This is a genomic window from Salinibacter ruber DSM 13855 (assembly GCF_000013045.1).
In the GTDB taxonomy this organism is placed as follows: domain Bacteria; phylum Bacteroidota; class Rhodothermia; order Rhodothermales; family Salinibacteraceae; genus Salinibacter; species Salinibacter ruber.
The window spans coordinates 2,583,396-2,640,254 of the sequence record NC_007677.1 but is presented as its reverse complement, the minus strand read 5'-3'; the positions used below and the strand labels follow the sequence as shown (position 1 = coordinate 2,640,254).

Annotated in this window: 51 protein-coding genes, 1 other RNA gene and 1 pseudogene (2 of these 53 running past the window's edge); 29 read left to right on the top strand and 24 right to left on the bottom strand. The window is 66.2% G+C overall.

The genetic code is table 11. From position 1 onward, the window contains the following. The 3 genes from SRU_RS11260 to SRU_RS11250 all read left to right on the top strand — a co-directional run. Positions 1-495 carry the 3' portion of a RecX family transcriptional regulator gene (locus SRU_RS11260; protein WP_011404862.1) on the top strand. It extends 174 nt beyond the left edge of the window, so only the last 495 of its 669 coding nucleotides appear in the window; its start codon lies off the left edge, out of view; the stop codon is at positions 493-495. Positions 496-567: 72 nt separating this feature from the next. Next, a complete protein-coding gene (locus SRU_RS11255) occupies positions 568-1,809 on the top strand; it encodes an AI-2E family transporter (protein ID WP_011404861.1) in 1,242 nt (413 codons plus the stop codon). Positions 1,810-1,902: 93 nt separating this feature from the next. Continuing rightward, entirely contained in the window at positions 1,903-2,772 is an 870-nt protein-coding gene (locus SRU_RS11250; RefSeq protein ID WP_013062452.1) for a purine-nucleoside phosphorylase, read from the top strand. Positions 2,773-3,055: 283 nt separating this feature from the next. On the opposite strand, the pseudogene SRU_RS15535 reads toward SRU_RS11250, so the two are convergent. The 5 genes and pseudogenes from SRU_RS15535 to hisD form a co-directional block, all read right to left on the bottom strand. Continuing rightward, a pseudogene (locus SRU_RS15535) lies at positions 3,056-3,490 on the bottom strand (HD domain-containing protein); the annotation flags it as partial. 61 nt (positions 3,491-3,551) lie between these two features. Beyond that, positions 3,552-5,195 (bottom strand): bacillithiol biosynthesis cysteine-adding enzyme BshC, encoded by a 1,644-nt coding sequence (bshC, locus tag SRU_RS11240; protein ID WP_231847126.1) that lies wholly within the window; start codon positions 5,193-5,195, stop codon positions 3,552-3,554. Positions 5,196-5,355: 160 nt separating this feature from the next. Further along, positions 5,356-5,958 carry a bifunctional nuclease family protein gene (locus SRU_RS11235; RefSeq protein ID WP_013062451.1) on the bottom strand — a complete coding sequence of 201 codons (603 nt, stop codon included), beginning with the start codon at positions 5,956-5,958 and terminating at the stop codon, positions 5,356-5,358. A gap of 81 nt (positions 5,959-6,039) precedes the next feature. Next, positions 6,040-7,164 carry a histidinol-phosphate transaminase gene (hisC, locus tag SRU_RS11230; RefSeq protein WP_013062450.1) on the bottom strand — a complete coding sequence of 375 codons (1,125 nt, stop codon included), beginning with the start codon at positions 7,162-7,164 and terminating at the stop codon, positions 6,040-6,042. An 81-nt stretch (positions 7,165-7,245) separates the two neighbouring features. After that, positions 7,246-8,553: a histidinol dehydrogenase gene (gene hisD / locus SRU_RS11225; protein WP_231847125.1), complete on the bottom strand. Its 1,308-nt coding sequence runs from the start codon at positions 8,551-8,553 to the stop codon at positions 7,246-7,248. Positions 8,554-8,948: 395 nt separating this feature from the next. On the opposite strand from hisD, the gene rlmN reads away from it, so the two are divergent. The 3 genes from rlmN to SRU_RS11210 all read left to right on the top strand — a co-directional run bounded on the left by rlmN (position 8,949) and on the right by SRU_RS11210 (position 12,226). After that, the gene (rlmN, locus tag SRU_RS11220) at positions 8,949-10,058 is read left to right on the top strand and encodes a 23S rRNA (adenine(2503)-C(2))-methyltransferase RlmN (RefSeq protein ID WP_011404854.1); all 1,110 of its coding nucleotides are present in this window, start codon (positions 8,949-8,951) and stop codon (positions 10,056-10,058) included. Positions 10,059-10,169: 111 nt separating this feature from the next. After that, positions 10,170-10,463 (top strand): hypothetical protein, encoded by a 294-nt coding sequence (locus SRU_RS11215; protein WP_013062449.1) that lies wholly within the window; start codon positions 10,170-10,172, stop codon positions 10,461-10,463. 77 nt (positions 10,464-10,540) lie between these two features. Beyond that, on the top strand, positions 10,541-12,226 hold the full coding sequence (locus SRU_RS11210) for a helicase HerA domain-containing protein (RefSeq protein WP_013062448.1): 1,686 nt from the start codon (positions 10,541-10,543) through the stop codon (positions 12,224-12,226). Positions 12,227-12,334: 108 nt separating this feature from the next. Here the strand turns inward: SRU_RS11210 and SRU_RS11205 are convergent, their stop codons facing one another. Next, a complete protein-coding gene (locus SRU_RS11205; protein ID WP_011404852.1) occupies positions 12,335-12,535 on the bottom strand; it encodes a hypothetical protein in 201 nt (66 codons plus the stop codon). 282 nt (positions 12,536-12,817) lie between these two features. Between SRU_RS11205 and SRU_RS11200 the strand changes: the two genes are divergently transcribed. Further along, entirely contained in the window at positions 12,818-15,568 is a 2,751-nt protein-coding gene (locus SRU_RS11200; RefSeq protein ID WP_011404851.1) for a bifunctional acetate--CoA ligase family protein/GNAT family N-acetyltransferase, read from the top strand. Between the two features lie 159 nt (positions 15,569-15,727). Here SRU_RS11200 and groL read toward each other — a convergent pair whose 3' ends face one another. Together groL and groES are read right to left on the bottom strand one after the other, a co-directional pair. Next, a complete protein-coding gene (gene groL, locus SRU_RS11195) occupies positions 15,728-17,410 on the bottom strand; it encodes a chaperonin GroEL (protein WP_011404850.1) in 1,683 nt (560 codons plus the stop codon). Between the two features lie 95 nt (positions 17,411-17,505). Beyond that, positions 17,506-17,796 carry a co-chaperone GroES gene (groES, locus tag SRU_RS11190; RefSeq protein WP_011404849.1) on the bottom strand — a complete coding sequence of 97 codons (291 nt, stop codon included), beginning with the start codon at positions 17,794-17,796 and terminating at the stop codon, positions 17,506-17,508. A 288-nt stretch (positions 17,797-18,084) separates the two neighbouring features. On the opposite strand from groES, the gene SRU_RS11185 reads away from it, so the two are divergent. Together SRU_RS11185 and SRU_RS11180 are read left to right on the top strand one after the other, a co-directional pair. Continuing rightward, positions 18,085-18,564, top strand: coding sequence for a DUF2085 domain-containing protein (locus SRU_RS11185; protein ID WP_013062445.1), 480 nt, complete (start codon positions 18,085-18,087; stop codon positions 18,562-18,564). Positions 18,565-18,683: 119 nt separating this feature from the next. Further along, the gene (locus tag SRU_RS11180; protein WP_043552502.1) at positions 18,684-19,175 is read left to right on the top strand and encodes a hypothetical protein; all 492 of its coding nucleotides are present in this window, start codon (positions 18,684-18,686) and stop codon (positions 19,173-19,175) included. Between the two features lie 44 nt (positions 19,176-19,219). Here the strand turns inward: SRU_RS11180 and mutY are convergent, their stop codons facing one another. Continuing rightward, positions 19,220-20,284: an A/G-specific adenine glycosylase gene (gene mutY, locus SRU_RS11175; RefSeq protein ID WP_011404847.1), complete on the bottom strand. Its 1,065-nt coding sequence runs from the start codon at positions 20,282-20,284 to the stop codon at positions 19,220-19,222. Positions 20,285-20,461: 177 nt separating this feature from the next. Continuing rightward, entirely contained in the window at positions 20,462-20,866 is a 405-nt protein-coding gene (locus SRU_RS11170; RefSeq protein ID WP_011404846.1) for a hypothetical protein, read from the bottom strand. Between SRU_RS11170 and SRU_RS11165 the strand changes: the two genes are divergently transcribed. Both SRU_RS11165 and SRU_RS11160 read left to right on the top strand, forming a co-directional pair. Next, entirely contained in the window at positions 20,865-22,676 is a 1,812-nt protein-coding gene (locus tag SRU_RS11165) for a BamA/OMP85 family outer membrane protein (RefSeq protein WP_011404845.1), read from the top strand. The genes SRU_RS11170 and SRU_RS11165 overlap by 2 nt on opposite strands. A gap of 87 nt (positions 22,677-22,763) precedes the next feature. Beyond that, a complete protein-coding gene (locus SRU_RS11160) occupies positions 22,764-23,483 on the top strand; it encodes an RsmE family RNA methyltransferase (RefSeq protein WP_011404844.1) in 720 nt (239 codons plus the stop codon). Positions 23,484-23,537: 54 nt separating this feature from the next. Here the strand turns inward: SRU_RS11160 and SRU_RS11155 are convergent, their stop codons facing one another. Then, complete coding sequence (locus SRU_RS11155; RefSeq protein WP_013062443.1) at positions 23,538-23,993, bottom strand: hypothetical protein; 456 nt, start codon at positions 23,991-23,993, stop codon at positions 23,538-23,540. Between the two features lie 311 nt (positions 23,994-24,304). Here SRU_RS11155 and SRU_RS11150 point away from each other — a divergent pair, with 311 nt between their 5' ends. Together SRU_RS11150 and secG are read left to right on the top strand one after the other, a co-directional pair. After that, on the top strand, positions 24,305-24,862 hold the full coding sequence (locus tag SRU_RS11150; RefSeq protein WP_231847124.1) for an NUDIX domain-containing protein: 558 nt from the start codon (positions 24,305-24,307) through the stop codon (positions 24,860-24,862). A 70-nt stretch (positions 24,863-24,932) separates the two neighbouring features. Next, positions 24,933-25,316 (top strand): preprotein translocase subunit SecG, encoded by a 384-nt coding sequence (secG, locus tag SRU_RS11145; protein WP_011404842.1) that lies wholly within the window; start codon positions 24,933-24,935, stop codon positions 25,314-25,316. A gap of 142 nt (positions 25,317-25,458) precedes the next feature. Here secG and rnpB read toward each other — a convergent pair. The 4 genes from rnpB to SRU_RS11125 form a co-directional block, all read right to left on the bottom strand. Then, positions 25,459-25,887: RNase P RNA component class A (gene rnpB / locus SRU_RS11140), an RNA gene on the bottom strand. A gap of 99 nt (positions 25,888-25,986) precedes the next feature. Next, positions 25,987-26,763: a zinc ribbon domain-containing protein gene (locus SRU_RS11135; protein WP_011404841.1), complete on the bottom strand. Its 777-nt coding sequence runs from the start codon at positions 26,761-26,763 to the stop codon at positions 25,987-25,989. Between the two features lie 347 nt (positions 26,764-27,110). Continuing rightward, positions 27,111-28,268 (bottom strand): Nif3-like dinuclear metal center hexameric protein, encoded by a 1,158-nt coding sequence (locus SRU_RS11130; RefSeq protein ID WP_231847123.1) that lies wholly within the window; start codon positions 28,266-28,268, stop codon positions 27,111-27,113. 46 nt (positions 28,269-28,314) lie between these two features. Then, positions 28,315-29,454 (bottom strand): 6-phosphofructokinase, encoded by a 1,140-nt coding sequence (locus SRU_RS11125; RefSeq protein WP_011404839.1) that lies wholly within the window; start codon positions 29,452-29,454, stop codon positions 28,315-28,317. Between the two features lie 290 nt (positions 29,455-29,744). Here SRU_RS11125 and SRU_RS11120 point away from each other — a divergent pair, with 290 nt between their 5' ends. Beyond that, the gene (locus SRU_RS11120) at positions 29,745-30,149 is read left to right on the top strand and encodes a DUF2237 family protein (protein WP_011404838.1); all 405 of its coding nucleotides are present in this window, start codon (positions 29,745-29,747) and stop codon (positions 30,147-30,149) included. 29 nt (positions 30,150-30,178) lie between these two features. Here the strand turns inward: SRU_RS11120 and msrB are convergent, their stop codons facing one another. After that, a complete protein-coding gene (msrB, locus tag SRU_RS11115) occupies positions 30,179-30,736 on the bottom strand; it encodes a peptide-methionine (R)-S-oxide reductase MsrB (RefSeq protein ID WP_011404837.1) in 558 nt (185 codons plus the stop codon). Between the two features lie 184 nt (positions 30,737-30,920). Here msrB and SRU_RS11110 point away from each other — a divergent pair, with 184 nt between their 5' ends. The 14 genes from SRU_RS11110 to SRU_RS11045 all read left to right on the top strand — a co-directional run bounded on the left by SRU_RS11110 (position 30,921) and on the right by SRU_RS11045 (position 48,914). Continuing rightward, positions 30,921-31,352, top strand: a complete 432-nt coding sequence (locus tag SRU_RS11110) for a hypothetical protein (protein WP_013062439.1) — start codon at positions 30,921-30,923, stop codon at positions 31,350-31,352. A gap of 93 nt (positions 31,353-31,445) precedes the next feature. Then, entirely contained in the window at positions 31,446-33,812 is a 2,367-nt protein-coding gene (locus tag SRU_RS11105; RefSeq protein ID WP_011404836.1) for a TonB-dependent receptor, read from the top strand. Between the two features lie 1,136 nt (positions 33,813-34,948). After that, a complete protein-coding gene (locus tag SRU_RS11100) occupies positions 34,949-35,602 on the top strand; it encodes a cytochrome c3 family protein (protein WP_011404835.1) in 654 nt (217 codons plus the stop codon). A gap of 113 nt (positions 35,603-35,715) precedes the next feature. Beyond that, entirely contained in the window at positions 35,716-39,138 is a 3,423-nt protein-coding gene (locus SRU_RS11095) for a 4Fe-4S dicluster domain-containing protein (RefSeq protein ID WP_011404834.1), read from the top strand. 148 nt (positions 39,139-39,286) lie between these two features. Then, positions 39,287-40,708 (top strand): NrfD/PsrC family molybdoenzyme membrane anchor subunit, encoded by a 1,422-nt coding sequence (gene nrfD, locus SRU_RS11090; protein ID WP_272481472.1) that lies wholly within the window; start codon positions 39,287-39,289, stop codon positions 40,706-40,708. Between the two features lie 59 nt (positions 40,709-40,767). After that, positions 40,768-41,373: a DUF3341 domain-containing protein gene (locus tag SRU_RS11085; protein WP_011404832.1), complete on the top strand. Its 606-nt coding sequence runs from the start codon at positions 40,768-40,770 to the stop codon at positions 41,371-41,373. 53 nt (positions 41,374-41,426) lie between these two features. Next, a complete protein-coding gene (locus tag SRU_RS11080; RefSeq protein ID WP_043552496.1) occupies positions 41,427-42,077 on the top strand; it encodes a c-type cytochrome in 651 nt (216 codons plus the stop codon). Positions 42,078-42,174: 97 nt separating this feature from the next. After that, a complete protein-coding gene (locus tag SRU_RS11075) occupies positions 42,175-43,437 on the top strand; it encodes a hypothetical protein (RefSeq protein ID WP_013062436.1) in 1,263 nt (420 codons plus the stop codon). A 135-nt stretch (positions 43,438-43,572) separates the two neighbouring features. Then, positions 43,573-44,316 (top strand): hypothetical protein, encoded by a 744-nt coding sequence (locus SRU_RS11070; RefSeq protein ID WP_011404829.1) that lies wholly within the window; start codon positions 43,573-43,575, stop codon positions 44,314-44,316. Positions 44,317-44,427: 111 nt separating this feature from the next. Then, entirely contained in the window at positions 44,428-45,375 is a 948-nt protein-coding gene (gene coxB / locus SRU_RS11065) for a cytochrome c oxidase subunit II (protein ID WP_011404828.1), read from the top strand. A gap of 82 nt (positions 45,376-45,457) precedes the next feature. Then, positions 45,458-47,203, top strand: a complete 1,746-nt coding sequence (gene ctaD / locus SRU_RS11060; RefSeq protein WP_011404827.1) for a cytochrome c oxidase subunit I — start codon at positions 45,458-45,460, stop codon at positions 47,201-47,203. 41 nt (positions 47,204-47,244) lie between these two features. Further along, positions 47,245-47,946 (top strand): cytochrome c oxidase subunit 3 family protein, encoded by a 702-nt coding sequence (locus tag SRU_RS11055; protein WP_011404826.1) that lies wholly within the window; start codon positions 47,245-47,247, stop codon positions 47,944-47,946. A gap of 66 nt (positions 47,947-48,012) precedes the next feature. Then, entirely contained in the window at positions 48,013-48,462 is a 450-nt protein-coding gene (locus tag SRU_RS11050; protein ID WP_011404825.1) for a cytochrome C oxidase subunit IV family protein, read from the top strand. Between the two features lie 152 nt (positions 48,463-48,614). After that, positions 48,615-48,914 (top strand): hypothetical protein, encoded by a 300-nt coding sequence (locus SRU_RS11045; RefSeq protein WP_231847121.1) that lies wholly within the window; start codon positions 48,615-48,617, stop codon positions 48,912-48,914. 19 nt (positions 48,915-48,933) lie between these two features. Here SRU_RS11045 and SRU_RS11040 read toward each other — a convergent pair whose 3' ends face one another. Next, complete coding sequence (locus SRU_RS11040; RefSeq protein WP_011404823.1) at positions 48,934-49,545, bottom strand: 5'-methylthioadenosine nucleosidase; 612 nt, start codon at positions 49,543-49,545, stop codon at positions 48,934-48,936. 92 nt (positions 49,546-49,637) lie between these two features. Between SRU_RS11040 and metF the strand changes: the two genes are divergently transcribed. Next, a complete protein-coding gene (metF, locus tag SRU_RS11035; protein WP_011404822.1) occupies positions 49,638-50,597 on the top strand; it encodes a methylenetetrahydrofolate reductase [NAD(P)H] in 960 nt (319 codons plus the stop codon). 108 nt (positions 50,598-50,705) lie between these two features. Here metF and hpf read toward each other — a convergent pair whose 3' ends face one another. The 7 genes from hpf to SRU_RS11000 form a co-directional block, all read right to left on the bottom strand. Continuing rightward, positions 50,706-51,026, bottom strand: coding sequence for a ribosome hibernation-promoting factor, HPF/YfiA family (hpf, locus tag SRU_RS11030; protein WP_231847120.1), 321 nt, complete (start codon positions 51,024-51,026; stop codon positions 50,706-50,708). Positions 51,027-51,204: 178 nt separating this feature from the next. After that, a complete protein-coding gene (ybeY, locus tag SRU_RS11025; RefSeq protein WP_011404820.1) occupies positions 51,205-51,678 on the bottom strand; it encodes an rRNA maturation RNase YbeY in 474 nt (157 codons plus the stop codon). A gap of 39 nt (positions 51,679-51,717) precedes the next feature. Beyond that, positions 51,718-52,050 (bottom strand): cold-shock protein, encoded by a 333-nt coding sequence (locus SRU_RS16045; protein ID WP_011404819.1) that lies wholly within the window; start codon positions 52,048-52,050, stop codon positions 51,718-51,720. A gap of 280 nt (positions 52,051-52,330) precedes the next feature. Next, on the bottom strand, positions 52,331-55,267 hold the full coding sequence (locus SRU_RS11015; RefSeq protein ID WP_011404818.1) for a glycosyltransferase family 117 protein: 2,937 nt from the start codon (positions 55,265-55,267) through the stop codon (positions 52,331-52,333). A gap of 82 nt (positions 55,268-55,349) precedes the next feature. Next, a complete protein-coding gene (locus SRU_RS11010) occupies positions 55,350-55,952 on the bottom strand; it encodes a thioredoxin family protein (RefSeq protein ID WP_118841301.1) in 603 nt (200 codons plus the stop codon). Between the two features lie 118 nt (positions 55,953-56,070). Beyond that, positions 56,071-56,739 carry a 16S rRNA (cytidine(1402)-2'-O)-methyltransferase gene (gene rsmI / locus SRU_RS11005; RefSeq protein ID WP_011404816.1) on the bottom strand — a complete coding sequence of 223 codons (669 nt, stop codon included), beginning with the start codon at positions 56,737-56,739 and terminating at the stop codon, positions 56,071-56,073. Between the two features lie 48 nt (positions 56,740-56,787). Then, positions 56,788-56,859 carry the 3' portion of an LptF/LptG family permease gene (locus SRU_RS11000; protein WP_011404815.1) on the bottom strand. It continues 1,350 nt past the right edge of the window, so 72 of the gene's 1,422 nt are visible here — the last part of the coding sequence; its start codon lies beyond the right edge, outside the window; its stop codon occupies positions 56,788-56,790.

The following is a 56,859-nucleotide window of genomic DNA, read 5'->3' as shown; positions in this document are numbered from 1 at the left end:
ATTGAGGCCGACGAGCAGTACGTGGAGGCCAAGCAGGCGGCGCTCGACTACCTTGCGCACAAACCGCGCACGGAGACGGAGGTGCGCCGGAAACTCAAGCGGAACGACGCGCCGGCGTTCGTGATCGACGACGTGGTTGCCCGTCTGTACGAACTGGAGTACCTGGACGACGAGGCCTACGCGCACGACTACGCCCACAACCGCTTTTCCAGCAAGAAGTACGGCCCGGTACGCATCCGACGAGAGTTGAAAGAGCGGGGCATCGACCGGCACCTGGCCGACGCGGCGGTCGACACGCTTTTTGAGGACGAAGACGCAACCGCGGCGGCCTGGGAGCACGCCGAATCCCGGTGGCCGCGTCTGGCCGACGAGGACGACCCGCGTCGCCGCCGGCAGAAAATGTACCGGTATCTCCGCCGTCGCGGCTTCACGTCCGAAACCATCCGTCCCATCCTCGACGAACTGGAGCGAGAGGGGGGGCGCTCTCCCGTGTAGACAGACGCGAACGAGAGCGGCCGCCCGCGCCCGACGGACGACGTTTCTCTTTCATCCGCCACGCCCGCTTGCATGCCCGACGGCCCCGATCCGTCTTCCTACGGTCCCGACGAATCGCCAGGCCCCGACCCAGAAGAACCGTCGTCGTCGGAGACGGCGCCGGCACGCCACGCCCGGACGACCACGGCATCCCGCCGGGGCCACGCCCGAGAGCGAATGCCCGTCTCCCCGGACGAGTCCGCCAGCACATTCACGTTCGACCGGGTGGTTCGTTTTCTGCTCGGGGCCGCGGCCGTCGGGTCCGTCGGATGGATGGTGTGGTACTTCGCCGGCATTGTGCTGTACCTCATCGTCGGGGGCCTGCTCGCGTACCTGCTCCGTCCCCCGGTCGACTACATCCAGGGACTTGGCGTTGGACGGGTCCCGGCCATCCTGGTCGCCTTTGCGGTCTTTCTGGGGGTGATCGTGGTGATCGTGACGTCGGTGGTGCCGTTCATTACGCGTCAGGTCCAGGACTTGTCGCAGCTCATTACCATCGACACGGCCGCGTACGTGGCCAATCTCATCGAGGCGCAGGTTCAGGGCGTCGTCCCGCTGGAGCAAGGCGTATTGGAGGAGAATGTCCGCCAGGCGGCCGAGTCGCTCATGCGGGGCGATCTGGTGGAGGGCCAACAGGTGGCCGAGACGGTGAGCTCTGTCGTGAGCGTCTTCACGAACATCGTGTACGCCGTCGTCATTGTGCCCTTCGTCACGTTTTTCCTACTCAAAGACGAGCTTCGGATCCGGCGGAGCCTCCTCCACCTCGTGCCCAACCGGTATTTCGAGGTCACGCTCTCGATTCTCGCGAAGGTGGAGCTGAACATTGGGCGCTACTTCCGGGCCCTGCTCGTGCAGGGGACGGCCATTGCGGTCATCGCGTCCACGCTCCTGTGGATCGTGGGCCTGCGGGGCGCCATCGCCATCGGCATCTTTACCGGCCTGGCCAACACGATTCCGTACTTCGGTCCGTTTCTGGGCTTCCTGGCGGGCACGCTCGTCGGCATCGCCCAGACGGGGGACGTGTCGCTGGTGCCGGGGGTGGCCCTGGCCATGGCCCTCACGCAGCTGGCGGACAACGTGCTGCTCCAGCCCCTCATCTTCTCGCGGGCCGCCCAGACCCACCCGCTCGTCATCCTCTTCGTGGTGCTGGCGGGCGCCCAGCTGGGCGGCATCCTGGGGATGCTGATGGCGATTCCCCTCACCACGACGCTGCGCGTGATCGTGGAGCAGCTGCTCTGGAGTCTCCGCAACTACCGGATCCTGCGGGCGGGGTAGGCCGCCCGGGCCAGTCTCTCGGGGACCGACGATCGTCCCGAGCCGTTTTCCGAATTCTCGCTTCTTCCTTCCTTCCCACGTGTCGCTTCCGCCATGCCCCGCTCGACCGCCGCGTCTATGCGTTCCGACCCCGCTGTGTACGACGACGAAGACCTCGATGCTGCGAGGGCGGCGGTGCGGGAGCGCGTCGGCTGGGCCCCCGAGATGGCGCTTATTCTGGGGTCGGGGCTGGGGCGCCTGGCGGAGGCGGCGGACGAGACGACGGTCGTGCCCGCCGCCGAGATTCCGGGCTATCCGGAGTCGACCGTGGAGGGGCACAGCGGGAAACTCGTGTTTGGCGCCCTGGAGGACACCCGGGTCGTCTTTGTGCAGGGGCGGGTGCACCTTTACGAAGGGTACCCGGTGCAGAAGATCGCGATGCCGGTGCGGCTGGTGCACGCCCTGGGGGCCGATCGCATGCTCGTCACCAACTCGGCCGGCGGCATCAACCGCACCTTCGACCCGGGGACGCTCATGTTCATCACGAGCCACCTCAACATGGCGTTCGCCAGTCCAGGGGTCGGAGCCGGGGCGGGGCCGGCCCGTCAGCGATCGGACGAGGAGCAGGCTCCCTTCTACGAGCCGGGGTGGACGAGCCGGGCCGAGCAGGTGGCCCTCGATTTGGGGCTGGACGCACGGCGGGGCACCTACGCCTGGACCCTGGGGCCGAGCTACGAGACGAAGGCGGAGGTGCGGGCGCTGGAGCAGCTGGGCGCCGACGCAGTGGGGATGAGCACGGTGCCGGAGGTGATTCAGGCGCACCAATTGGGAATGGCGGTCCTCGGCCTGTCGACGATCACGAACCCGGCCGCGGGCCTGGCGCCCGGCGGTCTCGATCACGACGAAGTCCTCGAGGTGAGTGAGCGGGTGCGGGGGGATCTGATGAAGCTGGTGCGGGGCATCGTGCGGGTGGCCGACGCGTAGAGGCGAGACTCGTGGCTAACGTGACGTTCCTCTTGGCCGAACCCGGGTTTTTTAAGCTGCGGGGCGGAGGGCCGCCTCGTACCGGTCGAGCTCCGTCTGCAGCCGCTCGCGCATCGGGGGGAGGCGCGGGTCGTCGTGGGGGGGGGGACGCCTCCAGAACGGCCGCGTGAAACCACCGCTGCGCCTCGGCGTCGCCGCTGAGGGCCGAAAAGATGTCCTCGTTCGCCTGCAGGCTCTGGGTGATGGACCACAGGTTGTGGATCTTGTCGGCCAGGCTGATGGCGGCGGCGTCCGGCGGGCCCGTGCGGATGCCCTCGAGGTAGTCCTCCTTGCGGGCCCGCCAGGGCCGCATCTGCCCGTCGTCGTCCAGCTTCTGCTCGGAGACCTGAACCACGAGCCGGGCCACGTCCGCCCCCACGGCGTCGCGGAGCTGCTTGCGGCGCAGCCGCTGGCCGTGCTGGTTCATGTCCTCAATCGCGTCGTGCAGGTAGGCGGCGGCCACGGTCGCTTCGCCCCAGCCCGCCCGGCGCACAATGGAGGCCACGGCGGCAAGGTGGGCGATGACCGGGATTTGGACCTCCTCGCCCTCGGGCACCTCGAACGCCGGGTCGCGCCAGACGCCCTTCCGGTAGGTGCCGTCGTGCCATTGGGCCGATAGCTCAATGGCGTGTTCAATGAGCGGGCTAAAGAGACCCTCCGGGGATGGGCCGTCCTCCATGACAGGGCTCAGCGGGTGTTGGGGGGCAGTCGACGAGTGTTTGCGCCGGGCGCTCGGGTCGCTATACGCCCACGACCTGGTGGGCAGAGGTATCGGTACGGAGCGCGTGCCGCAGGTCGTCGAGCAGGGCCGGGCTGTACTTGTTGAGGTAGTACAGCACGTTGATCGTGCGTTCCTGGAGCGTCCCGTCCGGGCGAAGGTTCGTGTGGGCCTTCTTGAGCTGCGCTCGGACCTCGTCCTGCTGCCGTTTTTCGGCCCGGACGACCTTCTGCTTTAGGGCCTCCATCTCGTCCATGATTGCCGACCGCGTCGCCTCGGTGGAGGCGCCGAGCGTCCGGTCTACGGCCTCCACCTCGGGCTTCAAGGCATTGAGGGTCTGGTGGAGCTGCGGCAGGGCCTCCGAGAAGAGGGCATCCACGTCGACCTCCATCGTGTCGACGACCACGTCCTGAAAGAGCGGCTCCAGGCCGTCCCGAAAGTCCGCAACCGTCAGGCCGTACTTGTCGAGCACCTTCTGCACCTTGCCCTCCACCAGGGATACACTCGCCCGTGGGTGAATGAGGGGCATGTCGAGGCCCGCCCAGTCGTAGACCCCCCCGTACTGGGCGAAGTAGGACACCTCGCCGGGGCCCGCAACGTACGCGGCGGTCGGCAGGAGGTGGTCCTGCATCAGCGGACGCAGGACGACATTGGGACTGAATCGTTCGGGCGTCTCGTCTAGGCGATTGAGCAGATCGGAGCGGGAGAACGTCCGGTCCGTGCCGCGGAGCCGAAAGGCGTTTTCGTCCTCCAGGTCGATTGCCCAGCGGCCGTCGTCGCCGAGCCAGAAGAGGTTGGTCGGGTGGGCGTTGACCTGTGCGTGGTAGCCCCGATCGCGGAGCGCCCGACCGGCCGCGTTCACCGGGGCGACGGAGGCCCGCGGGTCCTCAATGTCGCGCCGGAAGAGGGGGCGGGTCAGTGCCTTGAGGCGGGCATCGTCGGGGTTCATGAACACGAGCCCGTCGTCCTCGAAGAGGGAGCGCATCAGACGGGCGAAGGCATCCTCGAGGCGGGTGCCGGGCTGGTAGGCGGCGCGCACCTGTTCCATCACTGCCGGCTTGAAGTCGGAGGGGGGCAGGGCCTCGTCGAGCCGGTCGACCACGTCCTGGATCCCGTCGGTCAGGGCGAGTCGCCCGACCGCCCCGGGATTGTCGTCCACGCCGGGCTCGTAGGAGAGGGGCACGACCTCGTTGTGCTGGAGGACGTGCGCCGCGGCAATCTCTTCGAAGTCGTGGTCTTCGCCCTCCACCCAGAAGACGGGGACGACGGGACGCCCCGTCTGGTCCGCCCACTCCTCGATCAGCTGGAGCGTGGTGATGGTCTTGTAGATGGTGTAGAGCGGCCCCGTAAACAGCCCCACCTGCTGGCCCGTCACCACGGCGATGCTGTCCGGGTCCCGCAGGGTCTCAATGTGCGAGCGGGTGCGCTCGTCGAGGCCCCAGCGCTCGTTCTGGTCGAGCAGCGTGTCGGCGAGCACCTCGCGGTCGGCGGGGCGCTTGGCCGCCGCCGTGGCCGCCGCCCGGCGCGCCGGGCGGGACTGCCAGTCGCCCGGATAGAAGTCCGCCACCGCGTCGAAGTCGGTGCAGTAGTCGACGAACAGGTCGGGGAAGGCGCCGAGGGCAGCGGGCGGGGTGCGGTGCGCAGCGCGCTCGGTGGGGGACGGCATGCGGGCGGAGGAAATGGTGGAAAGAGTGACGGGGGGTGGGGCGAGACCGTCGCGGCGAGGGGCGGGGCTCGGGACAAACGGCAACGGACAATAAAAAAGGCGAAGCCGCGGGCACGAGTCCCGCAGGGCTTCGCCAGGATCGAGGGTCCGATCGGGGGCGCTAGTTCTGGTTCTGCTGCTGCTCCTGCTCCAGGCGCTGGATTTCGTCGCGGAGCTCGGCGGCCCGTTCGTAGTCTTCCTCCTCCACGGCCTCCTCGAGCTGTTTCTGCATCTGTTCGAGTTCGGTGCCCTCTTCCTCCTCCGAGGGGGACGTCTCTTCGGCCTGCTCGGCGAGCGAGGAGATGTCCGACTCGTCTTCGGCGACGATGCCGGCCTCGTCCAGCACTGCGGGGGCGACGAAGATGGGCGCGTCCACGCGAACGGCGAGGGCCACGGCGTCGCTGGGGCGGGAGTCGAGCCGGTGCTCTTCGCCGTCGTGGCGGTACCGGATCTTGGCGAAGAAGGTGCCCTCCCGAAGTTCGTCGATCACAACCTCCTCCACGTCCACGTCCACGGCCTCAAACGTATCGCGCAGCAGGTCGTGCGTCATCGGGCGCGGGGGCTGAATCTTTTCCAGCTCCAGCGCAATCGCCTGGGCCTCAAATGCTCCGATGATGATTGGCAGACGGCGGTTGCCTTCGACCTCTCCGAGCACAAGGGCATAGGCCCCTCCGCTGGAAGGGCTCGTGGAGAGACCAATGATATCTACCCGAGTAAAATCCATCGCGAGCTCAGTGAATTCAGAGAAAGTGCTCAATGCCCGAGAGTAACGCGCCGGCCCGTCTCGCCGAGCGGCAGAACGGAGCTATACTTCAGAGATTGCACCCGCCTCTTCAAGCGAAACGTCCAACGCGTCCAGAAACGCGTTGTTCTCCTCCTCGGTCCCCGCACTGACGCGCAGATACCCTTCCAGCTCCGGATACCCGCCCATGTTGCGGACCAGAACGCCGCGGTCCGCCAGCCGGTCCTGCAGCGTATCGGCCGGCAGCGGGGTGGTGAAGACGACGAAGTTCGCCTGCGAGGGCACCACCTCGACCCCCTCCATCGCCTGCAGGGCCTCGGTAAGGGTTGTGATCGAGGCCTCGATGCGCGATACGCGGTCCTCAATCAGGTCGGGGCGCCGCAGCACCGCCAGGGCCGTCTGCTCGGCGAACCGGTCCACCATGAAGGGCAGACGCGCCTTCATGAGCTCCGTCACCACGGCGGGGTGGGCGAGCAGGTACCCGAGCCGCGCGCCCGCCAGCCCGAACCCCTTCGAGAGCGTGCGGAGAATCAGCACGTTGGGGTGTTGCTCAAGCAGGTCGATGGCGGTGCCCTCCGGGTTGAATTCCACGTACGCCTCGTCGATCACCACGAACCCGGAGCTCGCCGTGACGACCTGCTCGAGCTCGTCGAGCGTCATGGCCAGCCCCGTCGGGTTGTTCGGGGTGGTGAGGATGGTCAGAACGGCCTCGGTCTCCGCCGCGGCCGTGGCGAGGGCATCCGCGTCGAACCCAAAGTCGTCCTGAGGCGGCACAATGGTGAGGTCGGCCTCCTGCAGGCGCATGACCTTTTCGTAGAGGGAGAACATCGGGCGGGGCAGGACCACCGGGTCGCCCGGGTCCAGGAAGGCGAGGCCGAAGGTGTAGGTGATCTCGTTGGAGCCGTTGCCGACGAGGATCTGGTCGGGATCGACGCCGTCGTACTCGGCGAGCGCATGGCGCAGCGCCTCCGGCTGCTCGGAGGGATACCGGTTCATCTCCACCTGCGCGTGGGCGTCGAGGAGCTCCTGTTTGAGGCCCGCCGGCAGGTCAAAGGGGCTCTCGTTCTGGTTGAGCTTTACGTCAATCCCCTCCGGCATGTCCACGATGTACTCGCTCCGGTCCCGCACGGCGGGCCGGATGTGCTGGAGCACGTCGTCGAGGGACGGGGAGTCGGTGTCAGCGGCCATGGGCCCGGCGGGGCGTCTCGGGAGGGAAGAGCAAATGGACTATACAAAAGGTACCAGCAGGCGGGCACAATGTCTCCGGGGTCACGGCTTTTTCGAACCCGACCCGCCGTCGCGATCCAGCCGTGTCCGGATCGCCTCGGCGTGGGCCTGCAGGTCTTCCGCCTCGGCGATGGTGGCAATCTTCGGCCCGGTCTCGTCCAGCCGGTCCTTCGTGTAGGAGAGGACGGACTGCGTGCGCACGAAGTCGTCGACCCCAAGGGCGGAGGCGTGGCGGGCCGTGCCGCCGGTGGGCAGCACGTGGTTGGGGCCCGCAAAGTAGTCGCCCACGGGCTCGGACGAGTACGCGCCCAGAAAAATGGCCCCGGCGTGGCGGATGTGGGTCATGGTCTGCCAGGGGTCGTCCACGTGCAGCTCCAGGTGCTCCACGGCGAGGTCGTTCATGAGGTCGATGGCCGCGTCCATCGTGTCGGGCACGACGCACGCCCCGTAGTCGGCGAGGGACTGCTCGATCACGTCGGCACGGGGGAGGGCCGGAACCATCGCCTCCACGTGCTCCTGCACGGCCTCGGCCAGGGGCCGGTGGGGCGTGACGAGGACCGCGGAGGCCCGCTCGTCGTGCTCGGCCTGTGAGAGCAGGTCGGCGGCCACGAACTCGGGGTCGGCCGTGGCGTCGGCCAGCACGCCGATCTCGCTGGGGCCGGCCACCGAGTCGATCCCCACGCGCCCAAACACCTTCTTCTTCGCGGCGGCCACGTACGCGTTGCCCGGGCCCACGATCGTGTCGACCGCCGGCACCGACGCGGTGCCGTAGGCGAGCGCCCCGACGGCCTGCGCGCCCCCGACGGCGTAGATGTGCTCCAGGCCCAGGAGGGCGGCGGTGGCGAGGACGAGCGGGTGCGGACGCCCGTCGTCCTGCGGGGGGGAGACGAGGTGAATCTCGTCGACGCCCGCGACCTGTGCGGGAATTGCGTTCATCAGCAGACTCGACGGGTAGAAGGCCGTGCCGCCCGGCACGTACAGCCCGGCCCGCTCCATCGGCACCACGCGCTGTCCCAAGATCACCCCGTCCCCATCGTCGGTGAACCAGGACTCGTCCACCTGCTTGTCGTGAAAGTGGCGGATGTTGGCCGCGGCCTCCTCAAGGACGTCCTGCAGATCGTCGTCGAGCGCGTCGACCGCGCCGTCGAGCACCGAGGCCGGCACCTGGACCGGGTAGGGGCGCACCCCGTCGTACGTCTCGGTCAGCTCGATGAGGGCCTCGTCGCCCTCCGCACGAATCCGCGCCAGAATGTCCTCGACGGTGGCGTCCACCTCGTCGCTGAAGGTGCCGCCCCGGCTCACAATGGCGTCGAGGCGGGCGGTGTCGTCGGGCGTGATCAGGGGAATCATAGAAGTGGAAATGCGCGAAATGAGTTCGACAGGACAAATAGATCTATTTTCGAGCCGGGGGAATGTTTTGGGGTGGACGTTGAAAGGTTGGAACGCCCGCGGTGGCCCCGAACATCGGGTGAGGGCAACGTCCCAACGGCACCGCGGGGCAATCGGCATCGAGGTGCCCCCGTCGCTCTGAACTCGATTCAGAGCCTATAATCCCGAAGGGAGGCCCGATTGGTTGCATCATGGGCTCCAAATCAAGTTTGGAGCGACGAAGGGGAGTGCTTTTCCAACACACGGTCTTTCGGAAATGGACGTTTGAGGACATTCCCCACAGCGTAGATCACTGATGTTATTGCCCTCAACGGCACCGAAACGTCCAGCGCACACGCGGCGTTTACCATCCTGATATGCCTGATGTTAAAACTGCGTCTCACACCGTTGGCACCGCCGAGGACCGCGTGGACCTCAAGACCATGGGCCGTGCGGGCCTGAAGGACTTCGTGGCCGAGCACGGCGCGCCCCGCTACCGCGGCGACCAGCTGTTCAATTGGGTCTACGGGAAAGGGGTCTCCGACTTCGATCGGATGTCGAACCTCCCCAAGCGGATGCGCCGCGGCCTGCAGCGCGACGCGACGGTCGAGGACATCGAGATCGTGGAGCAGCAGCAGGCCGCCGACCGGACCGTGAAGGCACTCTTTGAACTGCCCTCGGGGCGGGAGGCCGAGACGGTGCTCATCCCCGCCATCGACGAGCGGGGGGAGGCGCGGCGCCTGACGGTGTGTGTGTCGAGCGAGGTCGGCTGCGCGATGGGGTGTGAGTTCTGCGCCACCGGCCGCATGGGCTTCCGCGAAAACCTCACGCCCGGGGCCATCTTCGACCAGGTGTGGCACATGAACGAGGTCGCCCAGGAGCACTTCGGGCGGCCCGTGACCAACATCGTGTTCATGGGAATGGGGGAGCCGCTCCTCAACTACGACGCGGTGCTCGACAGCATTTCCATTCTGACCGACGAGGACAGCCTCAACCTCTCGGCCCAGAAGATCACCGTCTCTACCGTCGGCCTCGCGCGGCGCATCAAGGACCTGGCCGACGACCAGCTGCGTACCAACCTGGCCGTCTCCCTGCACGCGCCGGACAACGAGACGCGCAGCCGCATCATGCCGGTGAACGAGGCGGAAAAGACGAGCCTCCCGGCGCTGAAAGAGGCGCTCCAGTACTACTTCGACAAGACCGGCCGCCAGATTACGTACGAGTACTGCCTCTTCAAGGGCGTGAACGACAGCGAGACGGACGCGCGGAACCTCGCCGACGTCACGCGCTGGGCCCCGAGCAAAGTGAATCTGCTCATGTACAACCCAGTCGAGGGCCTCAACTTCGAACGGACGTCGGAGGCCCAGCTCGACCGGTTCGTGCAGGTGCTCGTGCAGGAGGGCGTGACCGTGACGGTGCGGCGCAGCCGAGGGCAGGACATCGACGCGGCCTGCGGGCAGCTCGCCAACGAGGGGGAGGACGCGTAGGGGGACCGAGAGTCGCCGTTGGGGGAACACTGCCCCCCCGACGACAGACGCGCGCTCTTTGTGGCTTGGCCGCCGTCCCAGCATCCATTTCGCTCATCCTCGTCCTTGATTATGGCCCATTCGTTCTCTGACGCCCCCGACTGGCTCAGCCGTCTCGCTCAGGGGCTGCTCGGCCTCCTCGGCTTCTACGCCGCCGTCCGGCTCCTGCCGCGCGTGTTGAAGAGCATGACGCGCCGCTTCCTGTTCGGCCTCATCGGGGAGATTCTCCTCGTGGCCCTCGGCCTCTTCCTCACCCGCCGCGCCACCGAGCGTCCCCGCTCCAAGAACACCGCGCCCGCAGCGAAGAGCGATCGGAAAAGACAAGCAAGAGGAAGTGCCCCGCGCAACGGAGATTCCACCTCGTGACTCATGCGCTCATGACGCTGTTCGGAAGAAGCAGTATCTCCGGATTCTCGTCCTCTCCCGCCTGATCCAACGCTTTCATGTTTGAAGAGACGGGCTTTCGATCCGATCAGCTCGGCGTCATCACGCACGGGTCGCTGAATGAGGGCATCGAGATGAAGCTCGATTCGGCGGAGTCCGTGGAGGACGTGGTGGCCGGCACGTTCGTCGTGATTCAGGGGGAGAAGCACGACTTCTTCTGCATGATCACGGACATCGAGATCGAGGCGGCCAACGAGCAGATTCTGCTCAATCCGCCCGACCCGTCCGACGACCTGCTGCGCGAGGTGATGCAGGGGTCCGGCACCTACGTGACCGTCCAGCTGAAGCCGATGCTCATGATGCCGAACGCCGACCACCCGGAGCTGACGGACGAGGAGCCGGCGTCGGTGAAGACCATCCCCGCGCACTTCTCGCCGGTGGCGCCCGCGGAGGCCGACGACGTGGCCCGCGTCTTTGGCGACGAGACGTGGGACGACGGGCGGACGTACTTTCACGTGGGCCACCCCATCGGAATGGAGGAGAGCCCGGTGTGCATCGACCTCGCCAAGTTTGCCGAGCGCTCGAACGCCATCTTCGGCAAGACCGGCACCGGAAAGACCTTCCTCACACGGCTGCTGCTGGCGGGCACAATCGTGACGGGGCGGGCCGTCAACCTCGTGTTCGACATGCACTCGGAGTACGGCTACGGCAGTCAGGCGGAGGGGGCGGACGGGCAGGCGCAGTTCGTAAAGGGGCTGCGCGACCTGTTTCCGAGCAGGGTGAGCCTCTTCTCGCTCGACCCCTCCACCACCCGCCAGCGCGGGCACACGCCGGACTACGAGGTGCACCTGCACGCCGACCAGATTCAGCCGGCCGACATCCTACCGCTGCGCGACACGCTCAACCTCAACGCCACCGCCGCCGAGAGCAGCTACCTCCTCAAAAACCAGTACGGCGACCGGTGGCTCACGACCCTCCTGGAGGCGCAGAGCGGGGACGACTTCGAGCGGCTGGCCGACGAGACCGGCGCCCACAAGAACTCGATCGAGGCGCTGCGGCGCAAGCTGGCCCCGTTCCAGGAGTACGACTTCTTTACCACCCAGCCCTCGCCGGACGACTACGACGTCCTCGACGCCCTGCTCGAAAACTTGGACAGTGGCAAGTCGGTGGTGTTGGAGTTCGGGCAGTACGATGACCTGCGCGTCTACCTGCTGGTGGCCAACGCCCTCACGCGCCGCATTCGGCGGGCCTACGAGGCGAAGACGAACCGCTACCGCCAGACCCAGAACGAGGGGGACAAGCCGCAGCCCCTCATGATCACGATCGAGGAGGCGCACAAATTCCTGTCGCCGGACATTGCGCACGAGACGCCGTTCGGCAAGATTGCGCGCGAGATGCGGAAGTTCTTCGTGAGCCTGCTGGTGGTGGACCAGCGGCCGAGCGCGATCGACGAGGAGGTGCTCAGCCAGATCGGCACCAAGATGGTCGCCAAACTCAGCGACGACAAAGACATCGGCGCGGCCCTCGTGGGCACGAGCGACGCGTCGTCCCTCCGCGAAATTCTCGCCTCCCTCGACGCGAAACAGCAGGCCCTCCTGCTGGGGCACGCGGTGCCCATGCCGATCGTCGTCAAGACGCGAACCTACGACCAGGACTTCTACGACGCGCTCCGCAGCCACCCCGCGACGAGCAGTGTCGACGGGGAGGCCGACCCGGATGCAGAAATGGAAGACCTGTTTTACTAGTTCTCGCCTTGCCGGGCGGCGAGCCCCGTGCTATGTGCAGGGCATCGGGAGGGGCCTGCGGCAGACGTCTTCGGATCCGAACCGGTGCGGGGCCGGCCTATGCCCGCGTCACCGAAGAAAACGATGTGCTGGCGGGACGGGGGTGTGGATGGGGGACGCCCCGCCGTCCCCGGAATCGTGGGAATCGTCGTCGGGGAGGGCGTCGCTGATCGCATCCTGAACGTTCTGTAGCAGCAGGGCGGCGTAGAGACTGCGGTACGGGTGTTGCTCTCGGGCCTCGATGGGCAGGGACGGCAGACGGTCGTTCATGGCAGGAGAAGGGACAGGTCAGACGGAACGAAAGGGCACCGGGAGTGGCGTTTTGCGAAAAACTCATTCTGTAATTAGTTCGAAGCAAGCGGCGTGCCAGAAATTTGAGGGGCCAACGAGACGCCCGGAAGGGACGATGAGCCTCGTGGCAGGATGCGGAGTTTGGGCAAAATCGAGGCGGGGCACATTTTGGTTTGAAACGACCGGGTCGTGCTCGTCCGTTCTGTAGGGCCACTCTTCCCAGCGCGGGAGAACGTCTCGTCCAACGATGTCCCTCGTCCTATGCCCGACTCGTCTAGCGTCCCCTCCGACACCACCCCCACGAGCGACCCGTCGTACGATCTGGTCGGCTCTCGCCGTCAGCCGCTCGACGCCATCTTTGAGCCGAAAAACGTGGCGGTGATTGGGGCGAGCGAGTCGCCCGGCAGCGTGGGGCGGACCCTGCTTTGGAATCTCGTGAGCAATCCGTTCGGGGGCACCGTCTTTCCGGTGAACCCGAAGCGGGACAGCGTGCTCGGCATCGAGGCGTACGAGGGCATCGGGGCCGTGGAGGCGGACGTGGATCTGGCCGTGATCGCCACCCCCGCGCCGACGGTGCCCGGCATTGTGGAGCAGTGCGGCGAGGCGGGCGTGGAGGGGCTTGTCATCGTGTCCGCCGGCTTTCGGGAAGTGGGGGAGGAGGGGGCGGCGCTCGAACGGGACATCAAGGACATTGCGCGGACGCACGGCATCCGCATCGTGGGGCCGAACTGCCTGGGGATCATGCGGCCGCCCAACGGCCTCAACGCCACCTTCGCCGGGTCGATGGCCAACGAGGGCGACGTGGCGTTCGTCAGCCAAAGCGGCGCGCTGCTTACATCAATTCTCGACTGGAGCTTCCGCGAGAACGTGGGCTTCAGTTCGTTCGTCTCCATCGGCTCGATGCTCGACGTCGACTGGGGCGACATGATCGAGTACCTGGGCGACGACCCGAAGACCGAGAGCATCGTGCTCTACATGGAGTCCATCGGCAACGCGCGGTCGTTCCTCTCGGCGGCGCGGGACGTGGCCCAGAGCAAGCCCATCATCGTCATCAAGGCGGGGCGCACCGACGCGGCGGCGGAGGCGGCGGCCTCCCACACCGGCACCCTCACCGGCAGCGACGCCGTGCTGAACGCGGCCTTCCGCCGCAGTGGCGTGCTGCGGGTCGACGACATCAACGACCTCTTCTACATGGCCGAGGTGCTCAGCAAGCAGCCCCGCCCGGAGGGGCGCAACCTCACCATCCTTACCAACGCGGGCGGGCCCGGCGTGCTGGCCACCGACGCCCTGATTGGGGGCGGCGGTGAGCTGACGCCGATCTCCGAAGACGCGACGGACGCGTTCGACGACATTCTGCCGGGGGCGTGGAGCCACGGCAACCCCGTCGACATTCTGGGGGACGCCGACCCGGAGCGCTACGCGGAGTCCCTGGAGGTGGCGGCCAACGACGAAAACAGCGACGGGCTGCTGGTCGTCCTGACGCCCCAGGCCATGACCGAGCCCACGAAGACGGCCGAGCACCTGCGGCCCTACGCCCGCGACAACGACAAGCCCATCCTGGCCAGCTGGATGGGGGGCGACGCGGTGGCCTCTGGCGAGAACATCCTCAACGAGTCCGGCCTGCCCACCTTCGCGTACCCGGACACCGCGGCGCGCGTGTTCAACCACATGTGGCGCTACAGCTACAACCTGCGTGCCCTCTACGAGACGCCGAGCCTGCCGGAGGACGAGCCGGGCCTCCCCGACCGCGAGGCGGCCGCCGGCATCGTGCAGGACACCCACGAGTCCGGTCGCGTGCTGATGACCGAGCACGCGTCCAAGGAGCTACTCGCGGCCTACGGCATCCCCACCGTCGACTCGCCGGTGGCGGAGACCCCCGAGGAGGCGGTCGCGGCGGCGCAGGAGATTGGGTATCCGGTGGTGGTGAAGCTCCACTCCACCTCCATCACGCACAAATCGGACGTGGGCGGCGTGCACCTGGGCCTCACGAGCGACGCGGACGTTGAGGCCGCCTTCGCCCAGGTCGAAAACAACGTGGCGGAGGGCTTCGACGGGGTGACGGTGCAGCCCATGATCGACCGGAGCGACGGGTACGAGCTCATCATTGGCAGCAGTATGGACGAGCAGTTCGGGCCGGTGCTGCTCTTCGGCTCCGGGGGGCAGCTAGTGGAGGTCTATCAGGACCGTGCCCTCGGCCTGCCGCCGCTCAACCGCACCCTGGCCCGTCGCATGATGGAGCAGACCCAGATCTACGAGGCGCTGCAGGGGGTGCGGGGCCGTGAGCCGGTGGACCTCGACGCGCTGGAGACCTTGCTCGTGCGGTTCAGCCAGCTGGTGGTGGAGCAACCGCGCGTGAAGGAAATCGACGTGAACCCGCTGTTGGCCCGGCCGGGCGACGACGGGCTGCTCGCCCTTGATGCCCGGGTGGTGCTGCACCCCTACACGAAAGACGACGACGAGCTGCCGACGCCCGCGATCCGGCCCTACCCGCGGCAGTACGTCGGCACGCACGCGATGGCCGACAGTGAGGAGGTGACCATTCGTCCCATCCGGCCCGAAGACGAGCCCAAGCTGGTGACCTTCCACGAGCGCCTGTCCGAGCGGAGCGTGTACCTGCGGTACGCCAACCTGATGAAGCTGGAGCAGCGGGTGGCCCACGACCGGCTCGCCCGCATCTGCTTCATCGATTACGACCGCGAGATGGCCCTGGTTGCCGAGCGGCCCACGGAGGACGGAGACGACCGAATCATCGGGGTGGGACGCCTCACCCAGCAGCCCGGGCGCAACGAGGCGGAGTTTGCGATGCTTGTGATTGACGAGTACCAGGGCGAGGGCATCGGCACCGAGCTGCTGCGCCGTCTCGTGGAGGTGGGCACGACGGAGGGCCTTGACCGCATCACGGCCGACATCCTGCAGCAGAACCACGCCATGCAGCGGGTCTGCGAGAAGCTCGGATTCGAGGTCGTGCGGGGCGACGGGCGAGAAATGGTACAGGCCGTAAAGACCCTTTGACGGCTGCCCCTCGCGACGGGGCGGAACGCGCCCACAACGAGAGGTGCAGACGACGGCGACAAATAAAAAAGGCTACTCCCTCCCGAGCGGGAAGGAGCAGCCTTTTGGTGTTCGGTTGCAGGGGCGCGCGCCGGATGGGCGCGAGCGTGCAGAGGGGCGTTACATCATGCCGCCCATGCCACCCATGCCGCCCATGCCGCCCATGCCGCCGGCACCGCCAGCAGGCATGCCGCCGCCACCGCCGCCACCGCCGTCGTCGTCGTCCTCATCTTCGAGGTCGGCGATTACAGCTTCGGTGGTCAGCAGCATGCCGCCCACGGACGCGGCGTTCTCCAGCGCAGAGCGCGTGACCTTCGTCGGGTCGAGCACGCCCTGATCGAGAAGATCTCCGTACTCCTCGGTGCGGGCGTTGAAGCCGAAGTCGCCCTCGCCGTCCTTCACCTTCTGGACGACGATCGAGCCTTCATGGCCGGTGTTCTCGGCGATCTGGCGCAGCGGGGCCTCCAGGGCCTCCCGCACGATCGAGACGCCGATCTCCTGGTCCTCGTTCTCGACCTCGACCTCTTCGATGGACTCAAGGGCGCGGAGGTAGGCCACGCCGCCGCCCGGAAGCACGCCTTCGTCGACAGCCGCGCGGGTCGCGCTGAGCGCATCCTCCACCAGCGCCTTCTGGGCCTTCATCTCCGGCTCGGTCGCGGCGCCCACGTTCAGCACCGCCACGCCGCCGGCAAGCTTCGCGAGACGCTCCTGCAGCTTCTCCTGGTCGTAGTCGGAGGTGGAGTTGGCGATCTGCTGCCGGATCTGGTTGACCCGGGCCTCGATCTCCTCCTCCGAGCCTTCGCCGCCAACAATCGTCGTGTTGTCCTGGTCGATGGTGACGCGGTCGGCCTGCCCGAGGTAGTCGAGCGTGGCGTTCTCGAGGCGGTAGCCCTTCTCCTCGCTGATGACCGTGCCGCCGGTGAGGACGGCGATGTCCTCGAGCATCGACTGGCGACGGTCGCCGAATCCAGGCGCCTTCACGGCGGAGACCTTCAGCGTGCCGCGCATCTTGTTCACCACGAGCGTGGCGAGGGCCTCCCCCTCCACGTCCTCGGCGATGATCAGCAGCGGGTTGCTGGTCTGGCTGACCTTCTCGAGGATCGGCAGCAGGTCCTGCATGTTGCCGACCTCGTCGTCGTAGATGAGAATGTAGGCATCCTCGAGCACCGCCTCCATCTCCTCGGAGTCGGTCACGAAGTAGGGGGAGAGGTAGCCGCGGTCGAACTGCATGCCCTCGACCACGTCGAGGTACGTCTCGATGCCGCGGGCCTCCTCGACGGTGATCACACCGTCCTGCCCGACGCGCTCAAACGCGTCGGCGATGAGATCGCCAATCGCGTCGTCGTTGTTGGCCGAGATCGTGGCGACCTGCGAGATGCGGTCCTTGCCCTCGACCGGGTCGCTCTGGTTGCGAAGGTGCGTCACGACCTCCTCGGCCGCCGCGGTGATGCCGCGCTTCACGTCCATCGGGTTGGCGCCGGACGTGACGCTCTTCATGCCAGCGTTGATGACGGACTGGGCCAGCACGGTCGCCGTCGTCGTGCCGTCGCCGGCGTCGTCGTTGGTCTTCGACGCGGCCTCCTTCAGCACCTGGGCGCCGATGTTGGGAAGGCGCTCCTCCAATTCAATTTCTTTTGCGACTGTGACGCCGTCCTTCGTGATCGTCGGGGCGCCAAAGGATTTCTCAAGCACGACGTTCCGCCCCTTCGGGCCGAGCGTGACCTTGACGGCCTTCGCCATCTGGTCCACGCCCTCCTGGAGGGCGCTTCGTGCATCAGAGTCAAATTTGATCTGCTTCGCCATGGTTGCGTATAAAGGGTTTCGTTCGGGGAATTCGTTCGGGAGTGGGAGTCGGTCGTGCAGCCGCGGCGCCGGGCGCCGCGGGGACGGCCGGGTCGTTATCCTTCAACGACGCCGAAGATGTCGCTCTCGCGCATGATGAGGTACTCATCACCGTCGAGCGTCACTTCGGTGCCGGCGTACTTGCCGTAGAGGACATCATCGCCCTCTTCCACCGTCATCTCGATCCGAGTGCCGTCTTCGACGCGGCCCGGACCGGTCGCGACGACCGTTCCCTCCTGGGGCTTCTCCTTCGCCGAATCCGGGATGTAGAGACCGCTTTCGGTCTTCTCTTCGGCCGGTTTCGGCTGGACGACGACGCGGTCGCCGAGAGGTTTGATGCTCGTCATGATCTGTTCGGAATGCCTTGTGAGGGATGTGTGGATGAGGCTCCGGAGACTGTTATCACTCACCAGTGGCGAGTGATAGCAACTCCACGCTAGTCAACACCGGGTCCCCTTCTGTGTTCCTGATTGCGGTGAGGCTCAGGGTGAAGATCCCTTAGCGACACTGGGGTGGCCCTTCGCGTCGTGTCGCGCTGGCGTTCCGAACAACGAGGCGGCCTTGATGTGTGAGTTGAGGCAAAGTTGGGCCCGATCCTGGCCTGGCTAGAAGCGATGCCGACCTCTCCAAAATGCATGGCAAACGCACGCAGCACAAGACTCGTCTGGTACGGCCTCCTGGCGGCCACGAGCGGGGTGCTCATTCTAGCGATGCTGCCTCCCATCCTGCCGGCTCCGCTCCAGGCTGTGGTGCGGGAGGGCTTCGCGCCGGTGTGTCATCAGCTGCCGGGGCGCTCGCCCCACTTCGGGGGCGTCCCGGTGGCGCTTTGTGACCGGTGCAGCGGCATTTATGTTGGGCTCGTCGTGGGGGTGCTGGGGACGGGTTGGGGGACGAACCTGTGGGTTGTGCTTGGGGCGTACGGTCGGTACGTGCTCTTGGGGGCGCTCGTCCCGCTCGGGCTCGATTGGGGCGGGCCCCTGTTGCAGCTCTGGGGCAACGGGCCTACGAGCCGCATCCTGACCGGGCTCCTCTTTGGAAGTGTGGCGGCCAGTTACGTCACGGCCCGACTGCTCCACCGGAAGGCACGGGCCTCCGGCACGGGTGGTCCGGAATAGGAGCGCCCTCCTTTCAGTTGGCGGTGCTCATGCTTAATTTCGTGCGACCTTTCTCCGGGGCACGCCGCGTCTTCGCAGGACCCCACTCGTTCAACCGCACAACACGTCTCTCGTACCCCATGACCCCCAGACAGCAATCGATCTTGGTCGGTGCCGTCGTCACCGGCCTTCTCAGCACGTCCTACCTCGGGCTCATTAACACGATCTGTTGCCTCGGCGTCATCGTAGGCGGGATCGTCACCACGCAGCAGTACGCGGCCCGGAGCCCGGGGGCCATTGCGTCGGGGGACGGGGCGGTGCTCGGGGCGTCGGCCGGAGCGGCCGGGGCCGTCTTCTCCGCCCTGTTCGACGTGATGCTGCGCCCGCTCGGGCTCGACTCCCAGGCGATCCAACAGAACGTGCAGGAGCAGCTCATGCAGAACATGGGCGGCCAGGGGATGTCCCCGGAAATGATGCAGCAGATGCAGGGGGACGCGCCCGGCCTTCTGTCCGCGACCGGGATTGCGCTCCTGCTGCTGAACGTCGTCGTGTTCGCGATCTTCGGCGCAATTGGGGGCGCCCTCGGGACGACGCTCTTCGGGGAGGACGAGGCGGGGGCATCGGGAATGTGACAGGCCGTGGAGGCCGAGGGGATCGACGAGTAGGCCCGTCCCGCTCAATCGAAGAGCGAGGGCTCGGTCTGCCGCCGCACCAGTTCCTCTATCAACCGCCGGTTGGCCCGGGGAAAGGCATAGTCGTCCAGTTCGTCGACCGTGACCCACCGGAACGGCTGGTCCTCGCGGGCCTCGGGCGGGCCGTCCGCGAGGCGGCCGCGGAAGGCGTGGAGGGTAATTTTGAAGTGGGAGTAGGCGTGGGAGAGGGTGTAGAAGGGCTCCACGTCCGTCATCCCGACGCCGAGTTCCTCCCGGACCTCCCGCCGACACGCCGCCTCCATCGACTCGTCGCCCTCCTGCTTCCCGCCCGGAAATTCCCAGAGCCCGCCGAGCAGCCCCTCGTCGGGGCGGCGCTGAATGAGGAGCCGGTCGTTGTCGTCGAACACGAGGCCCACGGCGATGTCCTCGTGGGGCACCGGCTCGGACTCGGGGGTGATGGGGTAGTCCTCCTCCGTTCCGGCGTCGTGGGCGCGGCATACCGCGTTGAGTGGGCAGCGGTCGCAGTGGGGCGTGCGGGGGGTGCAGACCAGTGCGCCGAGCTCCATCATCGCCTGGTTGAAGTCGCCGGGGCGATCGGGGTCGAGGAGTTCGTTGGCGAGGTCGCGGAGGTGGCCCTCGGCGGCGCTCGTGGTGGCGTCCTCGTCCACCGCGAACACGCGACTCAGCACGCGCGTCACGTTGCCGTCGAGAACGGCGTGGGGCTTCCGGTACGCGATCGAGAGCACCGCGGCGGCGGTGTATGGGCCCACGCCCTTCAGGTCCTTAATGGCATCCATCGTACTGGGGACGGTGCCGTCGTGCTCGTCGACGACATGCTGGGCGGCCGTGTGGAGGTGGCGGGCCCGGGCGTAGAACCCGAGGCCCTCCCAGTGTTTCAGGACGGTGTCTCGATCGGCGTCTGCGAGGGCCTCGACCGTGGGAAACGCCTCCAGGAAGCGGTGATAGTAGTCCCGTACGGTGTCGACCCGCGTTTGCTGGAGCATGATCTCCGAGACCCAGATGCGGTACGGATCGTCCGTCTCGCGCCAGGGCATCGACCGCTTGTGCGTGTCGTACCAATCGAGCAAGTCGGTGCGGAACGCCTGACGCTGCCGGTCGGTGGGGGAAAGCTCAGGAATGGGAAGGGCGTTGAGGGTTGAGGGGTGAGCGTTAAGGGTTGAGGGTTTTGGGTTGGGTGGGCTTCAGCGAGGCGTCTCTCCGTCCGAACCACGACGATGCGAAACGCGTCGCGCCCCCGGTTCCGGTCAAGAGTGAAGGTCGATGCGGAGGACGAGCGTGTCCGCGGGCATGTCGGGGGCGTGGGGGCGGAGGAGGGCCTCGTGCGTGCCCGGCTCGGTGCCCTCGGGAATCCAGGCGAAGGAGCGTCCGGCGACCCCGCTCAGTGCCGGGCCCCGCAGGAGCGAATAGCGGTCGATGGAATTCCCGTCCAGCTCCGCCGGGAGTGTGAGGAGGAGCGGGGTGCCCGGTTCGGCGGACGCCCGCAGCGTATCGGGCGGGGATTCGAACGCCGCTGCAACCCGTGGTTCATTGGTGGGTTCGAACGATCCGACGGATGTAACGTCTGCGTTTCCCCCAAGGCTCATGAGTCCGAGGGCGAGGAGGGGCACAGCAGCGCGCTGGACGAGCGTCATCACGCGGAGCAGCATCATGAGTGGTCACCGACGACATGTCGTATACCCGACGGTCGGGGCGGTGTTGCTCGTGCTCGTGGGGCTGTTCTGTAGCGGGGGGCTTCGCCGCGCAGCGGCCCAGACCGCCGCCCCCGCGCCGGAGACCGAAGCGGCGCAGTGGCACCTCGTCCTCGATGGAACCCGTGCCGCGTGGCCCGACACGGTCGCAACGGCCCCCATTGACAGCCTGCAGGCCGTGGGGCGGCGTGTGCTCCGTCACCTGCGCCGGGACGGCTACTACCACGCGACGCTCGATTCGGCGTCCGTCGATACGAGCAGCGCCGGGCCCGACGTTCGATTCTATGCCCGCCGCGGGCCGCAGGTGCGGGTGGGGACGCTTCGTCTCAGAGGGGACAGCGCCGTGCCGGCGACCGAACTGCGCGCGCTCATGGAGACCGAGGAGGGCGCGCCGCTCCGGCCCAACCGGTTGGAGGCGGACATCCACCGGCTGCTCGATCGATACGAGGAGGCCGGTCACCCGCTCGCGCAGATACGCGTGGCGGAGACGATGGCCCCCGCGGCCGAGAGGGCCGCCCTCCGGGTTACGCTCCAGATCGACGAGGGGCCCGCGCTGTGGCTCCGGCGTGTTGAGGCCCCGGACGACGCCCGTGCCACCCCGGAGCTCCTGGCGTACCTGGCGGGACTGGAGGAGAACAAATCCCTGCGCGGCTACGACCCGGACGCCATCCAGCGTCGCCTCCAAGCGCACGACCTCTTTGAGACGGTCGGGCCTCCCCAGCTGCGGGTTGCGGACGACGGCGGGGCTGTTCTTCAGATTCCAATCGAGGAGGCCCCGCCGGGGGCGTTCGACGCCGTGCTCGGCTACCTGCCCGCGTCTCAGACCCGTGATTCGGGACAGCTCGTGGGCAGCGGGCACCTGGTGCTACAGCATCTGTTTGGCGGGGGGCGACGGGCCGAATTTGCCCTCGACCGGCGGCCCGGACGAACGAGCATTGTCGACGTCTCCGTCGCGGATCCGTACCTGTTTGGGCGTCCGGTCCGGCTGGCCGGCCGGTTTCGGGGCGAGCAGCGGGACTCGACGTACGGGGAGCGGGTCTACGAACTTGAGGGCGGGTACCGGCTGGGCAACGGACTGGAACTGACGGCCACCCTCAGCCGCGAAGCGGTGCGGCCCGGCCCGGCGGGCACGCCGGTGCGCGGCGCTCGCCAGCACATTCCTCGGGCCACGACCCTGTTCTATGGCGTGGGCGTGCGCTACCGGCAGCTCGACCGCTCTCGGAATCCGCGGCGTGGCGTCTCGCTCAACGTCCAACTCTCGCAGGGCCGCAAGGAGCGCCGGCTCCGCCGCGTTGCGGCCTCCGGCGACACGACGCGGGTCTCCGACTCGTTCCGCCAAGAGCGCCTCCGGGGGCGCGTGCGAACGTACCTCCCGCTCTTCGACCGGCAGGTCTTTGTTGCGGGGGGCGACGGCTCCGTACTTCTCAGCCGGGACTACGACCGGAGCGACCTGTTCCGGCTCGGCGGGGCGGCCTCGCTTCGAGGCTACAACGAGGACCGGTTCGCGGGGAATGTCGTGGCGCGCGGGCTCATGGAGTATCGCCTGCAGCTGGATCGGGCCTCGTACGCGCACGCCTTCTTCGACCTCGGATACGTCGAGCGCCCGGCACTGGGGGCCACGACGGCCACGCAGGGCTGGCACCCCGGCTACGGCCTGGGGATGCGGCTGCGGACGGCCCTCGGGCGCATCTCGGCCAGCTATGCCCTCAACCCACAGGTGCAGAGTCCGGCCAACGGACGCGTGCACCTGGGACTCTCCGTCGGGCTCTGAGCGTCGCCAGTCTGAGCAACGGACCGTTTCCTGGCGTGCCGCATTCGTTGGGGCAGTACAGAGCCATCCCCACAGCCGTCGCGCGCAATGACCACGAACTTTTACGCCCCGCCCTCCGCCATTCGGGCCGGCCGCGTTGTGCTTCCGGAAGAGGAAGCGCGGCACCTGCGAACCGTGCTGCGGGGGGAGGCGGGCGACGACATGACCGTGGTCGACGGGGACGGCGGCTGGTACCGCGCACGGATCGATCACGTGGGGCCGGACCAAGTGGTGGGGACGATCACGGACGAACGGGACAACGTGGGCGAGCCCGACATGGACGTGACGGTGGCCCTGGGCATCCTGAAAAAGCGGTCGCGCTTCGAAACGTTCGTGGAGAAGGCGGTGGAGCTGGGCGCGCGGCGCGTCGTGCCACTGCGGACACGGCGGACGGAACGGGACGCCATTCGGGAGGAGCGGCTCCGGAACGTCATGGTGGCTGCGATGAAGCAGTGTCGCCGCAGCCGCCTTCCGGCCCTTGCGGCCCCGCAGTCGATCGAGCCTCTCCTTGCCGGGGACGTGGGGGAGACGCGGCTCGTGTGTCACGCGGGAGAAGAGTCTGTGCCGATTCAACAGGCGGCGGCCGACACACGACAGCGTGCGTCGGCCCTCGTGCTCGTGGGGCCGGAAGGGGGATTCGCACCACCAGAGGTCGAGGCGGCCGTTGAGGCCGAGGCCACGCCGGTGTCGCTCGGCGCACGCCGGCTCCGGGCCGAGACGGCAGGCATTGCGGCGCTACATGCCGTCATCACGGCCCAGGGGAATTGAGTCGGCCTGTCGGTGGGGATTCTAGACGGGGCTCGGACGGATGTCCCTTCACCCCTATTCGACGCGGAATGGATCCGTGAAGACCGACCGGGGGGCACTGTCCAGCTCGACACGTGCTTCAAATCGGTACACGCCTTCCTCGGCGGTGCTGTCGATGCGAACTTGGGTGGCCGCCGTCCCGCCTGACTTCAATACGGCTAGGTACTGGGCGCAGGCTTCAAAACGTCGGACGTTGGCGTCGACCCAGCCATCGCTTGTCTTCCGTTCCGCCCGCGAACAGGCGAGGTTGTACCCGACAGGAGAGGACCGGTTGTTTGTAAGCCGGAGGGCAGTGGAGTCGCCCGGGGCCAATCTGGGATGCTCAAGTCCGTATTCGAGGCCCCGTGGCGGACTGCTCAGAAGCCCGCCCGACGCGTCGCATCCCCCGAAGAAGAGCAGGCCCGAGACGAACGTGGCAGCGAGCGCGAGGTCCGAAAGCACGCGGGAGCGCAGTAAACGGGAGACAGGCATAAAGAACGCAGCTCATTGAATGGAGAGACGAGAAATGGCCGCGGCGGACGCCTGACGAAAACCCTCAATGCGTTCCCCGTGCCTTCTACACGCAGGAAAACGGCAAGGACCCAGTCCGATCGGGCCACTTACCATTGAAGACCGGTCCCGCACTCCTGAAGACCACGTTGTATGAAAACCACGACGGGGAGGAGCATGGCGTCCGTCGCCTCGTACCTGGTCCCAACTGAGCCGCTGCCATGGGCACCGGGACGTCGTCCAACGCGGCGATGCGCCCGCCCCGTACCGTGCCTTCTTCTGCCGCACGTCCGATGAGTGATCTCACCGAAGCTCAACTCTCTTCCGAGCAACTCGTCGATGGGGCCCTGCTAAAGGCGTTTCGCGACGAGGTGCGCCTGCCCAACGGCCAGACGTCGGTCCGCGAGTGGATCGATCACCCGGGTGCGTCGGCCATCGTCCCGGTGTTCGAGGATGGACGGACGCTGCTGGTGCGCCAGTTTCGCTATCCGCCTCGGCGTGCCTTCTTGGAGGTGCCGGCCGGCAAGATTGACGAGCCGGGGGAGGCCCCCGCGGACGTGGCGGCGCGAGAACTGGAGGAGGAGACGGGGTGGCAGGCCGGGCGGTTCGAGCACGTGGGGACGGCCTACCCGTGCATCGGCTACAGCAACGAGCAGATCCACGTGTTCACCGCGCACGACCTGGACCGTGGGACGCAGGCCCTCGCGGACGGGGAGTTTGTGGAGGTCGTCGAGGTGGACTTCGAGACGGCACTTGCGCGGGCCCGCCACGGAGACCTCCGGGACATGAAGACGGTTACTGCGCTCGTCTACGCCGCGGCGCACCTGAACGAATCATCCGCGGCCCCGTAGCGTACGCCGTCGTTGAGGTACACAAGCATTTCCGCCATCAACTTCTTTCTGACAAAGCGGACGGGTCAACATGTTTTCATTCATGGTCGTCCTCATCGCCCTCATTGCGGCCGTTCTCATCCTGGTGATCCTCATGCAGAGCGGCCAGGGGCAGGGCCTCTCGGGCATCGCCTCCGGCGGGGCCACCCGCCAGGTGCTCGGCACCCGACAGGCCCCCGACATGCTCGAGAAGGCGACATGGACCCTCGCGGCGGTCTTTATTTCCCTGTGCGTCATCACCAACTTCTTTATCGACACCGGCGAGCAGGAGAGTGTCATCCAGCAGCGAGCCCAGGACACCCCGTCTCAGCAGGGACAGACGCCCCCGAGCCAGGGAGGCGGCGCCGCACCGCTTCCTGGTCAGGGCGGCGGTCCGGGCGGCGGAAGCGGCCAGAGTGGGGGCGGTGGGAACTAGCCCTCGGGCATTCGGCGGCGGCCGGTAGAGCCGGACAACGTGGACGGCGAGGTGCCTTTTGGGCATCTCGCCATTTCTCTTCGGGACGGGGACACACAAAAAAGCGGCAGCCCCGACTCGGGACTGCCGCTCGTGTTCGGGCGGATCGTGCAAATCTATAAGCCGAATTTGGTCTGCTCGCCCCGGCGCCGCGCCGGACGACGAGGAGGTCATCATCTATCTGGGACGACCGTCGCCGGTCGCCTCAAGCGGCCTACCTGCACCGATGAGGCGGGCAGCCTTCTGCCCCGGTGGTCACCGGGGCCGGTGCCGCTTGGCCTTGCACCCCGTAGGGTTTGCCGGGCCGCTCCGGTCGTCCAGAACGCCGGTGCGCTCTTACCGCACCCTTGCACCCCTTACCCCGACGGCCGCCGGGGCGGGACTGCTCTCTGTTGCACGGGCCGTCGCGCCAGTGGCGACTGGCACGCCTTCCCGTTAGGAAGTACGGGGCCCTGTGGTGTTCGGACTTTCCTCACCGCCGTCCCGACCACATATGGACGGGATGCGACGGAGCGATGACCCGATTCGCACGTCCCTCGTATGTACCGTGCCGGCCGGAAGAAGGTCCTGCGTACCCCCACAACGCGGCCCATGCAAAAAAGCGCAGCGGCCCCGGCGGGCGGCTGCGCTTCTAGAGGTCGAGCGTTTCCTTCATCTCGTCGACCGTCTCGTTGTAGAGGTCCTGGTCGACGATGATGCGTCCGGTGTGCTCGCAGGCGACGACGGTCTTTCGCTTCCGGATCTCGACCTGTCGCTGCGGCGGGACCGCAAAGCCGGCGGCGGCGCCTCGCTTGAGCGGCACGACGGCCCGGCCGTCGCGGAGGCGATCGCGGAGTTTCGAGTAGGCCTTGAGGTAGCGGCTGTCCACCTTCTCGGACGCCTCGTCTCGGAGCTCCTCGAGGGTTTTCTCCTCGTCCTCCGTATCGTCGACCACCTCTTCGAGCTCGTCCTGCTTCTCGTCGAGCACCGTCTCGAGTTCGTCGAGGCGTTCCTGCGTCTCCTCGATGGCCCCCTCGTTCGACTCGATGGTCTCCTCGGCCTCCTCGATGGTCTCTTCGGCCTCGGCGATGCGCTCCTCCTGGCTTTCAATCTCCTTCGTGAGCGCGTCGAACTCGCGGTTGTTGCGGACTTCGAGCTGCTGCTCCTCGTACTTGTCAATGAGGCCCTCGGCCTCCTTGATGTCGAGTTCGGCCTGCCGCTTGGCCACCTTCTGCTCCTGAACCTCCTCCTCGTAGTTGTCGAGGCGCGTTTCGAGGCCCGCCTTCTCGTCCTCCAAGTCGCGAATCTCGGCGGGGAGGTCGCCGCGGAGCTTCTGGATTTGGTCAATCCGGTTGTCAATATGTTGGAGCCGGACCAGGGCACGGAGCTGATCTTCCACATCCGTCTTTTTCTTTCGAGCAGTCGGCATAGACTAGCTGTTTTTAATCATTTGAGCGCGGATGAACACCATCCAACATGTACATTCACACTGGGCGGAGGTTCGTACCTCCATATGGGACTTCTTCCATTTCGTGCAAAAACACCAGGGGAGGTTGCCAAACGGCTACGAAACGGGCGGCGGGAAGGGGTACTGGCGTTCCCGAGCATTTCGTGTTGCGTATCTCGTATTGCGTATTTCGTATTGCAGGGAGCTCGGTAGCCTCGGTGGGGGCACAACAATCACGCAATACGCATCACGCACTACGCATCACGCACTACGGCCATTTCTGTGACGGTTTCTGTGACGGCACGTGCCGCCAACGCTGGCGGTGATGCTCAAGAAGACACGGTTCCTGCATCCCCTGCGGACACAAACGTGCGCATGGGACTGGTGGTGGTGTCGGTCCGGTGCCAGTCGACCTGCGGAAACGTCTCCCGCAGCCGGTCGCGGAGCAGGGCCTCGGTGAGGGCCTCGGTCTCGTAGTGGCCGGGGTCGACGAGGGCCATCTGGGGCGTGCCGTCGTGGCCGAGCGTCTCGAAGAACTCGTGGTACTTGACGTCCGCGGTAACGTAGGCGTCGGCCCCGGCGCCCCGGGCCGTGCCAATGAAGTCGCTCCCGGCGCCGCCGCAGACGGCCACGCGCTCGACGGTCGCGTCGGGGTCGCCCGCGTATCGCAGGCTTCCGGCGTCGAGGCGCGTCGCCACGCGGTCGAGAAATGCCGACAGCGGCATCGGGGCCTCCAGGTGCCCCAGGGCGCCAAGCCCGGCCCGCGAGTTCTTTTGCTTGACCGGGTAGAGGTCGTGGGCCACCTCCTCGTACGGGTGGGCCTCCTGCAAGGCGGCCATCACGGAGCTCAAGTTCCAGCGGGCGACCTCCACCTCCAGCTTGCGCTCGTGTGCGGACTCCACGTCGCCCCCGGCCGTGCCGATGTGCGGATCGGCGCCGGCCCCGGGCTTGAAGAAGCCGGTGCCCTCCGACGCGAACGCGCAGGCCTCGTAGTCGCCGATCCGGCCGGCGCCCGCGTCGGCGAGGGCCCGCCGCACCTCGTCGAACGCGTCCTCCGGCACGAAGACGGCCAGCTTGTAGAGCGTGTCCGCGAAGCCGTCGAGAAAGCCGACGTCGGTGAGGCCCAGGCGCTCGGCCAGTGCAAACGAGACGCCCTCCGGCGCCGCGTCGAGATTGGTGTGAATGCTGTAGAGTCCAATGCCGGCCTCCGCGAACTGGAGGGCCAGGTTGGACACGTACCCGTCGGCCGTCACGCCGTCGAGCGGCCGGAAGAGGAGGGGATGGTGGGTCACGACGAGCTCGGCGTCGTGTGCCTTCGCCTCCGCCAGCACCGCCGGCGTGGCGTCGAGGGCCAGCACGGCGGACGTGACGGATCGAGACGCATCGCCCACCTGCAGGCCGACATTGTCGTAGTCCTGCGCCGACCCGGGCGGGGCCCACGCTTCGAGGGCGGTCGTGATGTCATCGATGGCGGGTGCGTCGGGCATGGGCGAGGGAAAAAGTGTTTCGGAGTGAAGGGCAGTGCGGTTGCCGCTAGGGCTGGATGGGAGAGGCAGGCTTGCTGTGGGAGGCTGCCTCCGATAGGTCCGATACGGCGACCCCGAACGACGTGCCCACATCCAGCCCCGAAGCAATGAGCGGGTCGTCCAGGGGCACGGTGCGGGTCTTGCCGGCGATCTCGTCGAGCGGGACCTGCGTGAATGCGTCGTTCTGGACGGCAACCATGACGCCCGTTGTTCCCTCCGCGACCAGGGTGGCTGCGCGGGTGCCGAGGGTCGTGGCGAGAGTGCGGTCGTATGCCGTGGGGGATCCGCCCCGCTGCATGTGGCCGAGGACGGTGGTCCGGATGCTGGTGTCGAGGTGCTCCCGCAGTTGGTCGGCGAGGACGCGGCTGATGCCGCCGAGGCGGATGGAGTCGGTGTACTCGTCGCCCCGCTCCTGGACCACGTAGTCGCCCTCCTTGCGCCGGGCCCCCTCCGCCACCGCCACGATCGTGAAGCGCTGCCCACTCCGCTCCCGGTCGCGGCATACGTCGGCAACCGTCTCCACCTCATACTCAATTTCGGGCAGAAGAATCACGTCGGTGCCACTGGCGACCCCCGCGTGGAGCGCAATCCAGCCCGAGTACCGGCCCATCGTCTCGACGATCATCACCCGGTGGTGGCTCTGTGCCGTCGTATGGATGCGGTCGATTGCGTCGGTCGCGGTGCTGACGGCCGTGTCGAAGCCGACCGTCCGGTCGGTGCCCACCAGGTCGTTGTCGATCGTCTTGGGCACGCCCACGATGTCGACGCCGAGGTCGGTGAGGCGGTGGGCGATGGACATGGTGCCGTCGCCGCCAATCGCCACGAGGGCGTCCAGGTCGAGGGTGCGGTAGGTCCTCATCACCTGGGCCGACACGTCGGCGCCGCCCCGGGGAAGGTAGTTGAAGGGGTCGGCCTTGTTGCTCGCCCCGAGGATGGTGCCGCCCCGGGTGAGGATGCCGCTCACATCGCGGTAGTGGAGCGGCTCGACGTTGCGGTCCACGACGCCGCGAAATCCGTCCAGGAAGCCGAGCACCTCCGCATCGTGCTGGAGGGTGAGGCTCTTGGTTACGGCACGGAGCGCAGCATTGATGCCGGGGCAGTCGCCCCCGCCGGTCAGGACGCCGACGCGGAGAGAGTCACTGGGCATGGAACGGCGCGGGGATTGGGGAGCAGAATCGAAGCGGGCGCGGGGCCACGATCCCGATTTTGGTCGGTGATCTTATGAGTGGGGGCCCGAAAGTGTGCAGGGGGAATGCGAAAAAAGGGTCCGTTCGGACGAACGCAAGCGCTTTCGTCCCCGCGATGGCGTCTGGAAGGGGGCTGGACGCAGGTTCCCCCGTTGCGGCTCGCAGAAAAACTCCGGCCCCGCCAGCGCGTTGGGGATGGCCCGGATGGTTCCGAACGACTCACTAACGTGCTCCCAAATCAACCCGTCCCATGAAGGTTCAGCAATCGCAAAACGTCCTCGGCGGGGTTCTTCGCGCGTGTTCGATGGATCCTGAGACCGGATTTTACCGGGATGGCCACTGCCGAACCGGGCCGCGCGACACGGGCAGCCACGTGGTGTGTGCCGAGATGACGGAGGCGTTCCTGGAGTACACGAAGCGCCAGGGCAATGACCTGATGACGCCGCGCCCAGAGATGGACTTTCCGGGGCTGGAGCCGGGCGACCGGTGGTGCCTCTGTGCGGCGCGGTGGCGGGAGGCGATGGAGGCCGGCGTGGCCCCGCCCGTTGTCCTGGCGGCCACCAGCGAGGCGGCGCTCAAGGCCGTGGACCTGGAGGTGCTGAAGGCCCACGCCGTCGATGCGCCGTCGTCGGACGACGCGTCTCCGGACGCGTGAGCGCGTGACGCCGGGCCGGTCGGCGTGCGTCAGGTGCGAAGGTCGGGCAGCGAGGCATCGGCCGGGACGAAGGAGAGGGCGAGGCCATTGTTGCAGTAGCGGAGGCCAGTGGGGTCCGGGCCATCCTCAAAGATGTGGCCCTGGTGGCCGCCGCAGCGGGCGCAGTGGTATTCGGTGCGGGTGTAGCCCAGCTTTGTGTCCTTCTTCGTGTCCACCTGGCCGTCGAGCGGAGCCCAGAAGCTTGGCCAGCCCGTTCCGCTCTCGTACTTGGTCTTCGACGAAAACAGCGGCAGGCGACAGGCCGCGCAGATGTAGGTCCCGGTCCGGGTTTCGTCGAGCAACGGGCTCGACCTGCGCGGCTCGGTTCCCGCCTCGAAAAGAATCTGGTACTCGCTTTTCGTCAAGAGGCGTCGCCACTCCTCCTCAGACTTGTCCAGCGGGGGAAAATCCTCGGGGAGGGTGTGTACGCCGAGCGTGTCGGGGGCCGAAGTGGAGGCAGGGGTCGACCGGCTCGGGGTGCACGCGGTCAGCGCCAGGGGCGCCACGGCGGCCCATCCCAGATGCTTAAGAAACGTTTTGCGGTCCATGGAGGCGTGGGGGATGAGTGCAACGGTGGTGTGGAGGGTATGGGGGACTGGGGGCCAAAATGTTTCAGTGTGCCCCTGCCTCCACGAAAATACGCTGAATGACACGGAAACAGGAGGCGCAGGTTGATCCACGAGCGTGAAAGGACGTAACGATTATTGCTCATTTCCGGAATTTCCGTCCATCATGCGTTCGGGATTGCACACATTCCGGCCTCCTCGGTGGGGGCGGATTCTGTCCGCCCTGGTCGTCGGGGCGTTGCTGATGCAGGGACCCGTTCAGGGCCTCCTGCAGGCGGCCCACGAAGCACTGGGCACCCACCAGTGTGCGCATGCCCAGCACGACATGTGTCCGCGCAATCCCGACGGGCCGTGCACCTGCGCCCACACCGATTCCGACACCAGCCCCGAGGGCCCGACCATGCGGGCGTGCCACGACGGGTCCCAGGCCCCCGGGGCCGTGCCGGTGCCCCGGTGGCAGTCCCCGAGTGCTCCGACTGCCGTTCCAAGCCCGCTCACATCCGAAACGACACGTCTGGCCCTGTCGCCGCCCCCACCGCCGGAGCGCCTTGGCGACGACATCTTTCGTCCTCCCCGAACGACGCCCCTGTACGCCTGAGTTGACCGGCAGGCGTGCCCCCCGTATTTCTGTCGTTCGGATGCCCGCACGGATGAGGTCGTCCGTGCATTCCCACAAACTTGGAGGACTTCTATGGATCGCTACGTCGTTTTTGCATGCATCTCGTTCATTGTTTTTGCTCTCATTCCCGCCGCGGCGGCCCAGCCGTCGGGGGCCGTGACCGGTCGCGTTACCAATGGGGAGACGGGTCGCCCCTTGCCCAGCGTCAATGTAATCGTCGAGAGCACCGGTGACGGTGCCCAGCCGCGCGGCACGAGTACCGGGCCACAGGGGCGCTTTGCCGTCGACGGGCTCGCCCCTGGCAAGTATGTCGTGCGGGCGCGCTTCGTCGGCTTTGCGCCCCGCTCGCGTGAGGTGGAGGTGTCCGCCGCCGAATCCGTCGGGGTCCAGTTTGCCCTCGCTCCACGGACTGTCGGCCTCGACGCCGTGGAGGTAACGGCCGCGCCCACCGTTTCCGAGACCGCCGAGCAACTCCGGAAGGCGGACATTCAGGAGGCCAATCCGCGTGACGGCGGTGAGCTTCTGCGCACGATGTCGGGGGTGAGTGCGGTGCGACGGGGTCCGGTCGGCCTCGATCCAGTTGTGCGGGGGCTGCGCTCCAGGCAGGTGGGCGTTTACGTAGACGGAATGCGCACCTTCCCGGCCGGCCCGGCGCGCATGGACTCGCCGCTGAGCCACACCGGCCCCTCGACCATGCAGAGCATCGAGGTTGCCAAGGGCCCGTACGCGCTCACCTGGGGGGGCGGCCAGCTTAGCGCCATTCGCGTCGAGACCAATGACCTCTTCAACGTGGCCCGTGGCGAGCGTCTGAGCGGACAGCTACAGACCGGCTACGACAGCAACTTCGGCTCCTACGACGTGACGGGCACGGTCAGCGGGCGAAGCGACGCGTTCGCCTACCGGGTTGATGGGGCCTACAGAACGGGCAACGACTACGAGACCGGCGACGGCACGTCGGTGCCCGCAGACTTTCTGAACCGCGAGCTCCGTGCGAAGGTCGGCTACAAACTTGGCGATAATCAGCGCCTGACTGCCGGGGGCGGATACCAGCGACAGGATGACGTCGACTACCCCGGCCGCCTGCTCAACGCCCAGTTTTTCAAAACTGGCCGCGCGCGCCTCGGGTACGAGTACGCCTCGGGCACCGGCCTGGTGCGTTCGGTGGAGGCAAAGGCGTATGGCTACCAGACCCTGCACACGATGAACAACGAGGGGAAGGTGACCTACGCCTCGGAGAACTTTCCGGGGCCCCCGCTGCGCGTTGCCGTCAATGCCGACATCACGACGCTCGGCGGACGCGTGGTGACGCAACTGGCGCCCTCCCAAGACCTGCGGCTCAAGGTTGGGGCCGACGGGTACCGTGCCCACCGCGATGCCGAGCGTCCCTTCCAGGTCGTCAAGAACGGCGATCCGACGACGCCGGGCTTCTACGAGAGCAAACAGATCTGGCCGGGGGTTGTCACCGCCGATGCGGGCGTCTTTGCGCAGGCCACGCGCCTGCTCGGACCCGTCGAGGCCACCGGCACCGTCCGCGCGGACATGGTCTGGGCCGGGGCCGACGAGGAGCAGGTGACCGACGTGTATCTCGACATTGCCAAGCCGGGCAACGGGGCGCTGGATGCGGATGCGCTCGACCGACGGGAGTTCAACGTGAGCGGTGCACTGATGCTCACGGCGCCGCTCTCGGAGGCCTGGACGCTCTCGGCCGGAGGCGGGACGGCGGTACGCTCCGCCAGTGCCCTGGAGCGCTACGCGGACCGCTTCCCGTCGAACAAGGCACAAACGAGTGCCGAGTTTATCGGCAACCCGCGCCTGGACCCCGAGCGGTCCTGGCAGGCCGATCTCGAACTGGAGGCCCGCTACGACCGCGTTTCGTTCACGGCGGGCGGCTTTGCGCGGCGGATCTCCAACTACATCACCCTCCAGGATGCGCCGGACGTGGAGCCCATGCTGCCACTGCCCATCTTCGCGGAAGGGCCGTTCCGCTACGCCAACGGCACGGCGACCTTCTACGGCGGCGAGATGTCGGCGTCGGTGGCGGTGCTCCGATCGCTCACCGCGAGCGTGAGCGGGAGCTACCTCTGGGGGAAAAACCTAGAGACCGATCAGCCGGCGTTGGGCGTTGCGCCCCTGAGCGGAGACATCGGGGTCCGCTACGAACCGCCCCAGGGCCGCTTTTACATAGAGGGCACACTGGGGGGCGTGACGGAGCAAGACCGTGTGGCGTCGATACCTGGCGAGACCCCCACCGAGGGATACGTCACCCTTGACCTCCGGGGCGGCCTTGCGGTGGGACGCGGCATTTCCGTCGAGGGGGGCGTAACCAATCTCACCGATGCCGACTACGTCAATCACCTGAACGCAAAGAATCCATACTCCGGAACGCCCATTCCGGAAACAGGCCGCATCTTCTTTGCGGGTGTTAACTATGCCTTCTGACTGCGGAACACTGATCTGGGGAGGGGCCCTGTACCTCGAGCGGCGGTGTGGCAGCCAGGGGGCGGGGCGAATCGAGGGCAGTGCGTCCTCAGTGGCAGGCCGGCCCCTGGCCTGCGGGCGACTGCCGGCCCGCAGCCGCCCTGCCTGCCGGCAACGGCGCACTGGTGTCCGCCGGGCCCCTACTCCAGACGACTGTCCCGGATCGCGGGCCTGGGTCCCCCGTCCCACGACGGAGGCCTCGTTACCGCCTTCGAACTCGTAGGTGCGTTCGTGCCTTCCAGGTTGGCATCGCCAGAGGCGCCGGAACCGAACGCCCACCGCCGAGGGCTCGTCCTGCGAGGCGAGACCGGCGGCGGCTTCCGGGAGCAGGGCGCAGTGGCCCGGGTGCCCAGCGTCTGGCGTGCAATTTGCCGGAGAAGTTAATCCCGGGCGGAGGCGGCCCGTCGGGCCTGGGCCGCGTCCCGGTAGGACGGACGTCAGCCTGCTTAGAACGTTGGACGCGACCGACGAACGTAACGTTGCGGTGCGTGTACGACATGTGTACGACACATGGCACCGCAATCCGTTCAAGCCGTCCCGGCGGCGGGCGAACGGCCCGCGAGAAGCAAGGCGAATTCCGCATCAACCGGGGCGCCCGGGCATCAACGAAAGGGAATCCGTGCCGAGAACGACCGGGAAGAGACAGATAGAAAGAACGCGGGGAGGCCAGTAGCCGGTAGGCACTGGGCGTACGGGAGAGTGGCAAAGGGGGGCATGAGGGCGGAGCGGGAGGGCTTTTGCCGAAGGGACGGCGCAGCCCCGGCCTCCTGCCGCCGGCGCACGGGCCTAACGTGGAGAGAGCCGTGATTCGACGAGTTCGCGTTGTTTCTGCAATCACCCGCCCGTCTTCAGGACAGAGAGTGGCGTGAATACGTATTAAATTAGTCACATCTTCTGATCGCACCCCCTGGAGATAAGTACGGTATGTCCCACCGAGTGCTCACCCGTCAAGAACGTTAAGGTTCAGCATAGATCTAGTAGGATCTAGTGGAAAGCCAACGGGGGGCTTGGCTTGTTGATCGTTACATCGTATATTTCTCTTGCTTGGACGGGAGAACAGCGGTTCCCGATTGCTCACTGTCGAATGATGCGCTAGTATGCCGCAATTCTTTCCCAAGAAGGCCAATGCGCTGCCCGTTCTTTCCCTAGGGGCTTCGGTCCTCGGGGGCGTTCTCCTGGTGTTTTTGGTTTGGTACTACTTCTCGCCCGAGTTCAAGGTGGTGGGCTACCAACCGGAACAGCCCGTGCCCTACAGCCACGAGACCCACGTTGAGAAGCTGGGGATGGACTGTCAGTACTGCCACACCAACGTGGCCAACTCCAAGCACGCCAATGTGCCCTCCACGCAGACCTGCATGACGTGCCACAGCCAGGTAAAAACCAACTCCCCCAAGCTGCTGCCGGTGCGTGAGAGCTGGGCAAACAACGAGCCCATTGAGTGGACAAAGGTGCACCACCTGCCGGACTACGCCCACTTCAGCCACGCGTCGCACGTGAACAAGGGGGTTGGGTGCGAGACGTGTCACGGCCGGATCGACCAGATGGGCGCGGACGGCGTGTACCAGGCCGAACCCCTGTCGATGGGGTGGTGTCTGGATTGCCACCGGCAGCCGGAGAAGTACCTCCGGCCCAACGATCAGATCACGACGATGGGGTACACCCAGCCGGCCAACTTCGTCGAGCGCAACCTAGAGCGCATCGAAGAGGAGGGCATTCAGCCGCCCTCCAACTGCTCGGCCTGCCACTACTAATCGTTCAGGGACGCGCCGGACGGCCCGCCGGGCGAGGCGAACCGGACGCGGCACCGGCCCTCGGGCACTCAGCGCCTGGGGGCATCCCTCAATCCGTAACGTCACAGCGCAGTATGATCGAACTAGACGTCATAGATTCGGAAACGGCCGCCCGCGACGAAGAATCGGGTGCGCGTGATGGGTCGTCGGAGCCGACCTTTTGGCGCCACTGGTCCGAGTCGGACGCCGACGAGGACGGCGACGACCTCACGGAATTCGTGCCGGGAGACAGTGAGCCCCCGAGCGGCGCGTCGCGGCGACAGTTCCTGCAGCTGATGGGCGCGGCCATGGCCATGGCGGGGCTGGCCGGCTGCCGGCGGCCGGAGGAGAAAATTCTGCCGTATGCCCGCGAGCCGGAGACGGTGACGCCCGGCATTGAGGACCACTACGCCACGAGCATGCCGTTCCGGGGGGTGCTGCGCCCGGTCGTGGCCCAGAGCAACGAAGGGCGCCCGACCAAGATCAAGGGCAACAGTGACCATCCGTCGGGACAGAGTGGCACCAGCCCGTACGAGCAGGCCTCGGTGCTCAACCTATACGACCCCGATCGCTCCCGATCCGTCCGCCAGGAGGGGCGCGCCGCCTCCTGGAGCGACTTCGTCTCGTTTTGCCGCCAGCTGGGCAACGAGGCCGACCAGCACCAAGTGGCGGTTCTGGCGGAGAAGACCTCGTCCCCGACCGTACAGGCGATGCGCCAGCGCATGGCGGATCGCTTTCCGAACCTGCAGTGGGTGCCGTACGCCCCGACGGGGACCGACCCGCGGCGGCTCGGCATGCAGCAGGCCTTCGGGCGGCCCCTCCGGCCGCGCTTCGAGCTTGGAGAGGCGGAGGTCATCGTAAGCCTCGACGCCAACTTCCTCGACGGGCGCACCCACGACTTTGGGTACCACACGCAGGGGTTTGCGGAGGGGCGGCGCCTAGACGACGCGGAGGACACCATGAGCCGGCTCTACACGGTGGAGAGCCGTTATTCCACCACGGGCGGCAGCTCGGACCATCGGCTCGCGATGCGGGCCGGGCGCATTCCCGCCCTCGCGGCGGCCCTCGCGGCGGAGCTGGGGGTGGGCGAGGCGCCGGACGTCTCGTGGAGCGAGCGGGAGCGTCTGCACGTCCGGGAGATGGCCCGGGACCTGCAAGCGGCGGGCGAGCACGGCGTGGTAATGGCGGGGGAGGCACAGCCGCCCGAGGTGCACGCCCTCGCCATGGCAGTCAACCAGCGGCTCGGGGGGCTCGGCACCACCGTCACGCTCTTCGATCCCGGAGACGATGAGATCCAGCCGCAGGACGAGGCCCTGGCGGACCTGACCGCGTCGATGCGGGCGGGCGAGGTGGACACCTTGTTCATGCTGGGCGTGAACCCCGTCTACGACGCCCCGTCTGAGCTGGGCTTCGAGGAGGCGCTCTCGAACGTACGCGATACGGTACACCTGGGCCGCCTCCGGAACGAAACGGCCCAGGCGGCCCGCTGGCACCTGCCCCGGACCCACTATCTCGAACAGTGGGGCGACGGCCGGGCCTACGACGGCACGAAGTCGATCGTCCAGCCGCTCATCCGGCCGCTCTACGACGACGCGCACTCGCTCATCGAGGTGCTCAACCTGGCGGCGACGGGCGTGGACGCCAGCGGCCACGACCTGGTCCGCGAGCAGTGGCGTGCCCAGCTTCCGGCCCCGTTCCAGGAGCGGTGGCGCAAGGCGTTGCACGACGGATACCTCGAAGGATCCGGGTACGAGACGGCGTCGGTGGGCACGGCGACCGTGCCGTCTATCGACGCCCCGGCGTCCGATCCGGACGAGATTGAGGTCGTCTTCCGCACGGATTCGAAGCTGCTGGCGGGGCGATTCTCCAACAACCCGTGGATGCAGGAGCTGCCGGATCCGATCTCGAAAATTGTGTGGGACAACGTTGCCGTCATGAGCCGAGCGACGGCGGACGAGCTGGGGGTGGAGGTGCAGCGCCGCGAGGGCAGCTTCTACGCCGACCGGGTGGAGCTGACCCTCGACGGCCAGTCCGTCAAGCTGCCCGTGTGGGTGCAGCCGGGCTACCCGGACGGCTCCATTGGGGTGTCGATGGGCTACGGGCGGACCATCGCCTCCACCCGCGAGTCGGAGAGCACGCCGTTCTGGGACACCAGCGATCAAACCAACATCTACAACGGCAGCCCCATCGCGGGCGGGGTCGACTCGTCTGGGGAGCCGGTGGACGTGGTGGGGGGCAACGTGGCGCCGATGCGCCCGAACGGGGGGCGCGTCGCCACCGGGGCCAACGTTACGCAGGTTGGCAGTGGGTACCTCCTCGCTACGACCCAGGAGGAGGGAAGCATGCAGGGGCGCCCGATTGTGCGCTGGGCAACCCTGGACGAGTTTAAAGAGAATCCGGAGTTTGTCAACGAGTCGCAACCGCCCGTGCCGGATCTGGGTCACGAGAGCGGCGGCCACGGAGACGGCGGCCACGGCGATGGGGGCGGCCACGGTGGCGGGGACGGGCACAGTGGCGACGGGGCGGCCGGCAACGTGTCGGGCCAGGGCCTGGAGGCGGGGCCGGGCGCCGATGCTCACGGGGCGGACGAGATGCCCGAACAGGCCGCTCATGGGGGCGACGGCGCCGGCCAGCACGGCGGCGCCGGCGCCGACGAGCCGGGCCCTGTGGAGAAGCAGCAGGAGTACCCCATGGCCTGGGAGGAAAACCACCCGAAGGACCAGGCGGCCTTCAAAAACAACCCCTACTACCAGAATCAGTGGGGCATGACCGTGGACCTCAACACGTGCACGGGCTGCAACGCCTGTGTCGTGGCCTGCACGAGCGAGAACAACGTGCAGGTGGTGGGGAAGGAGGAGGTGAGCAAGGGGCGGCACATGTACTGGATTCGGAACGATCGGTACTACGTGAGCGAGGAGGAGGGGGACGACAACCCCGAGATGCTCACGCAGCCGGTGATGTGCCAGCACTGCGAAAACGCGCCGTGTGAGTCGGTGTGTCCGGTGGCGGCGACGGTGCACTCGCCGGACGGCACGAACCAGATGGTCTACAATCGCTGCATCGGCACGCGCTACTGCCAGAACAACTGCCCGTACAAGGTCCGCCGCTTCAACTTTTACGACTGGACCAAGACGCTGCCGACGGAGGTGCAGATGGCGCAGAACCCCGACGTCACCGTGCGCAACCGGGGCGTCATGGAGAAGTGCACGTGGTGCGTCCAGCGGATCCGGAAGCACCAGCAGCAGGCCGACAACGAGGATCGCGACCTACGGCCCAACGAGGTCGAGACGGCCTGCCAGGAGGCGTGCCCCACCGACGCCATCACGTTCGGGGACCTCAACAATCCCGAGAGCGACGTGGTGGAGGAGAAGAAGAACCCGCGCCGTTACGAGCTGCTGTCCTACCTAAATACGAAGCCCCGCCTCTCCTACCTCGGCCGCGTGCGCAACACGAATTCCCGCCTGGAGGAGGCCCTTTCGGACACCGAGGCGGAAGAGGAGGCGCCCGTTGAGGCCTAGCCTCGGGGCCGCCCCCTGCACGAACTCGTCGAATTGATCTGAGCCATTCGTGGAGTCATCCAAGAAGCTTCCAACGGACCCGTCCGAGTCGCCCCCGTCGCCCGCAGGGGATGGCGCGGCCGACCCGGAGCGTCTCGTCAAGGGCAACCTGTCGTTTCACGACATCACCGAGATGGTGTCGCGGCACGCGGAGAAAAAGGCCCCACTGGCGTGGTACGTCGCCTTTGCCGTGTCGCTGTCCGGGGCGCTTCTGCTGATCGGGCTGCTCGCCTATGTGGTGTGGAACGGCATCGGGGTGTGGGGCAACAACCAGCCCGTCGGGTGGGGCTGGCCGATTGTCAACTTCGTGTTCTGGGTCGGGATCGGCCACGCCGGGACGCTGATTTCCGCCATTCTCTACCTCTTCCGGCAGCACTGGCGGACGGCGATTAACCGGGCCGCGGAGGCGATGACGATCTTCGCGGTGATCTGTGCCCTCATCTGGCCGACCTTCCACGTCGGGCGCGTCTGGGCCATCTACTGGACGCTCCCGATTCCGAACCAGATGGCCATGTGGCCGCAGTTTAAGAGCCCGCTGCTGTGGGACGTGTTCGCGGTGTCGAGCTACTTCATCGTGTCGACCCTCTTCTGGTACGTGGGGCTCGTTCCGGATCTCGCCACGCTCCGCGACCGCGCCAAAAACTTCTGGCGGCAGCGCATTCTCGCCTTCTTTTCGCTGGGGTGGACGGGCTCGAACCGCCACTGGCGCAACTACGAAAAGGCGTACCTGCTGCTCGCAGGCCTCGCCACGCCGCTCGTGCTGTCGGTCCACTCGGTCGTGTCGTTCGACTTTGCGGTGTCGGTCATCCCGGGGTGGCACACGACGATCTTCCCGCCCTACTTCGTGGCCGGGGCCATCTTCTCCGGCTTCGCCATGGTGGTCACGCTCATGGTGATTACCCGAGAGATCTACGGCCTGAAGAACCTGATTACGATCGATCACCTGGAGAAGATGAACATCATCATCCTGGTGACCGGGTCGATCGTGGGCTTCGCCTACATCACGGAGTTCTTCATGGCCTGGTACTCGGGGGTCGAGTACGAGCAGTACGCCTTCATCAACCGCGCCTTCGGGCCGTACGCCTGGGCGTACTGGATCATGATGACCTGTAATCTGGTCACGCCGCAGCTCTTCTGGTCGAAGCGGCTTCGGCGCTCCATCCCGGTCATGTTTGCCCTGTCGATCGTGGTGAACATCGGGATGTGGTTCGAGCGGTTCGTGATTACGATCACGTCGCTCCACCGCGACTTCCTGCCGAGCTCGTGGGGCTACTTCACGGCCACGTGGGTCGACATCGGCACGTTCGTGGGGTCGTTCGGGCTCTTCTTTACCCTCTTCCTGCTCTTCCTTCGGTTCGTGCCGATGGTGGCGATGGCGGAGGTGAAAGGGGTGATGCCGGAGGCCGACCCGCACCACTACGACCACGGGGGCAACGGGCACGCCGAGGGCGACGGCGAGCCCTACATCAAGCCGGCGGAGCCGGCCCTGGCCGAGGCGTACCGGAACGACGGGGCCGATGCCTCCGGGTAGACGAGGCGGCCTCGCCGTCATCACTCATCGCTGTTTCCCATTGAGCACCGCGCGACACCATGTCCACGCTGATCCAAGACCTGAAGGCCCAGGCAGGGATCTTTGAGAGCGACGCCGACCAGGTCCACGGCCTGCTCGCCGAGTTCCCGGATCCGGGCGCGCTGCTGCACGCCGCCGAGGCGGTCCGGGAGGAAGGCTACCGCCACTTTGACACGCACAGCCCGTTTCCGATTCACGGAATGGACGAGGCGATGGGGCTGGGCAACGCGTCCGCCGTCGGTGTGCTCACGTTTTTTGGCGGGATTACGGGCTGTGTGGTTGCGTATCTCCTGCAGTGGTGGACGGCCGCGGTGGACTACCCGCTCAACATCAGCGGCAAGCCGTTCTTCGCCGTGGAGCCCTCGGTGCCCATCATGTTTGAGTTGACGATCCTGTTCGCGGCGTTCGGCACCGTGGCGGGCATGTTTGCGCTAAACGGATTGCCGCGGCCCTACAACCCCTTGTTTTACTCTGATCGCTTCAAGGGGGCGACGGACGATCGGTTTTTTCTACACATCGCGGCCAGCGACGATGAGTTCGACGTGGAGGACAGCGCCGCGATGCTCCAGCGGCTCGGGGCACACCACCTTGAGCTCGTCAAAGATGACGGGACGGTCGATGCGTGATGCCGCATCGATCGGTCCCGTCCGCATTCTCCCTCGATTTTCCTGCACGACCAATGCGACGCCTGTTCGTTACCGGCTTGATGCTCGTCGCCCTGCTCCTGGCGGGGTGCCGGGGCACCCAGTCGGACAATCCGCCCTTCCACATGAACCTGGACATGGACTTCCAGCCCAAGTTCGGGCCGCAGGAGGCGAATCCGTACTTTGAAGACGGCGCCGCCATGCGGGCGCCGGTCTCGGGCACGGTGCCGCGGGGCGAGCTCCGAGACAGCTCCGCCCTCTACCAGGGGCGGACGGCGGACGGCGATTACGTAGACCAGATTCCCATCGCGGTCAACCGGGAGGTCCTGGAGCGAGGCCGGGAGCGATACGAGATCCAGTGCTCGGTCTGCCACGGGAAAACCGGAGACGGGAATGGGGTCATCATGCGGGGCGACTACGGATACACCCCGGCCCCGAGCTATCATGTTGGGCGGCTCCGAGAGTCGCCGGACGGGTATCTCTACGACGTGATCGCGAACGGCGTGCGTAGCATGCCGGCCTACGGACAGAAGGTGTCCGTGATGGACCGCTGGGCCATCGTCGCGTACATCCGCGCCCTGCAGCGCAGCCAGAACGCCACGCCTGACGACCTGCCGCCGGGAGAGCGGGCCAAGCTGGGCGCGGCGCCCGAGGGCGGCGCGACGGCGCAGGCCGGCACGGAGTAGTCCCGTCTTCACCGTCTCCACGGCCCCCTCACTGCTGCGGACCTCTGAACCAACTTCTCGCAGGGCCCTTGCGGCTCCGAACCGACATCTCAACGCCATGCCCGACTCCATCAATCGCAGTTCCTTTCTGAAGTGGCTGGTCGATCCGGTCCAGCCGACGAGCGACGTTGCGAAACGAGCCTACCGGTTCGTGGGGGACCGGCGCGCCTGGCTCGTGCCGATGGCGCTGGGGATCGCGCTCCTGACCATTAGCCTCCTGGGCCTCTGGGAGAGCCCGGACGACTTCTTCTTCGCCTACCTGGTGGGATGGTCGTTTCTGTTGACCACAGCCCTGGGGGGGCTCTTTTTCCTCGTGTTCAACCACCTCACGCGGGCGAACTGGAGCGTGGTCGTAAACCGCATCAATGAGGCCCTGGTGTGGGCGTTTCCGCTGCTGTTCGTGCTGGGGCTGCCGCTGCTGTTCGGGATGCATGACCTGTACCATTGGACGCACGCCGGGCTCTACGACCCGAGCAGCCCCCAATACGACGAGATCCTGGCGGGGAAGCGTGCGTACCTGAACACGCCGTTCTGGTCGGTCCGGATGGTGGTGTACTTTGCGGTGTGGACGGTTATCTCGTACCGCCTCTACACCCTCTCCCTCCGGCAGGACGTGGATGCGGACCCCGAGATTCCGGCGGCGTTGCGGAGCACCAGTGCCTGGGGACTCCCCCTCCTGGCGGTGACCACCGCTTTCGCGAGCTACGACATCCTGATGTCCACCGACCCGCACTGGTTCTCGACCATCTTCGGGATCTACTTCTTCTCGGGGGGCATCCTGGGGGCCGTCGCCACGATTGCACTCGTTTCGCTCCTGCTCCGACGAACCGGCGGGGTGCTGGAGGGGGTCATCACGCCGGAGCACGACCACGACCTGGGCAAGTACCTCTTCGGCTTCGTCGTCTTCTGGGCGTACATTGCGTTTAGCCAGTACATGCTGTACTGGTACGGGGGGATTCCGGAAGAGACGGTGTGGTTTCAACACCGGCTCCAGGGGGGCTGGGCCTGGCATAGCGCCGCCCTCGTGATCTTCCATTTCCTCCTCCCGTTCCTGATCCTGCTGCCGCAGGCGACAAAACGGACCGGGACGGTGATGGCCGTGCTGTCTGTGTGGCTGCTTGGGATGCACTGGTTCGATCTGCACTGGGTGGTGCTCCCGGTGCTCCGGGAGGGCGGGGGCTTCCACTGGCTCGACTTTACGTGCTGGTTGGGGTTGACGGGAATCTTCGCTGGGGGATTGATGTACCGTCTTGGTCGACATCCCCTCGTGCCCCAAAACCATCCGTCCCTGCGGGACTCCCTCCAGTTCGAAAACATGTAGCGAACGCCCCGCGTCCGGGCTGAGAGAGGGCGGAACGAATGGGCTTTTCCGGTGATTTCACCCGGTGCGGTGACCCTCTCCCGACCCCCCTGCGTTCAGAAAGAGACACTTTAGCACCAACCCTGCGCACGACACATGGCTTCCGACGACGTCCTCGCGCCCTCACTGGTCACGCCCGTTGACGCCGTCTCGGCGGACGGGAGTGCGGTGACGTTTGTCTGGTCCTCCGTCGAGGACGGCAATGCGTACCGCCTGCAGGTGGCCGAGACGGCGCGCTTCGACACGCCCGTCGTGGACGCCGAGGTGGGGGCCCAGACGGCGGTAACGGTCGGCAACAAGCTGCCCACGGACGGGCAGACGTTCTTCTGGCGGGTGCTCGTTGAGAGGGATGGCGAGTGGGGCAATCCGAGTTCTGTGGAGAGCTTCGTCGCGACCACGGAGGCGGAGGCCGAGCAGGGGCCCGCCGAGGCCGCCGATGAGGAGCCCGTGACGGAACTTGCGCGCGCCGCCCGTCAAGAAGCCACCGCACAACCCTTTGATTTCGAGGATCAGATCGAGAAGGAGAAGGAGCGTGGCGTGGCGTACGAAGGCGTGGCCGCGAGCCAGATCATGGGCATCTCGGCCTCGATCATTGCCGTCGTGTTGACCGCCGTCGCCATCCTGTTCGGGTGGTTTGGACAGGTGAGCCAAAGCGCAGAGGGGGCGGCCGCCGAGCGGATGCAGTACCGCGACATCAAGCAGGCCGAGATGGAGGCCGCACAGGAGCTGCAACAGTACGAGGTCGTGGACGAGGAGGAGGGCACCTATCGGATCCCGATTGACCGTGCCATGGACCTCGTCGCGAGGGAGGAGTACCAGCAGCGGCAGCAGCCGGAATGACAATCCGGACGGCGGGTATGGGGGCCACTCCGCACGGCGGCGCACGACACCCCATCGGCCGCCCTTTTGACATGAGGCAGCGATTCGTCTCCACCAACGACCAATCACGACATGGGTGATTTTTGGCTTCCCGAAGCGGCGTCTACGATGGCGCCGAAGATTGATAGTCTCTTTACCTTCGTAAACGTCGTCAGCGGGATTCTCCTCGTCGGCGTGGTTACGGCGATGCTCTGGTTTATGTACCGCTATCGCCGTCAGGACCCCGCCGAGCGGCCCAGTCCCGTCAAGGAGAGCAAGCTGCTCGAGATTTCCTGGATCGTGATTCCCACGATTCTCGTTCTCCTCGTCTTCAACTGGGGGTTCAAGTCGTTCGTGGCGCAGAAGACGATCCCGGACAATGCATACGAGATTCGGGTTCAGGCGCGGTCGTGGGGGTGGTCGTTCGAGTATCCGAACGGCGTTACGACGGACACCCTGTACGTGCCGGCCGACGAGCCGGTGAAGACCACCATGAGCAGCCAGGACGTGATCCACAGCTTCTACGTCCCGGCGTTTCGGGTGAAGCAGGACGTGCTGCCCAACCGCTACACGTCGGTGTGGTTTGAGGCGACGAAGGAAGGAACGTACGACTTGTTTTGCACCGAGTACTGCGGCCGGAACCACTCCGAGATGGACGCGGAGGTAAAGGTCGTTTCCCGCGCCCGCTTCGACGAGTGGCTGGAAAGCGCCGGAACACCGGACGACATTCCGCTTCCGGAGCTGGGAGAAAAGCTCTACACGCAACAGGGCTGTCAGGGCTGCCACAGCCTCGATGGCTCCGACATGGTGGGGCCCACCTGGAAGGGGCTCTACGGCAAGACCGACCACCAAATGGCCGACGGGTCGACGGTTACGGCGGATGCGAACTACCTCCGAGAGTCCATCCTGCAGTCGGGGGCGAAGGTGGTGGAGGGCTACCAGAACGTAATGCCGTCGTACGCCAGCCTTTCGGAGCGTGAGGTGACCGGTCTCGTTGAGTTCATCAAGGAGCAGAGCGACAAGGAGGTCTCCGAGGAGTAACGGCCAGAGCCCGAGGGGACGCTCGGGCCCCTGCTGCTGTTTTTCAGCCGTGCACGCTTGTCATACATCAGATCGAGACGCTATGAGCACGACCACACAGAACGCCCCGGTCGAACAGGGGGAGCCCCAGGAGGAAGAGACCAATTACCTCAACCACGAGACGAGCATCTGGTCGTGGTTGTCGACGAAGGACCACAAGCGCATCGGGGTTCTCTACTGCGTGTCCCTTGCCACGGTCTTTCTTGCGGCAGGGGTGCTGGCGCTTCTCATGCGGGCCGAGCTGTCGGGCCCGGACCAGACCCTGATGAGCAACGACACCTATAACCAGGTGTTTACGATGCACGGCATCCTGATGGTCTTCCTTTTCCTGGTGCCGTCCATCCCGGCCATCCTGGGCAACTTCGTGTTGCCCCTCCAGATTGGGGCGAAGGACGTGGCCTTTCCTCGACTCAACCTTGCGTCCTGGTACGTCTACCTGGCCGGGGCCGCGCTCACGATCACGGCCCTCCTGACGGGCGGGGTGGACACCGGGTGGACGTTCTACACCCCGTACTCTTCGTCCACGGGCGGCGGGGTGCTCTGGATGACGGCGGCCATCTTCGTCGCCGGCTTCGCCAACATCTTCACGGGGATGAACTTCATCGTGACGATCCACAAGATGCGGGCGCCGGGCATGACGTGGAACCGGCTGCCCCTCTTCGTCTGGGGGCTGTACGCCACGAGCATCGTGCAGGTGCTCGCCACGCCCGTGATCGGCATCACGATGGTGCTCCTCATCCTGGAGCAGACGCTCCAGATTGGCATCTTTGACCCGGCGCTTGGGGGCGACCCGGTGCTCTTCCAGCACTTCTTCTGGTTCTACAGCCACCCGGCAGTCTACATCATGATTCTGCCGGCCTTCGGCATTCTGTCGGAGCTGATCGCGACCTTCTCCCGGTCGCGCATCTTCGGGTACCGGGCCATCGCCCTCTCGTCGGTCGCGATTGCGATGCTCGGCTTCCTGGTCTGGGGCCATCACATGTTCGTGAGCGGCCAGTCCGCCATCTCGTCCATCGTCTTCTCGCTCATCACGTACCTCATCGGGATTCCTTCGGGAATCAAGGTCTTCAACTGGGTGGCAACCCTGTACAAGGGCTCCATCTGGCTACAGACCCCGATGCTGTACGCACTGGGCTTCCTGTTCATGTTCACGATCGGGGGCTTCACGGGAATCATGGTGGGCGTGCTCTCGGTGGATGTGCACCTGCACGACACCTACTACGTCGTGGGGCACTTCCACTACGTAATGATGGGCGGATCCGTGGTGGCCCTCCTGGGGGGGATGCACTACTGGTGGCCGAAGATCACGGGGCGCATGTACAACGAGACGCTCGCCAAAATCGCGGCCGCGCTTGTCTTCATTGGGTTCAACCTCACCTTCTTCCCGCAGTTGGTGCTGGGCTCGCGCGGGATGCCTCGACGCTACGCGAACTACGCGGATCGCTTCGCGGGGCTGCACCAGCTCTCGACCTACGGCTCTCAGATCTTGGGGGTGGGCCTCTTCCTCATTCTGGGATACGCCCTCTGGTCGCTCGCGTACGGGGAGAAGGCCCCGGCCAACCCCTGGGGCGCCACCACCCTCGAGTGGACCAACACCACGGCCGTCCCGATCCACCACAACTTTGAGCGGACGCCCCTCGTAACGCGAGGGCCGTACGACTTCCACCTCGCCGACGAAGTGTTTGGGGGTGGGGATGGGGAGGCCCTCAGCGACGACGTGCCCCAGATCCCCGAACCGGCGCCCTCGGCCCCGTCCGAGACGGACACCGCGGATCCGGCCAGTGCGTAAGCAGCGGCTCCACGCCTTGTCTCATGAGATCTCCCGACCCCATGGCAACGGAAACAGCCCCGGCCCCCACCGAGACGGAGGCCGAGCACGACGACCATCACCCGGAGCACCTGGAGCACCACTTCGTCTCGTCGGAGCAGCAGTTCGACTCGGCGAAGCTTGGGATGTGGGTGTTTCTTATCACCGAGGTGCTTCTCTTTAGCGGCATGTTCGTCGCCTACGCCGTCTTCCGCCAGTGGAACCCCGAGGTGTTCGCGGCGGCCAGCGGGACGCTGAACCAAACGATGGGGGCGCTCAACACCGTTGTGCTTCTCACCTCGTCCCTGACGGTGGCCCTGTCGATCCACGCCATCAAGCAGGACAAGGTGAAGCAGTGCATCTACTACCTGTTGGGCACGCTCGGGCTGGCGGGCGGATTCATGGTGGTCAAGTACTTCGAGTACATGGCCAAATTCGAGCACGGGGTCTACCCCGGTGGGGCATTCGACCCGCACGGGGCCCACTACGAACACCTGGCGGAAATGGCCATGGCGCCTCAATTCTTCAGCATCTACTTCGTCATGACGGGGATCCACGGGGTCCACGTGGTCATCGGCATGATCGTGATTGGCGCGCTCGCGATCATGGCGTGGCGCGGATCGTTCAGTAGCGAATGGTACACGCCCGTGGAGCTTACGGGGCTCTACTGGCACCTCGTCGACATCGTCTGGATTTTTCTGTTCCCGCTGCTCTATCTCATCTAGAAGAGCGACCTACGCCTGCGGTCGCCATTCCGATTCCATCGAGTTTCTGAAGACTGCCTTCTCCCCATGGCGCACGACGGCCCACACATCGTTCCCAAGTCCACCCTGCTGAAGGTGTTCGGGGCGCTCATTGTCCTGACCGGCCTGACGGTCGGGGTGGCCTACGTCCCCCTCGGCCCCCTCACCGTGCCCGTGGCCCTCGGGATTGCGGGGATGAAGGCCACGCTGGTGGTGCTCTTCTTCATGCACCTGAAGTACGACAACCCGGTCAACGCCCTCACCTTCACGATTGGGACGATCTTTGTCGTTGTGTTCGTCACCATCACGCTTCTTGACACGGCGTTCCGGGGCGACCTGGGGAACGTGACCGCACAGACGGTGGAGGAGATCCAGGCCGAGCAGGAGCGCGCTCAGCAGCGCCAAGACGCGATTCCGTCGGACTCATTGCGGATTGCCCCGTCGGACTACCCGAATCAAAACCGCGGAGCGAGCATGCAGTCCGACGGCGGCTCGTAGACGCGGCATTGAGCGCCTCGAAGAGGGATATGTGACACGACGGGCACGAACTTTCTCGGTCCATCGAGGTACTACGAAGCAGCGATTTGAAGGGGGATGACGATCCGCTGAGGCTTCAGTTTCGTCTCGATCACACGGGGCTGCCGCTGCCCATGGTTGTTCTGTTCGCTGGACTTGTCGGGGTTACGTTCTTTGCGCTGCTGGTGTGGGCCGGCACCATGGTGTACCGGCTCTACAATCCCGAACACCCGCGCCCCTTTCGCGAACACCCCGTCGTTCAGCGGGAGCAAGCTACCGCGGAGGGGGAATACGTATCGGTGGGGGTGCGCGAGATTCGGGCCGATCGGCGCCGCGCGCGTCGGGATGGCGAGAGCCGCCGCGACTACGTCTGGGGCCGATCTGAGGACATCCCGGAATCCTGGCGTGAGGACCTGTGGACCCGCCGCAACTGACGAAGGCGATCCGGAGGCGCTACGACGCGGGGAAGTCGGCGTCTACGTGCCGTTGAAGGAACGCGGCCACGGCCCGGTGTGCCTCCCGCCGATCCGCGGCCGTGCCGGTGTCCCCGTCGGCCCGGCCGGTGATGCCCTTCACGATGTGGCACGAGGTCCCGTGCTGGGCCGCCACGTAGGCCACGGCGTACCCGGTGGCGTCTCGCATGTCCGCAATGCGCTCCCAGTAGCTCGACGCGTCCGCGTCCCCACGCACGTGATCCTGCGAGACGAGCGTGCCCTCCACATCGAGGTCGAAAGGGCATTCGAGCGGCATCCGAGGATAGTCCGGGGCCTCTAGCTCCACGCGGTCGCCTTCCAAAACGAAGGCCGTCTCCACGACCGCTCCCACCTCAAGCTCGTCGGCGAGCGCGACGGCCCCGCCCGCATGCACGAGCGTGTCGATGTCGTGCTCGTGGAGGAGGCGCTCGGTTCCGAGGGTGGCCTTGATTTTGCCGGGGCCGACTACGGTAGCGACCACGGCGTCGGTCTGCAGGTGGGCTCCCTCCTCCAGCTCCCCGAGCCGGTCTCCGGCGTACTGTTCAATGAAGGGAGCAGCCTCATTAGGTGTAGAAAATATAACGCCGAGCATCGAACACCCCGGATTTTGGAAAGTATGACGGTTGGCGTACAATAACGCCCAGCCACAATCAAACAAATTCGCAACCGAATATCACGGACCGCATGAAGGTTACCGAGCATTTTGATCGCGAATCGGAGCCCCTGATCTCGTACGAAATCATTCCCCCCAAGCGGGGCGGGTCGGCGGACCAGATTCTGGGCGTGGTTGAGGAGCTGATGCCTTACGAGCCGCCGTTCATCGACGTTACCAGTCACTCGGCGGAGGTGGAATACAAGCAGAAAGACGACGGGACCTGGACGCGCTGCGTAAAGCGGAAGCGCCCCGGAACGATTGGCCTCTGCGCGGCTATCGAGGCACGCTTCGACATCGATACCGTTCCCCACATCCTCTGCAAGGGATTCACGCGCGAGGAAACGGAGGATGCCCTCATCGAGCTTAACTACCTCGGGGTCGAGAACGTGCTTGCCATTCGGGGGGACGACAACGGCTACGAGAAGTCCATCTCGGGCAACCGGTCGCGCAACGAATACGCGGTGGACCTCGTGCGGCAGATTCAGGACATGAATGAGGGGACGTACCTGGAGGACCTCATGGACGCCGAGCCGACGGACTTCTGCGTGGGCGTGGGGGGATACCCCGAAACGCACTTCGAAGCCCCGAACCTCGCCTGGGACATCATGCGGCTCAAGGAGCAGGTCGATGCGGGGGCCGACTACATCGTGACGCAGATGTTCTTCGACAACGAGTACTTCTTCAACTTCGTCGACAAGTGCCGAGAGGTGGGCATCGAAGTCCCCATCGTTCCCGGACTAAAGATCCTGAAGCGGAAGCGTCACCTGCGGCTCCTGCCGAAGTACTTTCACACGGAGATTCCGGAGGAGCTCGCTGCGGAGGTGGACGCGGCTGACCCCGACGACGTGGAGCGAATTGGCGTCAACTGGGCGATCCGTCAGGCCCGAGAACTGATGGAGGCGGGGGTTCCGGGCATCCACTTCTACATCATGTCGAGCGCGGACACGGTCAAGAAGGTCGTGGAGCCCATGCACGAAGAGGTGGCCTAGAAGGAAGAGGCGGCGTAGGAGGGGGCCACCCTCCAGAACAAAAGACGGGCTCGGCGGCCGGGACGCCGGTGCCGAGCCCGTCGAAAGGGACGTCGTTATCGGCAGGCGTTATCGATGGGCGTCCTTGTCTTTGCTGCGGAGCTTGGCCTTGTATTTTTCAAGCTGCCGGCGCAGGTGGTCCACGCACAGGTTGATCGCCTCCTCGTGGCTGCTCGCCGCGTCCTCGGCCGAGAGACGCTTCTGGTACACGTCGATGTTAATTGAGGCAGTCTTGTTCTCGGCGGGGGAGTTGTCCTTCCCGAGAATGACGTGTGCGCCGGTAATCCCGTCGTAGAACTGCTCCAGCTTGGCGGTGCGGTCCCGGGCATACTCGTGGACGCGATCGCTCACGTCGACGTGACGGGTCGTGACTTGGGTCTGGAAAGCCATAAGGCGGGCCCTCTGTTGTGAGTGGGTAGACGAGGCAGTCCCCGCCGCTCCCCTCTGCGCCCGAAGGGACATTTTCACATTCTAAGATACGGGAAATGGTTCCACGGGCGCGACCGGCGGTGGATTCCAGGGGCCTTCCGGCCGACACCGAAGCCCGACCTCTTCAGGAGCCCGTCCGTCAAGAGGAGGGGGCCGGCAGCACGGCGTTGAGGTACTGGTCCTCTTTCTCCCGCATCTTGTCCTGCCCCGCCGGCTGTGCGTCGTCGTACCCGACGAGGTGCAGAAGGCCGTGCACGACGTACCGGTAGGCCTCGCGCTCGAACGACGTATCGAACTCGTCGTGGCGCTCGGCCGCCGTGTCCAGATCCACGTACACCTCCCCCTCGATCCCCTCTCCGGAGGCCCCAGACGAAGGAGCGGGCCCCTCCCGGAGCGAGAAGGAGAGCACATCCGTGTCGTAGTCGTGGTCGAGGTACGACTGATTCAGGCGACGAACCGTATCGTGGTCGGTGAGCACCAGGCTCAAGTGGGTCAGGGACGTCCCCTCCGCGTCCACCACATGCTGGATCACGTACCGAAGGGTCCCTGCGTCGAGTTCACGGGAGGGATGGTCGTGTTCAATCGAAAGAGGCTCCGGGTACTCGGGGGGCACGGCGCAGGACAGATAGACTGGAGGGAGTGCGCGAGAAGGCTACCACGACGAATCCGACGAGGAGTCGTCGCCGGACGGAGACGGATCGACGGTGGCGGTGGGGTCGACGTCCGCGGGCGTGAGTTCCGGCTCATTGTCGTCGTCCGCAGAAGGAGCCTCCTCGTCGTCCAGGGGCGCCACCTCCAGGGCATGGAGGCCCTTCGGCCCATCGTTCATCTCGAATCGGACGTGCTGGTCGCTCTTCAGGGTCTTGAAATCGTCGTCCGACTGAATATTCGAGTAGTGGACGAAGACATCCTCGCCGTCGTCGGGATGATGAATAAATCCGTACCCTTTCTTGGCGTCGAACCACTTGACCGTGCTTGTCCTCATAATATCGATTCAATCACAGTGACTGGATCGTCCCGAAAGATTCGTCCGCGCAGGGCGAAAGGGATGCGGAGAAATACCAGTGCGCATCAAGCCCCGGCGGATGTCTAGGGTGGTGTGAGATGAATCCCAGAAAGATCAGGAAACGGTCACACGCAGTCTCACGCACGCGGCACCCTGCAAAACCGGCAAGGTACGACGCGACGTGATAACTGCCGCTAAATATAGTCTGGGTCGGTCCCTCTGTCAAGGAAAAGATGCAGCGACGCCGAGGGCCCGGGGGCTACTCATTCGAGGCGGGCTGGTCGGGCTGTTGGGAGGGAGTGCTCGGCGGAGCGCCCGGCACGGCGGGCATCCGGGACGGCTCCCGCGCCGAGTCACTGGCGAGGCCGTACGCCTGACGCACCCGGGCGGGGACCTGGAAGGAGGCGTCGGCCAGCACCCGCTCAAGTTCCTGGTCGAAAGACTCGAGGGCGTCCGTCTGGTTGGCCTTCAGGTAGGAAGAGCGGACCCGGCCCGCGTACTGGAGGGCCCGGCTGAACCGGCGGCGCGAGCTTGCCGACCGGAGCCGATCGAACACCATGGGTTCGGCGTCGGCGAGGAGGCCGGCCACCTTGTCGGTTCGGCCCAGGCTCTGGTAGGCTCGGGCGGTAAAGAAGAGCGTCTGCATGTCGGCCGGGATGGTAGAGAACGGCACCGCCTCCGTGAAGTCGGTCAGGAGGCGCTCGGCGGTGTCCGAGTGGCCCTTCTGCCCCAGCTGCTCGGCGGCGTGGGAGTAGTGCAGGCGATACCCGTCGATCATCCGCCGTGCATTTTCGTTGTAGTAGACGGTCGAGTCACTCAGGTTGGTGAACCGGAAGTCCGCCATGCGCTCGTCGGTCAGGCCCGGAATGACCCGGCCAAGGGGGCTGTTGTGCTTGATGGGAAGCACGCGGTAGGCCTGGCCCTCCAGTTGAAAGTAGTTGCTGAGGCCAAGCTGTCCGGAGCGAGCCACCGTGACGGCGAAGTACAGGGGGCGGGACCATCCGTTCTGCGCGTTGGTCCGCAGCATGTCGTAGGTGACCACGTCGGCGGTCTGCAGGATGCGCGTGTCCTGCCGGAACGGACGTCCCTTCAGCTCCCAGGCCATTGGGCTTTCGAGGCGCGAGGCGGCGGAGGAGTCGGGCAGGTAGGCGGCAAGTTCAGACTGGAGGGCGTCGGTGTCCACCGGCAGTTTCATCTGCTTGGGCTTCCAACGCCGGTAGCCCAGTTGGTCGATCCGGTCCTCCGACAGGGAGATGGGCAGGGGCTCCGACGCGTACGCGGCCTCGTTCTTGAGCTGGCGCACGTACCACTTCGTGTTCAGCAGCGACAGGTTCACCACGCGCACGTCCTTCCGCACCCCCTCGACGGTCTGCAGGTACCACAGCGGGTAGGTGTCGTTGTCGCCGTTGGTGAACAGAATGCCGTTCTCCTCGACGCTGGTGAGCATGTTGTACGCATAGTCGCGGGGCACGTAGTTCTCGGACCGGTCGTGGTCGCCGTAGTTCTCCAGCGTCATCCAGCCGGGGACGGCCATGAAGACGAGCAGCCCGGCCCCGAGGGCCGGCATCAGCCGGGCGATCCCGGACAGCGAGTCGCGAACGGACTCGTAGGCCATCTGCATCACCCCCCCGGCCCCGATCCCGATCCACAGGCTAAAGGCGAAGAAGCTCCCGACGTACGAGTAGTGCCGCTCGCGCGGCTGCATCGGCGTCTGGTTCAGGTAGATGATGATGCCGATGCCCGTGATAAAGAACAGCACGAAGACGCTAAAGGCCCGTCGCCAGTCGCGGCCGAAGTGGTAGAAGGCGCCGAACAGCCCCAAGAGGAGCGGCAGGGCGAAGTACACGTTCCGCGACTCCTTCTCGCTCGGGGTCTCCAGGGATTGGGTGTTGGCGTGCTGGTCGAGTCCGGGGATGCCGGTGATCCAAGGCGCCCCCTGCACGTCGCTCGCGCGCCCCGAGAAGTTCCAGAGGAAGTACCGGACGTACATGTACCCCACCTGGTAGTCGACGAAGAACTCCAGGTCGGAGTCGTAGCGCTCGTAGACCTTCCAGTGCTGAGGGTCCACGGAGTGGCGCCGGGGGAAGAGGGTCGACTCGCCGTCGCGGCGGCTCACCTGGCCGGTCTCGTCGTTGAAGGTTACGCCCTGTAGAAGCGGCGTGTCGCCGTACTGCTCCCGCTCCAGATACGAGATGAACTTCTCGATGGTGTCCGGGTCGTTCATGTCGATTGGCGGGTCGGTCGCGCTCCGGACGAAGACGAGCGCGTAGGAGGCGTAGCCGATAAAGATCACCGTGACGCACATGAAGGCCAGGTTCGCCATCGGCATGCGCCGCTGGTGGGTCGTGTAGACCCCATAGGCGAGGACGAGGCCGAGGACGATTGCCGTGAGAAACGGGGCCCCGACGGACGCGAAAAGGCTGGGCAGCCCCACAATGAGGCCCGGATAAATGGCGAAGAATAGGACGGAGGCGACGGCCCCGGCCCCGACGATGCGGAGCCAGCGCTGGCGGGAGGTCCAGTGCTCGCGGTCAAACTCCGTAAAGAACACGATGAACGCGACGAAGAAGAACGCCAGCAGGCTCAGGAGGTGGACCCCGGTGGCCATGCCGAAGAGAAAGGCAATGAGGACGAGGTAGCGGTTGGCGTTGAGTTGGAACGGCTGTCGGCTGCCGCCCCGTTGTGCCTCCTCCGCACGGGCCGCGTCGCTCCACCGCAACACGAGCCACACGACCAGCGCGGTAAAGAAGGTGGAGAGGGCGTAGACCTCGGCAATGCCCGCGTTGAACCAGAAGGAGTCGCTCACCGAAAAGGCCACGGCCCCGACCACCCCGCTCGCGAGGGAAATGACGTAGGGCCCCGTGTCGAGCTCACTCCGATCGCCCTGCCATCGCCGCACGAGGCGGACGATGACCAGGTGTGCGAGCAGGACCGTCCCGGCGCTGGCCAGGACCGAGAGCAGGTTGACCGCCAGGGCGACCGTTTCCTGCGACGGGGCCAGCATGGCGAAGAGCCGGCCCAACAGCAGGTAGAACGGTGCCCCCGGCGGGTGCATCACCTGGAGGGTGTAGGCACTTGCGATGCGCTCCCCGGGGTCCCAAAACGAGACGGTCGGTGCAACGGTCGCCACGTACAGGCCGAGCGCCCAGAGAAAGACGAGCCCAGCGGTAAGACGGTCAATCCTCTTCCGATTCATCCTAACGGAACGGCATTGGTGTCGAGAAGCGCGAGAATATCGGGAGGTACGGGGCGGGGCACGGCCGCCCCGAGGACGAAGGCTACCAGTCTGCGCTCGTCGCGTCGAGGAGCCTCTGAACAGTCTGCATCTCCATCTCGCCGTAGTTCATGGCGAAGGCGAGTTCCCCGTTGCTGTGAAAAATCCAGGTCGACGGAATCCAGGTGACGGGGAGCCCGAGGAAGGAGTACCGCCGATTTGCCTCTGTGTCGCTCGGGCCGAGGTCCGGCTGGGTCACCTCCACGACCCGGTCCGGAAGGTTGTAGTCGTTCAGCATCGCGGCCCCGCTCTCGTCGTCGTTCCATACGGTGACGAACGTAAACGTGACGTCCGGGTTGTCGGCGACGAGGCCGGCCCAGCCGTTGTCCAGCTCGTTCCGTGAATTGGCACACCAGGGGGCCCAGAAGTGGACCACGTGGAGCCCGTCCTCCTCAATGCGATCCTGCACGAAGGACTCCGCCTCCGTCGTGGGGGCTACCGACACGGCAGGGCGTGGGTCGGTGACGGTGGACCGCTTGGCCAGCGTGGCGGACGAGTCGGGGCGCCTGCCCGGGGACGCTGAGGACGAGGACGAGCTCGTCATTTCCAGTTGGCCGACCGTACACTCTTCCGACGCCTCCTGAGCGTGGGCGGGGGCGACTGCCATGAGGGCGAGACTCAGAAGAGCAAGGAGAGACGATCTCACGGGTACGATCGGTGCGGGTGCACGGAGGCTTTGGGAATGGGGAGGCTTCGGGGGCGCCCAGGGCGAGCGACGCAAAGGGTCAGGATGCCCCGTCAACGACCACAACGCACTCGCCCCGTACTTTCTTATACCCCCCGAAGTACGACCGCACCTCTTTGAGCGTTCCTCGTTCGACTTCTTCGTATTTTTTCGTGAGCTCCCGGGCCACGGCGGCCCTGCGGTCGGCCCCGAAGTGCTCGATGAGGTCCTCGAGGGTGCGTAGCAGCCGGTGGGGGGACTCGTAGAGGACCACGGTGCGCGGCTCGTCCGCCAGCGTCGTCAGGCGGGTCTGGCGCCCCTGCTTTTTGGGCAGGAAGCCCTCGAAGGCGAAGCGGTCGCTGGGGAGGGCGCTGGCGGTGAGCGCCGGGATAAGGGCCGTCGGGCCGGGGAGGGCCTGCACCTCGATGTCCTCTTCCCAGCAGGCGCGGGCGATGTAGAAACCTGGATCCGAGATGCCGGGCGAACCGGCGTCGCTGATGAGGGCGACGTCGCGTCCCACGCGCATGCGAGTGAGCAGTTCGGGCGTCTTTTCGCGCTCGTTGTGTTCGTGGTAGCTCGTGGTGGGGGTGTCTACGTCGTGGTGGTCCAGAAGGCGGCCGGAGGTCCGGGTGTCCTCGCAGGCAATCAGGTCCGCCTCCCGAAGGACCCGGAGGGCGCGCAGCGTAATGTCGTCCAGGTTGCCGATGGGGGTGGGCACCAGGTAGAGCATGGGCGGGGGGGGAGCAGAGAGGAGATGGGCATCGCGTCCCGAGAGGGCCTACGACCGAAGCGAGCGCAGCCACTCCCAGAGGCGCCGGCGCAGCGGCGGGGTGGCGCCCAGGTCGAGGAC

Coding starts and splice junctions, on each gene's coding strand:
- SRU_RS11055 (WP_011404826.1), top strand. CDS start 47,245: ATGGCAACGGAAACAGCCCCGGCCCCCACCGAGACGGAGGCCGAGCAC.
- ctaD (WP_011404827.1), top strand. CDS start 45,458: ATGAGCACGACCACACAGAACGCCCCGGTCGAACAGGGGGAGCCCCAG.
- coxB (WP_011404828.1), top strand. CDS start 44,428: ATGGGTGATTTTTGGCTTCCCGAAGCGGCGTCTACGATGGCGCCGAAG.
- bshC (WP_231847126.1), bottom strand. CDS start 5,195: ATGCCGTCCCCCACCGAGCGCGCTGCGCACCGCACCCCGCCCGCTGCC.
- SRU_RS11250 (WP_013062452.1), top strand. CDS start 1,903: ATGCCCCGCTCGACCGCCGCGTCTATGCGTTCCGACCCCGCTGTGTAC.
- hisC (WP_013062450.1), bottom strand. CDS start 7,164: ATGGCCGCTGACACCGACTCCCCGTCCCTCGACGACGTGCTCCAGCAC.
- SRU_RS11150 (WP_231847124.1), top strand. CDS start 24,305: ATGAGTGATCTCACCGAAGCTCAACTCTCTTCCGAGCAACTCGTCGAT.
- SRU_RS11200 (WP_011404851.1), top strand. CDS start 12,818: ATGCCCGACTCGTCTAGCGTCCCCTCCGACACCACCCCCACGAGCGAC.
- metF (WP_011404822.1), top strand. CDS start 49,638: ATGAAGGTTACCGAGCATTTTGATCGCGAATCGGAGCCCCTGATCTCG.
- groL (WP_011404850.1), bottom strand. CDS start 17,410: ATGGCGAAGCAGATCAAATTTGACTCTGATGCACGAAGCGCCCTCCAG.
- SRU_RS11215 (WP_013062449.1), top strand. CDS start 10,170: ATGGCCCATTCGTTCTCTGACGCCCCCGACTGGCTCAGCCGTCTCGCT.
- SRU_RS11050 (WP_011404825.1), top strand. CDS start 48,013: ATGGCGCACGACGGCCCACACATCGTTCCCAAGTCCACCCTGCTGAAG.
- SRU_RS11040 (WP_011404823.1), bottom strand. CDS start 49,545: ATGCTCGGCGTTATATTTTCTACACCTAATGAGGCTGCTCCCTTCATT.
- SRU_RS11045 (WP_231847121.1), top strand. CDS start 48,615: ATGGTTGTTCTGTTCGCTGGACTTGTCGGGGTTACGTTCTTTGCGCTG.
- SRU_RS11165 (WP_011404845.1), top strand. CDS start 20,865: ATGAGTGGTCACCGACGACATGTCGTATACCCGACGGTCGGGGCGGTG.
- rlmN (WP_011404854.1), top strand. CDS start 8,949: ATGCCTGATGTTAAAACTGCGTCTCACACCGTTGGCACCGCCGAGGAC.
- SRU_RS11110 (WP_013062439.1), top strand. CDS start 30,921: ATGCGTTCGGGATTGCACACATTCCGGCCTCCTCGGTGGGGGCGGATT.
- groES (WP_011404849.1), bottom strand. CDS start 17,796: ATGACGAGCATCAAACCTCTCGGCGACCGCGTCGTCGTCCAGCCGAAA.
- hisD (WP_231847125.1), bottom strand. CDS start 8,553: ATGATTCCCCTGATCACGCCCGACGACACCGCCCGCCTCGACGCCATT.
- SRU_RS11095 (WP_011404834.1), top strand. CDS start 35,716: ATGATCGAACTAGACGTCATAGATTCGGAAACGGCCGCCCGCGACGAA.
- SRU_RS11010 (WP_118841301.1), bottom strand. CDS start 55,952: ATGGCAGTCGCCCCCGCCCACGCTCAGGAGGCGTCGGAAGAGTGTACG.
- SRU_RS11235 (WP_013062451.1), bottom strand. CDS start 5,958: ATGGATTTTACTCGGGTAGATATCATTGGTCTCTCCACGAGCCCTTCC.
- SRU_RS11135 (WP_011404841.1), bottom strand. CDS start 26,763: ATGCCGACTGCTCGAAAGAAAAAGACGGATGTGGAAGATCAGCTCCGT.
- SRU_RS11210 (WP_013062448.1), top strand. CDS start 10,541: ATGTTTGAAGAGACGGGCTTTCGATCCGATCAGCTCGGCGTCATCACG.
- SRU_RS11180 (WP_043552502.1), top strand. CDS start 18,684: ATGACCCCCAGACAGCAATCGATCTTGGTCGGTGCCGTCGTCACCGGC.
- rsmI (WP_011404816.1), bottom strand. CDS start 56,739: ATGCTCTACCTGGTGCCCACCCCCATCGGCAACCTGGACGACATTACG.
- SRU_RS16045 (WP_011404819.1), bottom strand. CDS start 52,050: ATGAGGACAAGCACGGTCAAGTGGTTCGACGCCAAGAAAGGGTACGGA.
- SRU_RS11105 (WP_011404836.1), top strand. CDS start 31,446: ATGGATCGCTACGTCGTTTTTGCATGCATCTCGTTCATTGTTTTTGCT.
- SRU_RS11255 (WP_011404861.1), top strand. CDS start 568: ATGCCCGACGGCCCCGATCCGTCTTCCTACGGTCCCGACGAATCGCCA.
- SRU_RS11205 (WP_011404852.1), bottom strand. CDS start 12,535: ATGAACGACCGTCTGCCGTCCCTGCCCATCGAGGCCCGAGAGCAACAC.
- SRU_RS11015 (WP_011404818.1), bottom strand. CDS start 55,267: ATGAATCGGAAGAGGATTGACCGTCTTACCGCTGGGCTCGTCTTTCTC.
- SRU_RS11070 (WP_011404829.1), top strand. CDS start 43,573: ATGGCTTCCGACGACGTCCTCGCGCCCTCACTGGTCACGCCCGTTGAC.
- msrB (WP_011404837.1), bottom strand. CDS start 30,736: ATGGACCGCAAAACGTTTCTTAAGCATCTGGGATGGGCCGCCGTGGCG.
- SRU_RS11130 (WP_231847123.1), bottom strand. CDS start 28,268: ATGCCCGACGCACCCGCCATCGATGACATCACGACCGCCCTCGAAGCG.
- SRU_RS11155 (WP_013062443.1), bottom strand. CDS start 23,993: ATGCCTGTCTCCCGTTTACTGCGCTCCCGCGTGCTTTCGGACCTCGCG.
- SRU_RS11075 (WP_013062436.1), top strand. CDS start 42,175: ATGCCCGACTCCATCAATCGCAGTTCCTTTCTGAAGTGGCTGGTCGAT.
- SRU_RS11120 (WP_011404838.1), top strand. CDS start 29,745: ATGAAGGTTCAGCAATCGCAAAACGTCCTCGGCGGGGTTCTTCGCGCG.
- SRU_RS11185 (WP_013062445.1), top strand. CDS start 18,085: ATGGCAAACGCACGCAGCACAAGACTCGTCTGGTACGGCCTCCTGGCG.
- SRU_RS11085 (WP_011404832.1), top strand. CDS start 40,768: ATGTCCACGCTGATCCAAGACCTGAAGGCCCAGGCAGGGATCTTTGAG.
- SRU_RS11170 (WP_011404846.1), bottom strand. CDS start 20,866: ATGATGCTGCTCCGCGTGATGACGCTCGTCCAGCGCGCTGCTGTGCCC.
- SRU_RS11080 (WP_043552496.1), top strand. CDS start 41,427: ATGCGACGCCTGTTCGTTACCGGCTTGATGCTCGTCGCCCTGCTCCTG.
- SRU_RS11160 (WP_011404844.1), top strand. CDS start 22,764: ATGACCACGAACTTTTACGCCCCGCCCTCCGCCATTCGGGCCGGCCGC.
- SRU_RS11100 (WP_011404835.1), top strand. CDS start 34,949: ATGCCGCAATTCTTTCCCAAGAAGGCCAATGCGCTGCCCGTTCTTTCC.
- secG (WP_011404842.1), top strand. CDS start 24,933: ATGTTTTCATTCATGGTCGTCCTCATCGCCCTCATTGCGGCCGTTCTC.
- hpf (WP_231847120.1), bottom strand. CDS start 51,026: ATGGCTTTCCAGACCCAAGTCACGACCCGTCACGTCGACGTGAGCGAT.
- SRU_RS11125 (WP_011404839.1), bottom strand. CDS start 29,454: ATGCCCAGTGACTCTCTCCGCGTCGGCGTCCTGACCGGCGGGGGCGAC.